Source organism: Helicobacter valdiviensis (assembly GCF_003245365.1).
Taxonomy (GTDB): Bacteria; Campylobacterota; Campylobacteria; order Campylobacterales; family Helicobacteraceae; genus Helicobacter_D; species Helicobacter_D valdiviensis.
The window spans coordinates 1-46,100 of sequence record NZ_NBIU01000012.1 but is presented as its reverse complement, the minus strand read 5'-3'; the positions used below and the strand labels follow the sequence as shown (position 1 = coordinate 46,100).

Sequence of the window (46,100 nt, the reverse complement as noted above, 5' to 3'; positions counted from 1 at the left end):
ATGGAGGGAGGAACTTTTTGCCATTTGCTCCAATCACTCTTATATCTTCTTGCATATTCACATAATTCTTTATTATTCGAATCTAGCACTTCTCCTAGAAGTTTAAGTAAATATATAATGCGTTCTTCATAGGCATCTCCTATAAAACGAACTTCATTTAAATGTTTAATAAAAGCTCTTTGTGATTCTAAAAGATCTTTTAGTCTTTGTTCCTTATTAGGAAACTTAGAGATTTTTAACTCTTTTCTTAATTGTGTATAGACTTCACCCATATAGCGATCTAAATTTTGTAATTTCCCACTTTCATCATTGCAAATTATCTTTTCTACTTCTGTAGTTGCTTTAGCACAATCAAAACTAGGTTTAGCTTCTTCTGGAGATTGGGCGTTAATGCCAACACTTAAAGTAACACAAATCCCTAAAACCATTAAAAACTTTTGCATAAGAACTCCTTTGATATAGAAATTAATTTTTTAGCTTAAATTTGTTGTTTTAATTGGCATTTATTTTCCTAATAATTTATTAAGTTTTTTATCTTCTGTAAAAGCTTGATAGAGCTTCTCATAAAGTATTTTATATACTTTTACTGCCTCATCAAATTCACCTAAATTTGCTTCATTAATCCGAGAATGTAGAATAAAATAGTTCCATTGTGCAATATTATAAGCCATAAAATCTATAACAATGCCTTTAGTAGTGCTTTCAAAAAAATTATTAAATAAATTGTAGTTAGATAAAAAATTTATTCTATTATATTTCTCTAAATAAGCGGCACCATAATAAAATTTTTCTACTCTTTGGTTAAAATTCCATTTTTTTTTATTAGCTTCACTATTTATCATTTTAAAAGCTAAAATAGCGATCGCTTCTAAATAAATTTGTTTTATGCAATAATTAGATTGAAAGTCTTCTTGTTTTCCTGTCCCAAATGGTACAATAAAATAGCATTGAAATATATTTCTATTGCTCATAACATCGTGATTAAAATATTTCAGTTCTTCTCTTTCATTTTGCCCCTCTTTTGTATCTTTTGGGATACTCTTTAGTATTGAAAAATAGAGCTTAGAATACAATCTATCAAGTTTTTGTAACTCCCCACTTTTATCATTGCAAATCATCTTTTCAACTTTTTTAGTTGCTTTAGCACAATTAAAGCTAGGTTTAGCTTCTTCTGGAGATTGAGCATTAATACTAATACTCAATATTAAGAAAAATCCTAAAACCATTAAAAACTTTTGCATAAGAACCTCCTTTAAAGCTTTAAAGAGAGAAAATTATAGCCCTAATGCATCTAAAATATAAAAGCAAATTCCAGCAAGTATTGCAGAAACAGGAACGGTAATAAGCCAAGCTGCCAAGATTTTGTTAATAGCAGATCTTTTTACAAGTTCTTCTTGATAAACCTTTTTTAATTGCTTTTGTCCGCTTTTTTTAAGCTCGGGTAATCCTTCTTGTTTTTGGAGTTTTTTTCGTTCTATGCTTTTTAAAATAGCAGCTTTCTTTTTTACAGAGGCTCTTCTAAAGCGTCCTAAAAATTCTTTTAAGCTTTGTGTATCTTTACCTTTATAAGAATCTAGGATTTTAATCTCCATTTCTTTGTAACGCTTTTTGAGATATTCACGCAAAAATCCTACACCAAATACAGCACCTACGGCAATATGGGTGGAACTAACAGGCATTCCAAGTTCTGAAGCAATAAGCACTGTAAGTGCTGCACTCATAGCAATGCAAAAAGCACGGATTTGATCAAGCTCTGTAATCTCACTTCCTACGGTTCTTATGAGTTTTGGCCCATAGAGTGCAAGCCCTATGGAGATACCAAGTCCTCCAAGTAGCATAATCCAAAATGGCACACTAGCCTTAGAGCCAACTTCTACCCCCTCTTTTAGAGCATCATTAATGGCAGCTAGTGGGCCAATAGCATTTGCCACATCATTTGCACCATGGGCAAAGCTAAGTAATGCGGCTGCAAAAATGAGAGGAATGGTAAAAAGTTTATTAATTTCTTCTTTTTTGTTTTCCATATTGCTAAGTGCTTTTTGGATAAGAGGACGCACGAAAATAAAAACAACAATTGCAATAACGATACTAAGCGCAAGTGCATAAATAGGTTCTAAAGAAAGAATTTTTTTAAGCCCTTTGTTAATAAGGTAAAGACTAAAAGCAAAGCTCATAAAAGCTATTAAAAAAGGGACAATTTTTCTTGCTGCTTCTTTTTTATTTTGTTTGTAGGTAATTGTGTTTTTGATAAAAAATAATAAAAGTGCTGCGATAATTCCACCAGCAAGAGGGGAGATAATCCAACTTGCTGCGATATTGCCTAGCTCCCCCCAATTTACTACGCTAAATCCACCAGCAGCAATTCCAGCACCCAATATTCCCCCTACAATAGAATGGGTTGTGGAAACAGGAGCACCAATTAATGTGGCAAAATGTAACCAAATTGCCCCAGAAATAAGTGCAGCAAGCATAAGAGTGATAAAATCTTCAATATTTTGAATATTTTGCATAGAAATAATTCCAGAACGCACTGTATCTACGACTTCTCCACCTGCGATGAGGGCTCCTGCTATCTCACAAGTTGCAGCTATGATGATAGCACCAAACATGGTTAGAGCTTTAGAGCCTACAGCAGGTCCTACATTGTTTGCAACATCATTAGCACCGATATTTAATGCCATATACCCGCCAATAATTGCGGTAAATCCTAGCAAAAGAGGGTTTGAAATTTCACTAGAATTCCACATAACCATTGTTACAATAACTAGAATAAAAAGCATAATTATACCAATTTTATGCACTTCTTTATAAAGAATATTAGAGGCTTTATCATAATTTAGATAGTCTTTTAAATGCATTCATTCTCCTTTTTGTTAAATTTATTCTATACTAAATAAAATAAATTTATCCTAATCTATTGATTTTTTGCATTTAAAATTATTATGGATAAGCTAGAGTAGTTTAATGAAGTCTTAAAGGGGATTGTTCCTTTAAGATTATTTAATGATATAGGCTTTGATGATTTTTTGTTCTTTTAGAGGTCTATCTTCGGAATTTGTTGGGGTGTATTCTATCTTTCTTAAAGTTTTAAAGCTTTCTTCTTGATTATCTTTACTGATTTCTCCAAAAATAGTATGCAATCCATTTAAATGAGGAGTTCTTGTGGTTGTGATGAAAAATTGGCTACCATTTGTATTAGCACCTGCATTAGCCATAGCTAAAATTCCTGCTCTATCAAACGCATAACCTTTTACAATCTCATCTTCAAAGTCTTTCCCCCAAATAGATTCACCGCCTCTTCCAGTTCCGGTTGGATCTCCTCCTTGAATCATAAATTTTCTAATTGTGCGGTGGAAGATAGTTCCATTGTAATAGCCATTGTTGATATGGGTTACAAAGTTTTCAACAGCTTTAGGAGCAACATCAGGAAATAAGGTAAGGGTAATCTTTCCTGCTGTAGTTTCAAGCACTGCTTGGATTTGTTTGTTATCTTTGGTTTCTGCTAAGCCCAATACGCTAAGAAACGCAAAAATGCAAGTAATTTTAAGCAAATAGTGAATTAACGCTTTCATTTTTATTGATTCTCCTTATAACTTCTGCAAAAAGTGGTGCTACACTTAAAACTTTAATCTTATCGCATTTTTTAGCAAGCGGAATGGTGTCTGTTACGATTACTTCATCAATGCTACTCTCTTGGATACGCTCATATGCTGGGCCACTAAATACCGCATGTGTGCCAAGAGCTATTACGCTTGTTGCACCTTTATTTTTAAAAGCATCTGCTGCTTTTACAATCGTTCCTGCAGTATCAATCATATCATCAATTAAAATAACATCTCTTCCTTCAACGCTTCCAATTACATTCATCACTTCAGATTCATTGGCTTTCTCTCGTCTTTTATCTACAATAACAATATCCAAGCCTAAAAGCTTTGCAAAATATCTAGCTCTTGCTACTCCACCTATATCAGGGCTTGCAACAATAGGGTTTTTAAGGTTTTTTGCTAGAATATGTTCTTTAAATACAATAGATCCATAAAGATTATCCACAGGAATATTGAAAAATCCTTGTATTTGTCCTGCATGTAAATCCATTGTGATGAGGCGACTAACCCCTGCAGTTTGTAGAATATCTGCTACAAGTTTGGCACTAATTGGCACACGCGGGGCAGCTTTTCTATCTTGTCTTGCATAGCCAAAATAAGGCATAATCACATTGGTAGAATTTGCTGAACTTCTTTTTAGCGCATCGCACATTATTAAAAGCTCCATTAAATTATCATTTGCAGGAGCACAAGTAGGTTGGATTACAAATACATCTTTACCTCTTACACTTTCACACAGCCTTACGCTAATCTCCCCATCGCTAAAGCGTGATATTTCGGCTTCTGTGAGCTCCACATCTAAATTTTGCGCCACTCTTTTTGAAAATTCTGGATGAGCGCTCCCAGTAAAAATTTTCACATCTTGCATTAAATGCCTTTGTTTTATAAAGTTAAAAGGCAATTATAGTCTTTTAAAACTTGAAAAAAATAAAATACATATCAAATTTGTGCTAAACTTCTAAAAAATTTTATTCTCTTAAGGGTTAATAATGGGAATTTTAGAATTTCTAAAAAGTGCAGATTGTGAAGAAATTGAGAAATTTTGCCAAAGGAGATTCCAAGAAAATTTATATTTTTTTCAAAATGATTATCCAAACTTATTTGAAGCTCTAAAAAGTGAGGCAAAAGAATACCAGCTTTATATTGGAAAAGAGGGTGTTAATATTCTTAATTTTAAGAATAACTCTTTTTTGTATAGCTTAGATGAGGCGGGTAAGTCTAGTATGCTTTTGGTGCATGAAAATTGCAGTTTTAATCCACTATTAAACCAACAATGGAAGAGAATTTTTGGATCGCGTGCTTGTTTTATGGGGGAAGAGTTTCCTTTTACTTCAAGATGGGTCAATGAAATTTTAGCTTATACTATGAATAATGGTTGGGTAGAATCATTTCATCTTTCTAATGACTTTTTGCCAAGTCTTAATTTATTTGGGCTTGGTGGAGGGATTTTTTTGCAAGTTTTGAATGAGAATTATGAGAGTTTTCATAGTTTTTTGATTTTTGAAGAATCGCTAGATTTGTTTAGGATTTCTTGCTTTTTTGTGGATTATCCTACGCTATTTTCTAAAACGCAAGATAGGGCAGGGTATATTTTCTTAGAAAGCTTAGTGAAAAAAGATTATGTGTATCATTATTTTCTATCGCGTAAAATTAGCACTTCTGTAATGCGTTTGGAGCTAAGCTTGTATCAAAGTCCTCTTAATATAAGTGCAAGAGAATTAGTGCATGAGTTGCATTCACAAAATTACAGAGGTTGGGGGAGTTTTGAAGATGAGATGAGAGGGATAGTTAATAAGCTTAGTGTAGAGATTACTAAAATGCTTATAGAACCCAAAAGGATTAATGCTCCTATTTGTGTGGTAGCAAATGGACCAAGTTTGGATTTTTTACTCCCTTTTATTAAAGAAAATCAAGAAAAAATGATTATTTTTAGTTGTGGAACAGCACTTAAACCTTTAAAAAAGGCAGGGATTATTCCAGATTTTCAAGTAGAGATTGAACGCCATGATTATTTAGAGGGTGTGTTAAAAGAAGCGCCTTTGGGCGATGTGCCACTTTTGTGTGCGAGTGTATTAGATAAAAAGGCAAAGGAGCTTGCAAAGGAGTTTTATTGTTTTGAACGAGCAGGTTCAAGTGCTGCAAACTTTAAAGCTCCTAAGTTTCAAATTCAATTTAGTGCGCCACTTGTAGGAAATGCAGGAGCTGCACTTGCAAGTTATTTAGGCAGTGATGTGATTTTATGTGGGCTTGATTGTGGATATAAAGAGGGCTCTACAAAACATGCTAAAAATTCCTATTATGGAGAAGAAGAAAAAAATAATCTCCCAAGTGATGCTTTTAGGGTAAGGGGGAATTTTAGTGATGATATTTATTCAGATGCACTCTATTCTCTTTCACGCACGAGTTTAGAGGAAGCTTTTAGTGCTTTAAAACCTTTTAATATTTTGAATTTAAATGATGGAGCTTTTATCAAAGGGGCAAGACCAACTCATTATGATGAATTTGATTTAAAAGAGATTGATAAAAAACAGCAAATTGAAAATCTAAAATCTCTCTTTAAAGATCCTAAAACTAGTGATTTTTATTCTAAGAATCCTCAAAGTCATGTATTTGAAGTTTTGGCTTTTAAAAATAGAATAGGGGATTTGTTTAAAGAAGAGGTTAAAAATAAAAAAGAACTCTTTATAAGAGTGGATAAGATTTCAGATGAAATTGCTAAAACTTCTAAAACTAATCCATTAGTGACGATTTTATTTAGTGGCTCATTAAGCCATTTTCTTTATCATATTGTGTTATCTTGTTTGCATTTACCACATAATAATATTGAACATATTTGGATTAAAGCACAAGAATTGTATAATAGTGGTTTTGAAGCAATGGTGGAATATTTTAATCAAGTGGTTAATGATATAAAAGTGGAACACTAATTGCTTAGTTATGTTTATCTTATGTCAAAAAAAGGATTGAAATGGCAACAAAAACTTCAGTTTCATTGGTTTTAGCAAGTGCATTGCTTAGTGCAAGTTTATTTGCAGTAGAGGCTACAACACAAACACAAGCTTCTGTGGCAAGTCCAGTAGGTAATGCAGGTTTTACAAATGCTTCTGTAGGAAGAAATTCTAATACTCCAGCAGGATTACAAGGAGTGGAAGTAGGTGGAGATGAGATTGTAATCCCAAATGCTCCTATGATTACACCTTCTAGCATTATTGAAATTAGTGCAGTAGGTATGGGTGTAGCACCAGAATCAACTGTTTCTCCTGCTCAAGCTTTAGCTTTAGCAAAAAGAGCGGCGATTGTAGATGCTTATAGGCAAATTGGTGAAAAAATGTATGGTATTAGAGTAAATGCTCAAGATACAGTAAGAGATATGATGCTTAAAAATTCAACCGTTAAAACTAAAGTAATGGCAGTAATTAGAAATGCTGAAATTATTGAAACAGTTTATAAAGATGGTTTGTGTCAAGTAAGTATGGAATTAAAACTTGATGGAAAAAGATGGTATCGTATCTTAACTGGCGAAAACTTCTAATTTACGCTTTAAAATTTTTAGGTGTTGCTTTCTTAGTGTTTGGGTGTGCAAAAGCACCCCAAAAACTAGAGCAAACTTCTTCTACAACAATCTTTTTTTCTATCAATCAGTTTAAATTTTATGATCTTGGTTTTATAAAAAAATATCCCACAAAGACAACTTTAGAGATTTTTAATATGGGGCATTTGCTTTTTACATTTAGTGCAAGTAATACCGGAGTTTGCCTTAATGATACTTGTTATTCTAAAGAGATTTTTATTAGGAGATTTTTTAAAAATGAGGCTTTGGGTGGGCTAAATTTTAAAGACATATTGGAAGGAAAGGAGATTTTAGGGGGGGAAGGTAAAGAGAAACAAGAGCGGGGTTTTATCCAAAAGATACAAAAAGGCAACAATAAGATTTTTTATGAAGTAAGCAAAAATCGCATTTATTTTAAAGAAAGTCAAAGTAAATTCACTTTGGAGATAAATTATAATTAGGCTCTTATGGGGGTTATGATTATATAAGTATCGTATAAACTAAACGGATTTTAGTTTGGGAATAAATATTAGTTTTTGTATAAATTAAATTATTTTAGCATTTATAGCAAAATATATTAAAGATTTATTTTTATTTAGGAAATTATAAATAATTTTGGTTGGCTTTCTTGTAAAGATAAAAAGTAAAATAAAAGATTAAGCTCTTTTTTTGTTTTTGTAGAGAAAATAAACTTGCCACAGATTCTAAAAATCTGTGAAAGCGGATTAATCTAAAAAAGAACTTTTAAATCCATTGATAAAAACGATGGCAACGATAATGGGAATAATGTATTTTACATAATAAAACCAGATTTCTACTAAAAGCTTACTTTGTGTTCCATTTAGCAATTCTTCTTTAGCATCTTTATCTAAAATCCAGCCCACAAAAATAGAAGCACCAAGGGCTGTAAGCACAAAAAAGATATTTCCACTAATTATATCAAAAGCATCAAAAATATTTTTTCCAAAAATAAGCACTTCCCTCCAAGGACCATAAGCTAGGATTGAAGGGATATTTCCTGCAATAAAAGTAAAGGTAAGAACCCAGAATACTGCCCATTCTCTTTTTAATCTTAATTTTTCACTCAAAACACTAATTAGCACCTCATAAAGAGTAATAGAAGTAGTAAAAGCCGCAATAATTAAAAGTGTAAAAAAGCTAACGGCCAAAATACTTCCAAATTTCATAGAAGAAAATACGATGGGTAAGACTTCAAAAATTAACTTAGGGCCAGAATCAGGTTCTAAACCAAAGCTAAAAAGAGAAGGAAAAATCATAAAGCCTGCTAATAGTGCAATAATAGTATTTAATATTCCAGTTCCAACAGCAGTTTTAATAAGATTTTCACTTTTGCTAAGATAAGAAGAAAGTGTTATCATTACTCCAAATCCAAGCGAGAGAGCAAAAAAGACTTGCCCTAAAACATCAATAAAAAGTTTGGAGTTGATTTTGCTAAAATTAGGAGTTAGATAGAATAAAACCCCTTCTTTTGCACCTGGTAAGGTTAAATTTCTAATTACGATTGCAATCAAGCATAAAATTAAAAGAGGCATTAAAAATTTCATAGCTTTTTCAATACCATCACTCACACCTTTTCTTAAAACAATATAGTTTAATAGCACAAAAACTAAAGTATAAATACTTACCATTAAGGGGTTATATTCAATATTTTGCATATAAAAATCTCTCGTTTCTTGAGCACTTAAAGTGTGGTTTAGGGGTAATACACCTTGGATAATGCTAGAAATATAGGTTAAAACCCAGCCTCCTAGAACCATATAATAAGCAATAATCCCAAAACAACCAATAAGCCCCATAATCCCAACGATTTTCCAAGCTTTAGAAAAGCTCTTTTTTTGATAATGGGGACTAAAGGCATCTAAAGAATTTTTATGTGCGCGTCTGCCAATAACATTTTCTACTAAAATCATCGGAATCCCTATTAAAAGCATTGCTAAAATAAAAATCAAGACATATGCTCCCCCTCCATTTTCTCCAACCAAATAAGGGAAACGCCAAGTCGCACCAAAACCTATTGTCGCTCCAGCTGTAGTTAATAGATAGGTTAGGGTGCTAGACCATTCATGTCTTTTGCTCATAGAAACTCCTAGATTGTTTTTTAAATAAAAGAAAGTTTGTATATTACAATAATTTACTTACAAATTTAAGAAAATAGATACAGTAGCTAAGAAAAAATTTTAAAATAAGAATATTTTACACCTTAAAAAATACTATTTTGGAGATAAGAATTTAACAAAAGTCTAAAATTTCCTATTTTGTTTAAGATAAAATTACATAAAAAATTATAAGGAAGATTTATGAAAATTACAAATTGGAATGAGATAGATTTTGCCCCTAAAGAAGTTAAAATAAATGTATTGGTAGAAAACGAAAATACTAAAGAAATACAAATCTTATTAGCAAAAGATAGCAAGATGAGTGAGCACAAAGCTCCTTTTGCTATTTGCGTGCAGGTTTTAAAGGGAAAAATTCTTTTTAAGGTTAAAGAAGAATATGAGCTAAATGCTCTTTGTATGATAAGCTTAGAAGCTAATGTAGAGCATTCTTTGTATGCTTTAGAAGATTCGATTGTGCGATTAAGTTTGGCTAAAAATGATAGTGCAAAAAGGGTGAGTGCTGTGCTTAAAAAGCCTTAAAATAAAAGAAAGAATGCTTATATAAAAGGAGCGTAGAATATAGTATTGATAAGGGTTTAAAAGGTAGGATCGCAAAATTATTGTAAAAAATAAAAACGCGTTTATAGCTTTATTAAGAAGAAAAATTTCTTAAAAGTTACAAAATAGCTTTAAAAGGGAGGGAAATTCTAAAGGACATAAGCAATTTAGAGGAGATGAGACAACTCTGCTAAGGATTATATTATATTGCTTATAAAAATCCAAAAAGTAGATATTATTTTGGAAGCTAGGCATAAGCTATCCCAATAAAAAAGATAGAGATTTTGCCAAAAACACAAAAGAAATGCAGGAGGAGATATTAAATTCTGTGGATTGGCAAATTATTTAGGAAATTTTAGAAAGCTTTTAAGATTTGAATGGATAAATGGTTGTATTGTATTGAGTAATCAAGAAATCAAAGAGTTTTATGAAATTGTAAAAATTGGCACACCTAATATGGATAGAATCCTAAAAATATTTTAGGTAAAATTCTTTAAAATTATTGTATAATCACAAAACTTATGAGGGAGTAGTAGGCGAGAATACTCGTGGCAAACCAACATACTGATAATTAGCACTTGCTAATATCTGGTTTTGTCTTAAATTATGAGACTCATATATAACTTTAAAAAGCTATATATGAAATATATTCCCTTTTGAAATCTAGCTCATATATAGCAAAGGAGCTAGAATGCATACACAACCTACTTTAGAAGAACTCTATGTAAAATACCATACAAGTCCTATTAGTGGTTTAAGCACAGAGCAAGTTTTGCTTAATCAGCAAGCTTTTGGCAAGAACCAAATAGATTCCTCTCCGCCAAAGCCTATTTATATGCAGATTTTAGAGGCATTTAAAGAACCTATGGTTTTACTTTTGGTGTTTGCAGGGGTGTTAGCACTTAGTATTAATAGTTATGAATATTTTGCAAATAAAGAAGCCAACTTTTTGGAATGTTTAGGGATTTTTATTGCTATTTTTCTTTCTATTGGAATTACTCTTATTATGGAGAATAAAAGTCAAAAGGCTTTTGAAGCATTGCATAAAATGACAGAGGGAAATAAAATCAAAACTTTGCGTAATGGTTCTATTAGCAGGGTGGCTCAAGAAGATTTGGTGCTAGGAGATATTATTTTTTTAGAGAGCGGAGATAAAATACCAAGTGATTGTCGTATCATTAGTGCAAAAGAGTTAATGAGCGATGAATCTTCTTTGACGGGTGAGAGTATGCATGTGTTAAAGAGTGAAGAGCTTGGCAAGCAACAAATAAGTAACACTTATGAAAATATGCTTTATAGTGGCTGTTTTATCACTCAAGGAAGTGCTAAGGCAATTTGTGTAGCAATAGGATTAGAGAGTGAGTTTGGAAAGGTGGCAAAAGAACTTAATAAAAGCTATAAAGATTCTACACCTTTGCAAGAAAAACTAAAAAAATTGGGAACTAAAATCACAATTTTTGGAGCAGTGGCTGCAAGTTTGGCTTTTATTTTGCAGGTAGTATTTTTTGTATTAAGAGGAGAAATTGCATTAGAGTTAGTGAGTGAGGCTTTTATTTCTAGTGTGGTATTGATTGTAGCAGCAGTTCCTGAGGGTTTGCCTACTATTGTTGCGGTATCTTTGGCACTTAATGTTATTAAAATGTCAAAACAAAATGCACTAGTAAAAAAGCTAATTGCTTGTGAAACGATAGGTTGTGTAAATGTGATATGTTCGGATAAAACTGGCACACTTACCAAAAATCAAATGAGTGTGGAACATTTTTTTATCCATAATAAAAGAGTAGAGTTAAAAAACAAAGAAGAAATGGAAAAAGAGTTGGGTTTAATTTTAGAAAATTGTGCGTTAAATTCCACAGCAGACTTAGAACAAAAAGGGGATAAAATTTTATTTTTAGGGAATCCCACAGAATGTGCCCTTTTAGTGCATGCTAAAAACTTTGGTTGTGATTATAGGAATTTAAGAGAGAATGCAGAGATTTTGCAAGTTTTTCCCTTCTCTTCTCAAGCTAAAAATATGATAACTCTTGCAAAAATGTATAAAAGTATTATAGCTTATACTAAAGGTTCTCCAGAAAAAATTTTAGATCTTTGTGTGGATATGGATTGTAGTTTGCTTGCACAAATTAAAAAAGAAATTACCTATTTTCAAAAACAAGCTTATAGAGTGATAGCATTTGCTCATAGAGAACTAAAGGAGATTGCTACTAATAGGGAAGAAATAGAAAAAGAATTTGTTTTTGATGGTTTTGTGGCGATTGCTGATCCTTTGAGGGAAGATGTTTATGAAGCGGTTCTTAGAGCAAAAGAAGCAGGAATTAGCCTAAAGATATTAACAGGAGATAATCTTGAAACTGCTAAGGCAATAGGTGCTAAATTACATTTGTTGGAAAAGGGTGGGGTGGCTATTGAAGCAAGTGAGCTTGAAGCTATGAGTGAGGAAGAATTTTCTAAGAGTTTGCAAAATATAAAAATCGTAGCACGCTCCACACCCAGCACAAAAATGCGTATTGTTAAAGAGTTAAAAAAGCAAGGTAATGTGGTAGCTTTAACAGGAGATGGTATTAATGATGCACCTGCACTCAAAAATGCAGATGTAGGTATAGCAATGGGGATTAGTGGGACAGAGGTCTCTAAAGAAGCTAGTGATGTAGTGTTATTAGATGATAGTTTTAGCACAATTATTAGGGCAATTACTTGGGGTAGGGGAATTTATCAAAATTTTCAGCGTTTTATACAATTTCAGCTAACCGTCAATCTTTCATCGGTTATTATTGTGCTATTTGCGGTTGTGATGGGATTTAGTGCCCCTTTTAGTGCTTTGCAACTTTTATGGGTGAATCTTATTATGGATGGACCGCCCGCACTTACTTTGGGGCTAGAACCAATTTCTAAAAACTTGTTAAAGTATAAGCCCACAAAACGCAATGCAAATATTATTACTAAGAGCATGTTAGGGCTTATTGTAGTGAGTGGGATTTTTATTTCTTTTGTATGTTTAGCACAGTATTTTTGGAATTTTTTAGGAGCGAGTGAAGAAGAAAAAGGAAGTGTGCTCTTTACCCTGTTTGTTGTGATGGTGCTTTTTAATGCCTTTAATGCAAGAGAGCTTCATAATGAGAGCATCTTTAAAAATCTGGGAGCAAATTATTGGATGGTGCTTACTTTTGTGCTTACTTTTATTTTACAAGTTTTGATTGTGCAATTTGGGGGAGAAGCGTTTAAAACAAGTCCGCTAGAACTTTTAATGTGGGGGAAAATTATGGTAGTAGGAGCTAGTGTGATTGTATTAGGCGAGATTATGCGTTTTTGTTATAGAGTTGTCTTTAAGGTAAATTAGTTAAAAAGGGGATAATTCCCCCTTTTAAATGCTATGGGATAAAATTAAAATCTCTTATTATAAAAATTTAAATTTTATTGATTTGGAATTTAAAATATTTTTGTTGCAAAACTTATATTTTGAGATTTAATGCTATATTTATTAAAAAGTTTTTAAAAGAGTAAAATGATGCAAGAGATTATGCAAAAAATAGAAAACCAAAAAACAGAGCGTTTAAAATATATTTATTCTAAAATTAGTCAAATTCCTTGTTCTATTAAGGAACTTTCTAGTGAATTAAAAGTTTGCACCAAAACCATAAAAAGAGATCTTGAAAGCTTAAAAGCAATAAAAATAGGTAATAAATGGAAGATAGAAGTAGATACTATAGAAGTATTTTATCAAAATCTTGCATATTGGGATGATTTTAATCTACCAAAATCTAGTGAAAAATCTATTTTTATCCAAATGGGCGTAGAAAAACTAGATGATGAGGATTTGAAAAATTTTAAAATTTTAGAAGAAATGATTAAGAACAAAAAAGAAGTGATTTTTGATTTTAGGGGGATTAGTTTTAGTATTAAGCCTTTAAAATTGGCATTTTTTAGTGGGTTTTGGTATCTTTTGGGACTTGATAGTGTTAAACAAGATAAGTTTAAAAAATTTTATTTTAAAGATATTAAAAACATTGTAGAAGGAAAAAAGAGTTTTGAAGTGGAGTTTGCACTAGAAGAATATCTTAAGAATGCAGATTCTGTGTGGTTTGGCTGTAATAGTTTTAGTGTAAGACTTTTTATAGAAGCACCCATTGTAAAATATTTTCAAAGAAAGCCTTTAAAAACGCAAAAAATTTTAGGAAAAGATAAAGATGGCTCACTAGAGATAGAAGTGCAAATAAGCAATGAAATGGAAATTTTACCTTTAATTTATAGTTATATGCCTTATATCAAAGTGCTAGAGCCAAGAAGCTTGCAAGAGAGTATTAAAAAAACTTTAAAAGCATATTTAAAGTCCATAAAATAGACAGAAAATGTCTAAAATAAAATGTTAAACTTCTTTGAAAAACAAAAGGGTAAAAGTTGGAATATAAGCCAAAAAATCAAGAGGAGCTAAAAAGGTTAATAGATGATGAGAATGTGTATCTAGGAGATATTGATACAAGCTTGATTATAGATATGCATGCCCTTTTTAATAAAAGTGTGCGAAAAGATTTTAGCGGGATTGGCACTTGGAATGTGAGTAGGGTAAAAGATATGGGCTATATGTTTAGTAAGGCTTTGTATTTTAATGAAAATATAAGTGCTTGGAGTGTAGGAAATGTTGAAAATATGGAAGGTATGTTTCATGGGGCGATTAATTTTAATCAGAATTTAGATGCTTGGGATATTTCAAATGTGCGCGATTTTCGCTTTATGGTGGAGAATACAAGTCTTAAAACTTTGCCTATTTGGTTAAGGAGTGAAAGTTATAAAATAGGAAATAAATATAAGCCTAAAAGTAAAGGACAACTAAGAGTTTTGATAGAAGATGAGAGTGTATATTTAGGTGAAATTGATACAAGTTTGATTGTGGATATGAGGGCATTATTTATAGGTATGAATTATAGAGAGGATTTTGGTGGGATTGCAAAATGGAATGTAGAAAATGTGCTAGATATGAGCTATATGTTTTATTCCTTAGAGAAGTTTAATGAGGATATAAGCACTTGGAATGTGGAGAATGTAAGGGATATGTGTGGAATGTTTTATTATGCAGAAAGCTTTAATCAGGATATTAGCTCTTGGAATGTAAGTAAAGTTAGCGATATGTCTTTGATGTTTTGTGAGGCGAAAAGTTTTAATCAAAATTTAGATTCTTGGGATATAAGTAGCTTAAAAGATGTAGAAAGTATGTTTGATGAAAGTATGCAAAATCCACTGCCAAAGTGGTTTAAGAGTAGCAAATAAAGATTATATGAGAATTTAAAGCTTGTATTTTATTAATAAGAAGAGTTTTTACTCTAAATAATCCTACTTATTATAAGCAAATACAAAATATTTGCATGAGATTTTTTATAAAGCAATATAAGTGTATCGTTAAAAATGAAGTGTAGTATCTAAAAATTAGCCCCAACCCATCATATTGAGTGGTAATGAAATATCTTTTTTATTTTTCTATAAAGATTAAGTTTGAAATATAATCAATTTTTAAAGGAGTTGATTGGGATAATTTTAATTTAAAAAAGCTTGAAAAAACTAACTTCAAACTTTAATTGCTGTATTAAATTTTAAGTTTTCTATGTAGTTATCTTCCAAATCTTATCATAGGTAATTACAAGCTATTTTTATATAATGGCGATTAAGCTGTGATTGTATAGTGTTTTATAAAGATATTTATAACTAAAAAATATAAGAAACTTAAGCAAAAATGTAACTATCCTAGAAGGCAAAAATAATTTGAGATATTTGGGATATTTTTGTTTTAAATTGGGAAAGATAACAAGCTGTTTTTATAAGTTTTAAAGTTTATTATTGAGGGGTATAAAAGCCTCTTACATCTTGAGAAACTTGTGGCAGTCTAAAAAGATTTGTAACGAAATTTAAACTGTAATCACTTAAATAATATTAATAAACTTAGTTGCTCTTCTGGATTGCTTTAGATAAAGCCCTAGCGATAGTATGTTGTAGAGGCTTTGCAATGATTTTTTGCTTTTTTACTGTGAATGAAGTGTGGTTTCTAAAAGGTTTGTTTTAAATATAATAGTTATTTTTAGATTGCTTCTTGCTTTAAGATTTCTTTAGCTAAAAACTACTAATCGCTTTTAAAATCTTTTAATTTTTGGTTAATGTCTATTGTTTTTTTATAATTATTACTTATAAAATTACTAATTTCATTGTCTTTTATAAAATTGTTAAAAGGTATGCCACTATTTACAAAACTCCAATTAGAATCAAAAAGATTAATCCCTTTTACCTTTAAGAAATTTGCAATTTTCTCTCTTTTTGTGTGTTCTGCGATATTTTCGCCAAAAATCCTAACTCCAAAGCTCCCATTATCCTTATTTGTAACATCTTGCCAACAAAATGCAAAATAATATTTTTGTGTAATTTTGGGCTTAAAAATAAAGCCCAAATGGTTACAATTACTATCTGCTATCTCCCAATCTTCAAATTCCTTTTTTATTAGCAACTCTTTGCAAATTTTCCTTAAAAACCCCTCCATTATTTTATCTTTTTGCAAGAGAATCTCTAAGATTAAATCATAATTTTTGCTATTGTTTGCATTCTCTAAAAATTCCAAAATATCCATTTGATTTTCCTTTTGGTTGGTGATTTCTTTTATCACATCTATATAAAATTCTATTGCATAATAAAGATTTTTAATGTTTTTTACCTTGTCTTTTATATTTTCGCACCATTTTAAAATATCTTTTTCATAGGATATTTGGCGATAATTTATCTTTGTATTCCCTTTATTTATGGTATTTTCAAAAATTTTCCATTTTTTAAAACTACTAGGCTTTGTGCCATAAGGGGTTAAATAAATAAGGTATTTTACATTATTTTTGTCATCTAAAAAGTTTGCATAACGCTCTAATTGTTCTTCTTGCTCTCCTGCGTTAATTTTATTTTCTATAATGATATGGCACTCATTACTTTTTAAATACAAGTCAAATCGCCCAAAATCCCCCGCAAAATATTCTTTGTCAATCTCTATATTTTTACAATCTATTCCCTCTATTTGGCATTGCTTTAAAAACTCTTTTAAAAATAAATTATTTTGCTCATGATTGCCTTTAGGGTTTAGGAGCGAGTAGAGCATGTTAGAGTGCATTTGCTCTAAATATGGATTTTGCACGACTAACAAAGGATTGTAATCATTTAACCCCATTCTTTTGCGATTTTCTAAACGCTTATTTTTAAAATTTAAAAAACTGCTAAAAAAATTTTCATAATCTCGCATAGTTTTTCTTATAATTTTTGATAAAAATAGAGCAGTTTTGTGCTTTCCTTACTATCTTCTTTAGCACTAAAAACAAAATCAGTATCTTCTTCTAGTGTATCTTCTAGTGTTGCTAATTTGTTTGTTTGGAATTCTACAAGACTTGAGCCTTTTAGGATATTAAAGCTTGCTACAACCATGCAAAGCTTGTGATTTTCAAGTTTTTTGGGTGCTAAATCGCTTATATTTTCTTTATAAATATAAAATCCACCTTTGTTTAAAATGTTTGTAGCCATCTCCATAATTTCAACAATATCCAATCCAAATACAACATCTTCGTTTTTATCGCTTTTTTCAGGGTTGCTTGCTAAAAATTCTTCTTTTAATAATAGTTCTAGTTTTTCTAAATTATTCTCTTGCATTTTTGCTCCTTAAATTTTGATATTTTGAAATTATAGCTTAATTTTATGGACAAAAATTGTCTTAAAATTGCCAGATAAATACAAGATATTTGTTTGCAATGACAATAAGAGGCTAAAAGATTTAGAATAAACTTCTTGTGATAGATGAGGAGATGTGGATTGCTTTGCTTGTTGAGGGAAAAGTAAGTTACCATCATTAAAGTTTTTGCATATAGCTTGTATCATAAGTATTATTTAGGCGTTTTTGTATGCACTCATGCCAATTTGGTGCAAGGAGTGTGTCTAGATTTGCAAGTTTTGTCAGTAGATTTGGATTTTGTTTTAAAGTATTTTTAGGATTAAAAAATAAAGAATTAAGCTCCAAAATACTTAGATTTTCTTTATTTCTTTCTAAAATTGTGATTTTAGACTGCGTGTGGAGCTCCCCAGTCTCCAAAACTCTATAATACCACCCACTTAATCCACTTTTAAAAATCTCTTGTGTAAAGCCTTTGAAATGATGTATTAAAGAAATTTTTATACAAGGCTTTCTAGGTTCGCTAACTTGTAAAATCACATTATCAATCTTGTGAATATCGCCCACACATACATTACTTTCATGTAATCCTTGAAGGCTTAGATTTTCTCCCATCATACCAAAATTTAGTTTTTTGTTGAGTAATTTTTCCCATATAGGATAATTTTCACAAGAATTGGCAAAAATAGCTTTATTTATTCCTCCATGGTGCTTATTATCAGCGATTTCATTTTCTTTTATCCCTAAAGTTTCTACTTTAGCATAATTTAAATAAATATCTTTAATAAAAGCACTCTTAAAATCTCTGTAATCCTTAATGTATCCTATTTGCAAACTTTGCAATCTCATAAAAAACCTTTTAAAGAAGCTTTGAAAAATATTGTAGCATATCTTAAAAGCATTTAAAATAAATCATTAGGCGAAGCCAAACTGTATTGTTATTTTAAAAAGTTTGGGAATTTATTTACAAAAAGTTGGCAAATTTTTGTTATAATCTACAAAATTTTTCATAGAAGGATAGAGTAAATGTTGCTTTTTACGCCAGGTCCAACACCAGTTCCAGAATTTGTTCGTGTTGCTATGAGTGAGCCAACAATCCACCATAGAACTAAAGAATTTGAAGAAGTTTTTGCAAAAACTAGAGAACTTTTAAAAGAAATGATAGGACTTCCTGAAGTTTTAATGCTTGCAAGTTCAGGGAGTGGAGCTATGGAAGCTAGTGTAAGAAGCTTGTGTAGAAAAAAGGTGCTTACTATTAATAGTGGTAAATTTGGTGAGAGATTTTCCAAGATTGCTAAGGCTTTTAATATTCCCTATGTAGAAATTAAGAATGAATGGGATACGCCAGCAAGCTTAGAATCTGTAATGGAAGCTTTAAAAAATGATTCAGAAATTGATACTTTTTGTATTCAAGCATGTGAAAGCGCAGGAGGATTAAGGCATTCTTATGAAGTGATTGCAAAAGCCATTAAGGAATATAATAAAGATATTATGGTGATTGTAGATGGGATTACGGCAATGGGAGTGGAAAAGCTAGATGTAAGTTGCGTGGATGCACTAATAGGTGGATCACAAAAGGCTTTTATGTTGCCACCAGGAATGAGTATTATAGGGCTTAGTGAAGCTGCTATCAAGATAATAGAAGAACGCAATATCGGTTTTTATTTTAATTTAGCAACAGAGCTTAAAAATCAGAGAAAAAACACTACTGCTTGGACAGCACCTACTACTATTATTATTGGGCTTTGTGCCTTTTTGCAAAAAGCAAAAGAAATAGGTTTTGATAAAATCTATCAAGAAACTAAGGCAAGATCTCTAGCCACCGATGCAGCAATGGAGGGGATTGGACTTATGATTTATCCTAAGATACCTGCTTTGTCTATGAGTGCGGTATTTGATAAAGAGGCAGAAGAGATTAGAAAAATCCTAAAGAGTGAATTTGGTGTCAATATTGCAGGTGGACAAGATGATTTAAAAGGTAAGATTTTTAGGATTAATCATATGGGATTAATTCCATTGAGTGAAATTTCTTGGGTAGTAAATGCAGTAGAATTAAGCTTAGAGAGATTAGGTAGAAGAAAGTTTAATGGACTTGCTAATCAAATCTTTTTAGAAAAATATTATCTAAGTATGAATGGGAAGTAGTATGAAGATTTTAGTAACAGGAACAGCAGGATTTATTGGATCATTTTTGGCATTACGCTTATTGGAGCGTGGTGATGAGGTGGTTGGGTTAGATTGTATCAATGATTATTATGATGTAAATATTAAGTATGGTAGATTAAAAAATGCAGGAATTCATCAAGAAGAGATTGCTTATAATCAACTAACCCAAAGCACAAAATATAAAAATTATCGTTTCATTAATCTAAAATTAGAAGATAAAGAAAATCTTTTTAAGCTTTTTGAAAATGAGAAATTTGATAAAGTTTGTAATCTAGCAGCACAAGCTGGAGTGCGTTATTCTTTAGTAAATCCTTATGCTTATGTGGATAGCAATATTGTAGGGTTTGTAAATATTTTAGAGGCTTCACGCCATTATAATATCAAGCATTTGGCTTATGCTTCTAGTTCTTCTGTGTATGGTTTGAATGAAGCAATGCCTTTTAGCACAAGTGATAATGTAGATCATCCTATTAGTCTTTATGCTGCGAGCAAAAAGAGCAATGAATTAATGGCACATACTTATTCTTATTTGTTTAAAATGCCCACAACTGGACTTAGATTTTTTACAGTGTATGGTCCATGGGGGCGTCCTGATATGGCTTTATTCCTCTTTACAAAAGCGATTTTAGAAGGAAAGCCTATTGATGTGTTTAACAATGGAGAGATGTTAAGAGATTTTACCTATGTAGATGATATTGTAGAAGGGGTTGTAAGGGTGATTGATAATATCCCAACTCCTAATCCAAATTGGAGTGGTAAAAATCCTGATCCCCATAGCTCTAAAGCACCTTATAAAATCTATAATATAGGCAATAATAACCCTGTAAAATTAATGGATTTTATCGAAGCAATTGAAAAAGAGATTGGCAAGGAAGCAAAAAAGAATCTTATGCCTTTGCAAATGGGAGATGTTCCAGCGACTTATGCAAATGTAGAAGATTTAGTAGAAGAGTTGGGTTACAAGCCAAATACCCCTATTGAAGTAGGAATTAAGAATTTTGTGGCTTGGTATAGAGAGTTTTTTAAAATTTAAATTAAAGGAGTAAAAATGCTATGTCCTGTGTGTAATGTAGATTTGGTGATGAGCGAGAGAAGTGGTGTAGAGATTGATTACTGTCCTAAATGTAGAGGAGTTTGGTTAGATAGAGGGGAGCTTGATAAGATTATTGAACGCTCTGCCCAAGTGAATACCCAAGCACAAAGTAATTATCAAGAGCCACGAGGAAATGTGTATAGAGAACATAAAGAGAGTGGCTATTATCATAAACCCAAAAAGCGTGAAAGCTTTTTTAGTGAATTGTTTGACTTTTAGCAATGATTATAGTTCCTGCTAGATTAAAATCTACAAGATTTCCTAATAAGGTTTTAGAAGATATTGGTGGAATTCCTATGATTATTAGGGTTGCCAATATTGCTAAAAAAGTAGATGATGTTGTGATAGCAACAGATGAAGAAGAAGTAAAAGAAGTATGCAAAAAATATAATATTCAAGCTATTTTGACTTCAAAAACGCATAATAGTGGCACAGATAGAGTTGCAGAATGTGCTAGAATTTTAAAACTTCCACAAAATGAATTAGTGATTAATATGCAAGGCGATGAACCTTTTTTGGAAGTTGAAGTAATTTTAGCATTAAAAAAGATTATGCAAGAAAAGAGTATAGGGGGGAAGTTGCCTTTTATGGGAACTTGCATTAAAGAAATTTCCTCACAAGAAGCACAGAACCCAAATTTAGTAAAAGCCATCTTTAATAAAGAAATGGAGGCAATTTATTTTTCGCGTTCGCTTATTCCTTATGATAGAGAAAATTTTATGCAAGAAAATCATATAAGTTATTATGGACATCTTGGAATATATGCTTTTAGTAATGCTAGTTTGCAGGAGTTTTGCACACTGCCTAAATCCAACTTAGAAGAGATTGAAAAGCTAGAGCAATTAAGAGCGATAGAAAATAAAAAAACTATTGTAGTTGCAAAGGTGCAAAGTGCTTCCTTTGGAATTGATACACAAGAAGATTTAATAAAAGCTAAGAAAATTTTTTTATAAAATAGGTTAAATATGCAAAATATACAAATATCTAATGAGGCAAATTTGCCAACAAAATATGGAAATTTTAAAATAAGATCTTTTAGGGAAATTAAGCAAGAGGGATATTTTTTAGAACATTTGGTGATTAAGACAGAGAATTTACCTCATAATCCACTTGTTAGAGTGCATTCAGAGTGCTTAACTGGTGATGCTTTAGGTAGCTTAAAATGCGATTGTGGTGGTGAGCTAGAAATGGCACTACAAAGAATACAAGAAGAAGAAGGTATGGTAATTTATCTGCGTCAAGAAGGTAGAGGAATAGGGCTTTTTAATAAAGTTAATGCCTATGCACTGCAAGATGAAGGTTTGGATACAGTAGAAGCTAATTTGAAATTAGGTTTTAAAGAAGATGAGCGTGATTATAGTGTTGTGCGTGAAATTTTTAGTTTTTATGGACTTAAAAAAGTGCGACTTTTAACAAATAATCCAAGTAAAATTTCTATTTTTTCCCAAATGATTGAAGTGCAAAGAGAATCTATCATCGTAGGGTGTAACCAGCATAATAGCCATTATTTAGAAGTTAAAAAAGAAAAAATGGGACATCTTTTATGAGAGAAAAAATTACATTTTATGAAGCTTTAGAGATTTTAGAGAATACAAATTTTCAAACATTAAAAACCGAGAGAGTATTTTTACAAGAAGCACATAATAGAGTTTTAGCAAAAGATATTTATGCACCTTGTGATATGCCACTTGTTCCACTTTCAAGTATGGATGGTTATGCAATTAATTCTAAATTTCAAGAGAATGTTGAATTTGAGATTTTAAAGGATAATAGGGCAGGAAATGAAGAAATTCCCACACTCTCTTTGGAGACACCTAAAGCTATTAAAACTTTTACAGGGGCGGCTATTCCTAAAAATGCAGATATTTTAGTGCCTATTGAAAATGTTTTGATAGAAAATGGAAAGCTTAAGATTGTGAAAATGAGTCAAAAGGGTGATTATATAAGAGAAGTAGGAGCTAATTATAAAAAAGGCGAGAAATTATTAAAAGCAGGAACTAAACTTTCAGGCAATTATATAGGTTTGCTTGCAAGTTTAAATCAAGTTTTTATAGAAGTATATGAAAAGCCAAAAGTGGGTGTTTTGGTAAGTGGAGATGAAATTTTAGAGCTTGGGGAGCATAGCGATAGTATTAATAAAATTTATAATGCCAATGGTTATTTGTTAAGTGCAAAAATTCAAGAATATGGAGCAATTCCTAAGCTTTATCCTATTTTAAAAGATGATAAAAATCTCATTGAAAAAAGTCTAGAAGATGCGTTAAAAACTTGTGATTTAGTAATTTCCACAGGCGGTGCTAGTGTGGGAGATTATGATTTTATTGCACAGATTGCAAAAGAAAGACAAGATGAAGTAGTTTTTAAAGGGGTGGGTATTAAACCAGGGCAGCATGTGTTGTATGCAAGATTTTTTGGAAAGCATTTTTTTGGATTGCCTGGGTTTCCAAACTCTACTTTGGTAACTTTTGAGCTATTTGTAAGTGTGATTTTGGCAAAAATGTGTGGAAATATAGCACAAAAAACCAAAATTAAAGTTCCCCTTGGCACACAAATATATAAAAAAGATAAAAGAATAGAATTTCGCGTATGCAATGTTATAGAAAATGATGGAAAGTTTCGTATAAATTTTGAAGGTAAAAAAGATTTTTTGAGTGCAATTTTGAATAATTTTTGTCCTTTAGAAAATGTGCAAATAGGACTTGCAATTTTAGACAAAGAGTATTTTAAAGAAGAAGATGAAGTCTTAGTTATACTTTTGTAAAATTTATTATTTGTTTATTATTTAGTTATAGAATTAAGCACAAAATTAAATAAGGTTTAATTAATGAAGATAAAAATATCATGGCTTGGTTTTGTGCTTTTTAGTGCATTACTTATTACTTTTATGAATTTTAAATTATTTAGCTATATTTATTCTAATTTGGCAGTAGAGAATGCATTGGAATATTTTATTTTGTTTCCTATCATTTATTTTGCTTTATTAGTGGCGATTTTTTCTCTATTATTTTTTAGATTTAGTGCTAAAATTTTACTTTCTTTATTTGTGATTATTACATTTTTTAGTGTTTATTTTATGCAAAGTTATGGTGTGATTATTGATAGTCAAATGATAACAAATGCTATGCAAACGGATTTTAAAGAAAGTAGCGAGTTATTAGGTTCTTGGAAGCTTTTTTTGTTATTTGTTACTTGTGTCTTATTGCCTTTAATTTTTGTATTTAAAATGCAGATAGCAAAAACACGATTTATGATTAGAGGGGCTACTTTTGGGATTTCTTTGCTAGTTGCGGTTTTACTTTTAGGGGTATTTTCTACAAAACTTGTGCCTTTTTTTAGAAATTATAATGATGCAAGAATGTATAATGCACCTTTTTATCAGATTTATTCTGCTATGAAATATTTTAAAAATACAATGAAGCATAAAGAAGAGCTAGAAAAAATTGCAGTGGATGCAAAAATGCAAGAACAAAAACATAAAAAAATTTTAGTGCTTGTTGTGGGAGAAACTGCAAGAGCAGAAAATTATTCTTTAGGAGGATATAATGCAAAAACAAATCCTTATACACCTGAAGAAAATGTGGTTTTCTTTGAAAATGTTTCTTCATGTGGCACAGCAACTGCTATTAGTCTTCCTTGTATGTTTAGTCTTTCCAAAAGGAGTGAGTTTTCCAATAATGAATATAGGGAAAATGTGTTAGATGTATTGTCAAGGGTTGGAGTAAGTGTGTCTTGGTTTGGGAATAATTCTGGAGGTTGTAAAGGGGTTTGTGATAGATTGGAGCAAAAGCAAATTTTGCGTGAAGAATATGATGGAATTTTATTGCAAAAATTACAAAATAAATTGCAAAATTTGGAGGATACAAATTTAATAGTCTTGCATTTGCAAGGATCTCATGGGCCAACTTATTATAAACGCTATCCAAAAGAGTTTGAAAAATTTACTCCAACTTGTCAAACAAATGATTTGGCTAGATGTTCTAAAGAAGAATTGCACAATACCTACAATAATACAATTGTTTATACAGATTATTTAATAGAAGAAATGATTGATTTATTAAAAAAGAAAAGTGATTATAAAGCAGCTTTATTATATGTTTCAGATCATGGAGAGAGTTTAGGGGAAAGTGGAGTGTATTTGCATGGGATGCCTTATCTTATTGCACCTAAAGTGCAAAAACATGTGCCTATGATTTTTTGGAGCAATGATAGAGAATTAAACCAATATGCTCTAAGTAATCAAAAAGAAGCTTTATCGCATGATAATCTTTATAGCACATTACTTGGATTTTTTAAAGTAACAAGTAAAACTTATGAAACTAAATTTGATATTTTAAATGCGGGGGGGGGGGGCAATTAATTTATGAAGCCAAAATATCGTCTTTTTAGCAATGCAAGCTATGCATTAAGTGGTTTAAAATCTATGTGGCAAAGAGAAATGGCTTTTAGAATAGAAGTGGTTTGTATTGTGCCACTTTTAGTATTTTCTTTATTTTTGGAAATAGATGTTTTTTTGAGGATATTGATAGATTTTTCTTTAATGTTGATTTTGATAATGGAGTGTGTGAATAGTGCTATAGAAGCTAGTATAGATTTAATTACTCAAGAGATTCATCCACTAGCCAAGATTGCAAAAGATTGTGCTTCAGGTGCTGTATTGTTAAGCGTTGTGTGGGCTGTAATAATTTGGAGTTATGTATTGATGGATTTATTTTTGTAGTGGTAAGTTTTTTGGTGGATAGCCTTATTAAGAAGAGAATACGAAAAATCCCTAAAGACTTAATGGGAATTGTAAGAAATACAGATATTAAAAGACAATATGAGTAAAAGTAATTGTCTTTTATAATCTTCTTAATATTTTGCAATATTTTTTTACATTTTTTCGGTAAGGAAAAAGCTTAAAATCACTCTTTTTTGCTACAAATTTAGCAATTTTGTGAAATAAAATTTCAAGCTTTTTTCTTGCTTTTTTGATTTGTTTAAGGGTGGTTGTGTTAAAAGATTTTAAGATGATTTTTGCTTCTTTTTCTTCTAAAAATTCTAAAATATTGGTATATTCTTTTCCTAACCAGATTTCAAAGCCAAAATTTAAGCCAATTTTAAAACTAAGCAAATCAAAAAGTGCTTTTCTCAAAGAATTTAGCAAATGATTCGACATTATAAACTGCTTTCTTAAAAGGGCTTTTTCTAAGCAACTATAAAGAAAATAAAACTCATTGCAAACATCATCAAAGCTTTGACTGCTAAGCTTTGCTATGCTAAAAGCAGAATTTGAAATTTCATGCGTAAAAAGCCCATTTTTATCTAAAAGCACCTTGCTTAAAGGCTCAAATTCATAGTAATTTTTCAAATCTTCTAAAGGAATAATGGCTAAATCAAGTCTCACTCCACTTTCAAAAAGCACTAAAAAACTTATCCAATTTTGTGGCAAATCAGGTGGATAAAATTCCATACATTCAGGCATTTGAAGCATTAAAATTTTTTTAAAGTATGAGGAATTTTCAAGCTTTAAAATACATTTTGGTAAATTTTTGCATTCGTGGAAATTTTGCTTTTCATTAAGTCCTAAAAAATCTTTCATTTTATCAAGTGGCACAAAAAATGAAATATCATAGTCTTGATATTTATCTTTCTTTGCTTTTTTATTAACCCTTGAACCCTCAAGTGTAACAAGGCGTATATTTTCATCACAAAGTGCTAAATTTTTAAGAATTTTTAGAATTTCATCTTGATTTTGCATTAAATTTCCCTTTTTTACAAAGTAAGAATTTGTTATTATTTTAACAAAAATTTAATAAGGAAGCAGTCATGACATATACAATTATTGAAGTTGAAAGGCAAACGGGAATTTCTTCTCATACAATAAGATTTTGGGCCAAAAAAGAACTTTTTCCTTTTGTAAGCAGAGATAAAAATGGAGTAAAATATTTTAGTAAAAAAGATATTGGTTGGGTAGAATGGGTGGCTTGTTTGCGTTCTGTGGGGATGAGTTTAGAGGATATTAAAGAATATATTTATCTCTTTTTAGAAGGAATTAAAACAGCTCCTAGGCGTAAAGAATTATTAGAGCAACAGTATAAAAAGGTGCAAAAGGATATTGAAAACTTAAAAAAAGCACAAGAAAAATTAAAATATAAGCTAGATATATATGACAAAATGATAGAAAGTGGAGTGGATCTTTTAAATCCACAAAGTAAAGACTATAAGGGATAGAAATTTGAAAATATACAAGTATCAATTCATACTAAGATGGAAAGATAAGTTTAATAAAGTATAATAAGAAGTAAATTTTTAATTTTTTAAGATTGTAATTGAAATTTAAAATAAACAAAAAGGAAAAAAATGCAGTGGGATGCGACACAATATTTGAAATTTGAAAAAGAACGCAATCTAGCAGTATTTGATTTGATAGATAAAATTAAAAATCAAAATGAAATTTGCACTATTTTAGATTTGGGTTGTGGTCCTGCAAATAGCACGCAGATTTTGCAAGATTCTTTTAAAAATGCTCAAATTTTAGGCATTGATAATTCTTTAAATATGCTTAAAAAAGCAAAAAGTAAAAATCTTAAAAATTGTAATTTTTTTCAATGCGATGTAAATTGTGAGCTTTTAGAGCTTCAAGAAAAATTTGATCTTGTATTTGCTAATGCAAGTATTCATTGGATAGAAAATCAAAATAAACTTTTTAAAGAAATTGCAGAACTTTTAAACGAGAATGGTGTTTTTGCAGCCCAGCTTCCTTTGGGTGAAAGTTCAATTTTTCATCAAGAATTAGCAAAACTTGCACAAAAATATGGCTTAAATTCTAGAGTATTTTATGCTTTAAATGCTTATAAATATTATGATATTTTGCAAAATTATTTTAAAGAAATACAGATTTGGCAAAGCACTTATTATCATATTTTAGAGAGCTTAGATGAGGTGATTGAGTGGTATAAAGGCTCTGGACTTCGTCCTTATTTAGAGAAGCTTGATGAAAGTTTGCAGACTAATTTTATAAAAGAACTTAAAGAACAACTTGCCCCCTTTTTTCCACCGCAAAAAGACAATAGCGTGCTTTTGCCTATGCCAAGATTATTTTTTGTAGCCAGAAGTTAGCTTATAGGTTTCTCCCCAATTGCACATTGCTTCTAAAATGGGGATAAAACTTTGTCCTTTTTTTGAAAGGCTGTATTCTACTTTTGGTGGAATTTGTGGATATTCTTTGCGTATGATTAAATCATCACTTTCTAATTCACGCAAGACATTTGTCAAGGTTTTAAACGAAATAGGCTCAAGCATCCTTTTTAGTTCATTATAACGCACAATATTTGCTTTATAAAGACAATAAAGCACGCTTAATTTATACTTGCCTGAAATTAAATTTAAAGTATGATTGAAACTACATTCATTAAAATTACATTGATTTTGCATAGTATTTCCTTATAGAATATTCAAGTAATATATTTATTTTATTGGTATTTTTTGTTATAATTTTATATAATAAATTTTTAAGGAGAAAATATGGATTTTATTACCATGCTTATTTTATCGGCTATTGTAGGTGGAGCAATCGGAGCTATTTTTTATCTTACTAAAAATAAAAAAAATAGAGATTAAACTCTAGCTTTAGGCTTTTGCTTAAAGCATTTCTACTTAGCTTTTAACTCTCCTTTTGGTTAGTATCTTACTTTATTTTTCGTATTGACATTATAACTTGTATCCATTAAAATTCTAGCACAAAAATCAATAATAAAGGAATTTTTATGCAAACAATCGCTTTAAATGATGGTAATAAAATGCCAATTTTAGGCTATGGCGTGTTCCAGATCGATCCAAAAGAGACACAAAAGTGTGTAGAGGACGCTTTAAGCGTGGGTTATAGGCTAATTGATACTGCGGCAATCTATGGCAACGAAAGTGCCGTAGGCGCAGCGATAAAGGCAAGTGGAGTAGCAAGAAATGAGCTTTTTATCACCACAAAGCTTTGGATCAATAATATTAGCCGCAACAATGCAAAAGCAGCATTTATGGAGTCTTTGAAAAAACTAGGGCTTGAATACATTGATTTATACCTCATCCATCAGCCTTTTAATGATAGTTATGGCGCGTGGGAGGTGATGTGTGAGCTTAAAAAAGAGGGCTTAGTAAAGTCTATTGGTGTTAGCAACTTCTATCCTGACAAACTTACAGATTTTTACTTTAATAACGAAGTAAAACCAGCACTAAACCAAGTAGAATGCCACCCATTTTTACCACGCTTTGACTTTGAAGAGACTATGAAAAATCTAGGTGTCACTATGCAGTCTTGGGCGTCTTTTGCGGAAGGAAAAAATGACATTTTTAACAATGAAATTTTAAAAAATATCGCTAAAAAGCACAATAAAAGCATAGCGCAAGTGATTTTAAGATGGCTCATTCAAAGAGAAATCACAGTCATTCCAAAAACACTCAGCAAAGAGCGCATGCAAGAAAATATTTCTGTGTTTGATTTTGCGCTAGATCCTAAAGATATGGAGCAAATCGCTACAATTTCGCAAAATCCTTTCATCATTTGCAATCACCGCGATGTTAAAACCGCAGAATTTTTGCTGAATTTGGCAAAGTAAATGGGGCTTTGTCTGAAGTCTGCTTGCATAAGGTTGTGCAAGGCTATTAGAAGTTAAGGTTTATACATGCAATGCAAAAAATTTGATAAAGCATATGTAGATGAGTGCGTGTCTTTGTATGTCGATGTGTTTTCAAAAGAGCCGTGGTGTGAGCAAAATAGCATTGAAAAGGTTAAAGAATACTTTTTAATGCTCTTAGAAATGAATACATTTTTAGGATTTGTGCTTATAAAAGATAGTCAAATTATAGGCGTTTGCGTGGGCTATATCAAGCCCTATGCGTTTGAAAATAATGTCGCTAAAGAATATGCAATTGAGCAATTTTTTATCGCGCATGAGTGGCAGAATCAAGGCTATGGCAAGCAGTTTTTAGAATCTATTATAGAGCAGTTGAAGGCACAATGCATGGATATTAATGCGATGATTTTAAACACTGAACGCTCATATCCTGCATTTAGATTCTATAAAAGCGCAGGATTTGAGGCACTTAGCGATTATGCAATATTGGCGAGATATGTGTAAATCTACAAGGAAGAGTTATGAAAATTGATAAATTTATCCCAATTGAGTTTGAAAAATATAAGCGTAAAGAGCATTTTTTGTTTTTTAAGGCTAATCCTTGTGGTTTTTCTCTAAGCGTAGAACTTGAAGTTAAAAACCTTTTAGCACATAAGCAAAAAGGATATTCATTTTTTAATATGATACTCTACTGCATTACTAAGAGTGTAAATGCAATGACAGAATTTAGAATGGATTATAAAGATGGGCTTTTAGGCTATTATGAAATATCTCACCCAAGCTATACGATTTTTCATAAACACAGCGAAACTTTTAGCTCTCTTTGGAGTGAGTATAATGCGAATTTTTATAAATTTAATGAGAATATGCAAAGAGATAAAGCGGAGTTTGGAGAAAATCTAAGCTATCATGCAAAAGCGACAAATGCACCAAATGTATTTTTTGTATCATCTCTTCCTTGGATTAGTTTTAAGGATTTTAATTTGCAAATTGATAGAAGCAAATTTTATGCACCAATCTTTACTCTATCAAAAATACAAGATTCTAAGATTTTGTTAAATATTAATGTTAATCACGCGATTTGTGATGGCTATCATGTGGCAAGGTTTATAGAATCTTTGCAGGACAATATTCATACTTTAGAGGTTGTTTGATGATTATAAAAGCGACAAAGAAAGATGTTGAAATAGTGGCAAATTTAGCGCTTTTACTTTGGCCAAATCATCATTTAAAAGAATTGGAGCAAGAGTTTTTAGAACTTTTAGAGTCTAAGAAATCTGCCATTTTTCTCAAATATATAAATGAAAATGCGGTGGGCTTTGCTTATGTGAATTTAAGAAATGACTATGTAGAGGGCTCTTCTAGCTCTCCTGTAGGGTATTTAGAAGGAATTTTCGTAAAAGAAGAATTTCGCAAACGCGGCTTTGCTAAAGAATTGCTAGAATCTTGTGAAAAATGGGCTAAAGAGCAAGGTGTAAAGGAATTTGCAAGTGATTGTGAAATAACAAATCAAAAAAGCCTTAGTTTTCATAAAGCTTTAGGCTTTAAAGAGGCAAATAGGATTATTTGTTTTGTTAAAAAAATATAAGGAGAAAAGATGAAAAATATACTTTTATTAAATGGAGCTAAAAGTTTTGGGCATTCTGGTGGGAAATTAAATGATACCTTGCATGAAGTGGCAAAAGAAAGTCTTTTAAATTTGGGATTAAATATCGATGAAACACATATTGACAAGGGCTATGACATAGAAAAAGAAGTCGCAAAAATCTTAAATTCTGATGCGATCATCTATCAAATGCCTGGTTGGTGGATGGGTGAGCCTTGGATAGTGAAAAAATACATCGATGATGTTTTCACCGCAGGACATGGAAGACTTTACGCAAATGATGGCAGAAGCAGAGATGATATAAACAAAAAATACGGCAGCGGTGGGCTTGTGAAAGATAAAAAATATATGTTTTCTCTCACTTGGAATGCACCGCTTGAAGCCTTTGAGGACAAGGCGCAGTTTTTTGAAGGTGTGGGCGTGGATGGAGTGTATTTGCATTTACACAAAGCAAATCAGTTTTTGGGTATGAGTGCTTTGCCTACTTTTATTTGTAATGATGTGATTAAAAATCCACAGGTGGAAAAATATATCAAAGATTATAAAGAACATTTATTGAAAGTGTTTCAAATCTAAAAGGCGATTAATTGCCTTTTGGGAAAATATTTTTAAAATTAATTTGGAGGGTGCTATAATCTATATTTTTACAAGGAGGAAAAATGCAAGTCGATATACAAGGCAACACACAAAAGCATATTAATTTCATAAAAATAGTAGCACTTAGTAGTATAGGGCTTTGTTTGTTGGCTTTTTTTGTGGGTATTGCATGGAGTTTTATTTTTGGTGTGTTTTTAGGCTTAGCATCTGTAGTAAGTTTTTTAGCCGCTATTTATGGGGTTACAAAGCATTCAAGTGCGAAGGGTTTATTGGTTAATTTTTTTATAATTGTTTTGATTTTTATTATTTTTATAGCTTCTAGTATGGAGTTTAGGGTTAATTTAGATATGGTGCGTTATATGGCTTATAAATTAAGCTATTTTAGTCCTTATGCTATTATATTTTTATTCATGTTTGCCTGTGTGATTTTTATCCCCTTTAAGAATCTGCATGATGAACTTGCAAGAGTAACTTCTCAAAAAACTTTTATCTATGCTTTTTGGTGTTATCCTATAGAATTTTTTCTTTTGATAGCTTTTTCATTCTTTGTAAGAATTCATTATGAGATGATCTATAGATTAGAATTTGTAGCATTATTTTTACTTTTCATCAATGCGATTTTTTATACCATTGCTTGGGGTGGGATAAAAAAGCTTTCTTGTGAGCCTAAAGAATGTCAAAAGTATCAAACTTATAAAGGCAATTTAGCTTTTGTAAAAATACTTTTTGCTTTGGTTGGGATCTTGTTTGTATGCAATGTCTTGCCTGTATTTAGATATTATATGGGGATTTTTAGTATTATGGTGGCATTTATTGGGCTTATAGCCTGTGTTTTATTGGCAAAAAATACTAAAAAATGGCTTTTAGTATTGTATTGGGTGCTTTTGTATTTGCCTTCATTTACCTCCTTAGTTTATTATGTATCATATGCTGAATGGTTTTTTGTGATACTTAATGTCGTTGCAATCTTGTTTTATCTACACCTTAGCAAAATTACTCAAGTAGAGCCTTTTAAGATGATTGGATATATTTATGCAGGTTTATTTTTTATCACAATATTATTAGCCATCGTGCTAGGGGATATTAATTTTGCATTCTCAACCCCTACAATGTTTCAATTGGTCGCATTGAAAGACTTACTTGTGGGTGTATTGTTTATACTTGGAGCTTTGATGATGAAAAAAGACAAGATGAGTTTTTGAAGGCGTTAGCGTGGATGGAGTGTATTTGCATTTACACAAGGCAAATCAGTTTTTGGGTATGAGTGTTTTGCCTACTTTTATTTGTAATGATGTGATCAAAAATCCACAAGCACAAAATTATATCAAAGATTATAAAGAATATTTATAAAAGTATTTGGAAATTAAGGAAGTTTAGGGGGTTTTAAAATCTTTAAGAGGTAAAAATAAGATTTTTTAAAATTATATTGATATCAATGATGTTTAAAGATTTAAAAAGTATTTTCTTGTAAAATCATCTTTCATAAAATTTTTAAAAAGATAAATAGATGGATAAAGAAAATATAAATAATTTTAAAGACTTTAAACGGCGAATTATTTTGATGATGGAATTTTTGAAGCAATATTTAGGAGTGATAAGTGCTGGTATTATTTTTATAAGTTTTGCTTTAGGAGTTTGGATTTTAATCCAGTATTTTCTTTTTACTATTAATTTTAGACCTGATTTTAGTAAAGATTTGATTATTACTAATATTTTTCTAACAGCTTGGATTGGGATTGTATTTGTTCCATTTTTTATTATTTTTTATATCGCACCTTTATTCTTTTTTAAAGAAATTTTGAAAAATATTTCTAAACTTGAAAATTGGCGTAGTGTTTGTTTTATATTTTTGCCTGCGATATTATCTAGTATTGGGGTTTTTTTGATTATTTATTTTTTAGATGATATTGCTAACAACTTTCCAAATTTAAAATCTTTCATATATATTATGGCTTCTATTTTACCTTTTGTTGTTGCTTCGTTGTTTTTATTTGGTATAAAAAAATTTTTCATAAAAGAATTTGGCTCTAGTGTTGTATTATTCTTTGTAAATTTATATATTTTATTTTGTGGGTTTTGCTTTATTGTTTTATTTTTTAAAATACAAGATATTTTTAATTTAATATTTGCGTATATTCTATACTATGCAGTTGCTTTTGTGTTGTTTTTTATCATTCATAAAAAATATACTTTATTATTCGCTACTATATTTGCATTTATTTTGGCAGTTATTATGCTAAACCCTTACATTGTTAGAGTAAGTAAAATAGGCAATTACAATCAAAGTTTTATGCTTTATAATAAAACTGAAGTTAAAGAATTATTGGGTTTATATCATATTCCTATTTTTAAAGAAAATAATGCAACTTTGATTGTAAAAGACTTGCATATACTTTCAAATATTGGAGAAAGTTATTTGATTAAAAATGATAAAAATGATACCTTTTCATTGGATAAAAAAAGTATTTTTAGTATTTTAAATGCTAAAAATTTAAACAAGATAGAATGAATTTTTTGAGACTTTATAAATATTTTTGCTAGGGAGGGAAAATGCAAGATAACACACAAAAGTCTATTGAGTTCATAAAAATAGCAGGAATCGGTAGTGAAGTGCTTTGTTTGTTGGCTTTTTTTGTGGGTATTGCATGGAGTTTTATTTTTGGTGTGCTTTTAGGCTTAGCATCTGTAGTAAGTTTTTTAGCCGCTATTTATGGGGTTGCAAAGCATTCAAGTGCGAAGGGTTTATTTGTTAATTTTTTTGCAATTATTTTTATTGTAATTATGATGAGTATTGGGGGATTTAGTGAGATAGAATTTTATTTAGAGCCTGCTATACCTGATTTAAAACCCAAAAGGTCACCTTTGGAGCCTGCTATATGTGGAATAACATTCTTATGTGCTTTTGTTTGTGCTATTTTTATACCACTCAAGAATTTGCATTATGAACTTTCAAGAGTAACTTTTCAAAAAATCTTTGTTTATGCTTTTTGGTGTGTGATAGTAGGAATTTTATTTTTAGTTTTTGTAATTTTGATAGAAAATGAAACAACCGCACTTGTTTTATTATGCGTTGTTCTTGTTTTGATGCTTTTTAGTCTCATTTACTATCTTATTGCTTTTGTGCGGTTAAATAGGCTTTCTTGTGGTCTTGTTAAAGATATTCAAAAATATCAAAATTATGGAGGTAATTTAACTCTTATAAAAATATTTTTTGTATTAATGGGGTTTTATTATTTATGTGTGGAATTATTTATGATATTGGACTTATTTGAAAAATTTCCAACATTTGAATTTGTGGGATATTTTGGTTATGTGGCTCTAATTATGGGGCTTATGGCTTGTATATTGCTAAGTAAAAATACTAAAAATTGGCTTTTAACATTTTATTTTGTAATTTGGATGATTGTGTCGCTTTTGGGCATGATGATATTTATGATATTTGATGTTATCAATTTTTATGTTGATTCTAGTGTAAATAGAATCATTGATGGTATCTTTAATGTTGTTTCTAGTATTTTTTTATTTTTGTTTGCCGTAAGGCTTAATAAAATAGCTAATGTGGAGTTTTTTAAAATTTCTTCTTTTATTGAAGCAGGTTGTATTTTGTCTTTAATTGTTGTAATGTTTGTAGATGCTCAATATGTAATTTATTCTTTTATGGATTATATGTCTTTGATGTTTTGCGTATTTTTTATACTTGGAGCTTTGATGATGAAAAAAGACAAAATGAGTTTTTGAAGACTTTGTAATGTAAAAAAGCAATTAAAAAAAACTAAAGAAGTTTTAATGTAGAATAGTTTTGCATTTTGCAAATATTCATTTAAAAGGAAGAATATGTATTCATTGAGAAAATTACCATTTGATGAAATTAAAGATTTTATTAGCAAGGAAACCTGTGAGTTTCATTATGGAAAGCATCACCAAACTTATGTAAATAACCTTAACAATCTCATTAAGGGCACAGAATTTGAAAATGCGTCTTTGTATGAGATTGTAACAAAGGCTCAAGGTGGAATTTTTAATAATGCTGCACAAGTTTATAATCATGATTTTTACTGGGATTGTGTAAGTCCTAATGCTACACAAATGAGCGAAGAGCTAAAAGGTGCGATTGATGAAACTTTTGGTAGCTTTGAGAAATTTAAAGAGAGTTTTTTAAATTCTGCTACTACTCTTTTTGGTTCTGGGTGGTGTTGGGTAGTGTATAATCCCAATACTAAAAAGCTAGAAATCGTGCAAACAAGTAATGCACAAACTCCTGTAACTAACGGACTTATTCCAATTTTGGTAGTAGATGTGTGGGAACATGCTTATTATATTGGCTTTAGAAATGCACGCCCAAGCTATTTAGAAAAATTCTTTAGTCATATTAATTGGGAATTTGTTTCAAAAAGTTTAGAATGGGCTAAAAAAGAGGGCTTAGGTTCTGTTAATTTTTATATGAATTCTTTGCATTCTTGAGATTTAGAAGCATTATGCTTCTAAATTCTGTATAAGAGGCTTTAAAAAATTGCTCACTGCTTTTAATGCTTTTTCTTCATTGAATTTAGATAGCAAACAGTCACTTTTTAAGCTATCTTCACAGCCACTACGCCCACAAGGGACACAAGAGAGTTCTTCTTGATAAATTTGATGTTTTCCCATTTTTTGCAAACCTCCTTTGTGTTCATAAGTGCAGTTTTTCAAGGAGTTATCCCAAGGCCCCCAAAAATCAGCAAAAGAAGGACCAAAAAAGGCAAAAGTAGGAGTATTATTAGCAGCACTTAAGTGCATAATGCTTGTATCCACTCCAATAAAAGCAAGAGCTTTAGAATTAAGTAAAGACACTTCTTTTAGGCTTAAATTTCCTTCAAAAATAATAATCTCATTTTTGATAAATTTTTTAATTTCTTGAATATTGGCAATTTCTTGTGGATTGTTAGAAGCAGTTAAAATGCAGGGAATTTTAAAGGCTTCTATAATGAAATCAAGTAATTTAGCATAGAATTTAGGATTTAGGCATTTATAGCTCCAATCGCTAAAAAAATGCAGATGGATAAAATTTTTAGGCAAGTTTTCTAGTTTTTTAGAGCTTTGTAGCTTTGGGGGTAGAACTTCAATGGAGGTAATTTTAATGTCTAAAATCCTTAGAGCATCAAGGTTGGATTGGATATTGTGCTGGGATTTATAAGAGAGTTTATGGGTGTAGATATTTTTAGCCCAAAAAGATGAGGGAGGGAAACCTACTTTAACTTTAGCACCACTCCAAAAACTTAAAAAAGCTGTTCTTTCTCCGCCCATTAATCCAAAGACAATATCATATTTTTCTTTTTGAATTGCATAAAGAAGGGAAATTTCACTCTTTAAACGCAATAATGGATTTTTATGGCGTTTTAGAGTGTGGATTTTATTTAAATGCGTTGTGTCTAAAATTCCTTCTGTGCCGTAATTTACTAATATATCTATTTGGCAATTTTTAAAATGATTTTTAAGGTTCAAAAACATAGGGCTTGTTAAAAGCACATCGCCAATTTTATTGAGTTTGATGAGTAGAATTTTCATAGTTTTTCGCTTTTATTAAGAGCATCAAGCTTTAAATATTTCCAAAAGGCAGTTTGTGCATTATAAGCACTAATGATAAAGCCAATTTTGCCTTGCATAAATCCTTTTTGCAAGAAAAAATTCCTAAAAAAATACCAAGAGGAATGGAGCAGGGCTTTTTTAAGGCTAGATTGTTTTTTGCCACAATTTTGCATTGCAAAAAGTGTAGAATATTTTTGCATTTTATCTAAAAAAGCTTCCAAATTTTCATAAGGATAGTGTGAAATATGTCCTTTTAAATCAATAACTTTAAGGGGTTTGTTGCTTAAAGGCACAATGGCTTCATGGACTTTGTTTTGATTGAATTCATAAAAATCTTTGTGATAAAGTCCAATACAGCGATCATTTCCCCAACCACAGCTATAAATGTAAGTATCTTGAAAATAATTTTTTACATCATAAGAATAACAAAAAGTAGGCGATAAATCTTTGTTTAAAATTTCATCAATAAGTGTTTTTGAAGCAATTTCATCACTATCAATGGTTAAAATCCAAGAATTTTTGGCAAGTTTGCTTCCTAAGGCTTTCATGGCACCAAAACCTATAAATTCATGAAAATGAATGCTAACATTACTAAAACTTTTGGCAATTGTTAGGGTTTCATCTTTTGAGCCATTATCTAAAATCACAACTTCATCAAGTTCTTTCAAAGCCTCCAAGACTTTTTTTAAGAGGCGTGCGGAATTTTTAGTAAGAATTACAGCTGAAATTTTATTCATATTTTTTCCTATAAATTTCTTCATATTGGTTTTTAAATTTTCTATGAAACCATAGCCAATCTTTAGGGTTTTCTCTAATTGCCTTTTCTAAAACATCGCTTTGAAGCTGTGTGAGATTATGGATTTCTTCTCTTGAATCTTCACCATTTTTTGGCAAAATGGGAGGATAGATAGTAAAAAGATGTTTAGAATAATTGCTAGAATAAGATACAAAGCAAGGTAAAATAATACCATCAAACTTTCTTGCAAGCATAGAGGCAATGGGAGTATGACGCACATTTTTATTGAAAAATTTTACAAGTTCGCCATCTTTGTTGGCAGTATTTTGATCGCTTACTATGCCAATGATTTCATGATTACGCAAAGCTTTAATAAGTGAGGGGGCTACACCTTTTTTATCTAGAATTTTAATGTTGAAGCGTTCTCTTACTTTATAGAGATATTCATTAATAAGTGGGTAGGGTGTCATTCTGGCCACTGCAGTGATAGGTAGATTGAAGTGGCAAGTAAAAATGGGTGTGGCATATTCCCAATTTCCAAAATGTGCTGTAACAAAAATAATAGGTTTTTTGGAATCTAGTGCTTCTTGTATAAAGTGGGAATTTTGCAATGTGCTGGATTTTAAAATTTGCTCTTTAGAGCTTACGCCAAGCATAAAAAATCCAATAGCGTTATAAACAATATTTAGGTAATTTGTAAAGATGATTTCTTGTTTTTGTTTTTTGGGTAAATTGCCACAATAGGCGAATTCTAAATTTGCTAAAATATCGTTTTTACGCTTTTTGTCAAGTTTGTAGAGTATAAAAGCGATACCTTTAGCCAATCCTAAACGCATAAAATGGGGCATATATAAAAAGAAATATCCAAGGCTATTAAAGAAAGTAAAAAGAAGCATTTTTTTAAATTTCATAAGACTTCCTTTAAAAGAGATTGCGCTAAAGAAAAAATATCTATAGGTTGAATGTTTTGTATACTAAAGTCTTTCTTGTCGTAGTTTGCATTTTTATTGGCTTCTAGGCTTAGATTGATTTTGGTTTGGAGTGAAAATCTAGCTTTAGGAGTTGCTCCAAAGAGCGTAATGGAAGGGATAGAGAGTGCCCAAGCTAGATGTGTAATGCCTGTATCTCCTCCAATTACTAAATCCATATTTGCAAGTAGAGATTTTACTTCTTTTAGGTTTAAAGAATGGATGGAATAGTAGTTTTGGCTTTGTGGAAGAGGGGTCTTGTGTGAAAGTAAGATGGGCTTAATTTTAAGAGTGTTAAAAAGTTTAGCAAGTTCTAAAAAGGAATTGAGCGGATAGGTTTTATTGAGTTTGGAGGTTTCTAAAACAAAAAGAACTTTTTTAGGAGTTTGTGAAAAAAAGTCTTGTTTTTGATGGCCTAAAAAGTTTTTAGAAGCCAAGAGTTGCTCTAGAGTAGGATATTGCAAGCCAAATGCTAAAAATGCAAGTTTTGCATTGCGTAATAAAATATGTTCTTCATAGGGAGAGTGGATTTTTTTTGTATAAAAAAGAGAAGCTAGAGGTTCTTTGATACTTTTTCTATCAAAACCGATAAAATTTTTAGAGGGTAAAATTTTCCCAATGATTGCAGATTTTAAGAGGCCTTGCAAGTCTAGCACATAATCATATTTTTCTTTTTTTAGAGTTTTGTAGATTGCAAAGAGTTGTTTAAAGTTTTTGGTTTGTATGCTTTGCTTTAGGGGTAGGGGAATAACTTTGTGTATTAGTGGAGAATCTTCTAGGATTTCTGCAAAAATGCTATCTACATACCAATGTAAAGTAATGTTGGGTTCTATTTCATAAAGGCATTTTAAAAATAAAGGCAGAATGCTAGCACTATGGATAATATCTCCCATAGCACTTAATCTTACAATAGCAATTTTTAGCATATATCAAGCTTGAAAAGATTTGGAATAGAGAGTTTTTTGAGTTTTTCTTCTAAAGTGTGTGTGGGATTTTTTAGGGTAATGATAGTTTCAAATCCACAATCTTTGCAAGAAATCTCAAGAGTTTTTGGATTTTTATGGTAGCTTAAAATATCGCTTAGGCTCAAGAGAAAATTAAGGATATTTAGAGTTTCAAAAGGTGGTAAAAGCTCTTTAAATTCTAAGTTCTGCGGGATTTTTTTGTTGTTAAATTTAATAAGTGTGGCAATTAGTAGCCTATCTTTATGAGTGAGTGCATAATTTAGTGTATTAAAGACAAAATAACTTCCATGGTGGTTTTTTTCATAAAAATTTAATGCAATTCCTATATCACAAAGCTCTGCTGCGATAAGAATATGTTTGTAAAAGGGCTCTAGGTATTCATAATTTAGGGTTTTTATGAGTCTTGAAAGGAGTATTTTTGTGGTTTTTGATTTGTGGGGATTGTTGATAAACCTGTCTTTAATGCTTCTTAAGCTTGGATTAAAATTTGGTGGGAAAATGCCATTATTGTGTCTTAAAAGATCGTGCAAAAATACTCCCTCTCTTACTCCAACACCACTTGTAACTACGCATTCTGCACCAAAATTTTCTAAAGCAAGATGGAAGATTAAAGCGCCCCCTTGAATGGAGTCTAGTCTATCTTCTTTAATATTGTATTTTAAAAGATCTTTTTGATTGGAAGTATAAAGAGTTTTAAAAAAATCCTGATAGGTATCAAAATTATATTCAAATGCATGGAGAGTATCTAGGGGGTAATTGATTTGCTTTTGAATGGATTTGCTTAAAGCTCTTGCAGTTCCACCAATGCCGAAAATTCTTTTGTGCTTAAAATGCTTAGGAAGTTTGCTTAAGTGTTCTAGCACAAATTCTCTTGCGCCTTTATAATCGCTTTTATCAAAAAAGAGCTCTTTTAGTCTAATAGTGCCAAGATTGAGCGAAATTTTATCTATGATTTTATTGTTTTGTATGAGGGCGCATTCTGTGCTACCTCCACCAATATCAATTGTAATCCCTTCTTGATAGGGTAATAGATTAAGTGCTGCTAAGGCTCCATAATAGGCTTCTTTATCTCCATCAATGATTTTGATATTAAGGCCAATTTTTCTAGCAAGTGCTAAAAAATAGGCTTTATTGGGTGCATCTCTTAGTGCAGAGGTTGCAACGCAAAGGATTTTTCTGGCTTTATGTATCTTTGCAATAAATAAAAAATCACTTAATGCATTGATGGCTCTTTGCATAGGGATTTCTTGCAAATAACCTTGATTTTGGTAGCTAGATTCAGAAATTCTTACTTTGCTTTTGGTTTCATAAAGGAGGTGAAAGCCAAAATGGCTTGTTTTTTCAAAAATAGCCATTCTGGCTGAATTGGAACCAATATCAATAACTGCAGTGATTTTTGCCATTTATGCTTAGCTGTCCTTATTGATTTGGGAGTGCTTGTATTTTAGCTCTTCTAGCGTTTCTACATTGTCAGGATCAGGGACAATAACATCTACAGGACACACAGAAACGCAAGCTGGCTCATCATAAAAGCCATAACATTCTGTGCAGAGTTCAGGATCAATGATGTAAAAAGGATCACCTTCCTCAATTGCAGAGTTTGGGCACTCTTCTAAACAGGCATCGCATGCAATGCAATCTTCAAGAATCATTAAAGACATAGTAAGCTCCTAAAATTTAATTTCAAGAAAATAAAAAGAGTTTTTAGCTAAAAGAATATAAAAAATAACTTAAAAAGTGTAAAATTATAATGTTTCTTGAGTGCAAAAATAAACGAGTGTAAAAAGTGCAAGGAAATATTTTGTAGAATAATTTTGAAATTTAGCTTTAGGAGTTTTTAGTTTGAGGAATATTGTTTTGCTTGGTGGAAGTAATTCTGTGATGGTAGATGGATTGCAAAAAGGCGTAAAAGAAGGGGTGGAGAATTATAATAGAAATTCTTCGCAAGAGAGATTGGAGGTTTATAATTTTGCAGTGGGAAGTTGCACTGCTATTCAAAATCTTTATGAGTTAAAGAGAGAGAAAAATCAAGAAGTATTTAAAAATACAGAATTAATTATAACCGAGTCAAATATTAATGAGATTGCTAATAATGCTTCAGAACATGAAAAATTACCTTTAGAGCTTATTTATAGAAATTTAAATTGGTTTTATAAAGAGCTTTATTTTTTGAAAAAAAAGGTGGTTTCTATTCTTTTGCCAATGCAAATAGGAAATTATAAAATTATTAACAATATCCACAAAATGCTTTGCAAACAATATGGAATTAATTGCGTTGATATGCAAGAATATTATAAAGAGCATAATATTGAAGAATTTGGAAACAGAATTGACTCCACTCATCAGCAAGCTAGGATTATGTGTGAATTTGGAAAAAATCTTATAAAAGCTATTAGAGATTTTAAAGAGACTAAAAGTCTAGAATTCATTAATGATAATCCTAAATTTAGTTTTTGTAATGCTAATCAATTAGAAATCATCAAAGGTGCATTAGAAAAAATAGAAGTTCAAAATTCTATGTATCAAGAGAAGGTATATAGAGTCCATAAAGATGTAAAGCTAAAAATTCCTAATCTATTTGAAAATTTTCATTTAATTGCTTTGCATACTTGGAACACCAAAAGCAATTGGAAGAAAGAATGGGGTGATACTTGTAAAAATGTATTTAGAAACTATTCAAGCCTTGAAATTTGCAATAAAGAAGAAAGTATTGTTAAAGAAAATAATCTGTTTGTAAATGTAGTGGAAATACAAAGGGATTTTGTGGTGGATAAAGAAAGCTATGTGGCTTTAAATGTTGATAAACCGTGTAATGAGAGATTTAATGCGGCTATGAGCTGGTATTCTGATTCTAAAAAATTAGAATTTTGTGATCTTATTTCGTTTTTTCTTGCTTCACCTAATGGAAATTATCACAATGGGGAAATAGATTTTGAAAAATTAGCCAATGAGAATATAGAAATTGAAAAAGATTATAACTTTAATCATCTAATCCCGCCTATCAAGTTATATCAAGAGATTATAGAAGAGTATTGTGAAAAAATGGGTTTAACTGCTAAAAGTATTGCAAATAATGTTGATTTAGCGACTGCTAGAGTTTGCAATCATCTCTCTTATAAACTTGGTGAGGCAATCCGATATAATTTAGGATGGAAAATGATAAGACTAGTTTTTATAGCTCCTTATATTGTTAAAAAACACAAAAGAGAGCAAATAGGAGAATTAAAGAAGAAACCTTTAGAAGCTTATGTGGATTATAAAAATGCTTTAATGATACAAAATAGCTTAACTTACAAACTAGGAGCAGCACTCATAAAAGCAAATAATGTGCGGGGGGGGGGGCGAATATTTGCATACATTGGCTTCCTAAAAGAAGTGCGTAGGTTATATAGGGAGCATAAGGAGAAATGATTTTCTATATTGAAATATTGTAAAAATATGAAGTTGTTATAATTTTTATAGATACTTTTTATTTGGGAAAATTAAGTAGAAAAATAGATGAGTTAAATACCAAAGTTTTTTACTTTGGTATTTAATTTTTAAGGTTATTTTTCTAAACTCTTCATATCAATCACATAGCGAAATTTTGCTTTGCCACTTGTGAGATTTTCATAAGCTTCATTGATTTTATCTATGCTTATAATTTCAGTTTCTGGATAAATTTCATGCTTTAGTGAAAAATCCATCATTTCTTGAGTTTCTTTAATCCCACCAATAAGCGAACCATACACCTTTTTATTTGCGGCAAATACAAGGCGTGTAAGATCTGTTGGCACAGCTTCACCAACTGGTGGAAGCCCAACTATTGCCATTTCACCACCATTTTTTAGCAAATTTACATATTCCATTGGATCGTATTTTGTAGGAATAGTTGAAATGATTAAATCAAATCTTTCATTTACATTTTGTGTGCTGTCATAAAGCTTTGTTACACCAAGTTTTTTAGCTTCAGATTCTTTGTTTTTATTCCTTGCAAAAACATAAACTTCAGCGCCCATTTGCAAAGCATATTTTACAGCCATTACACCAAGCCCACCAAATCCAGCTACCGCAACTTTATCACCCTTTTTTACACCGCTAAATTTTAATGGAGAATAAGTTGTAATCCCAGCACAAAGTAAAGGTGCAACCTTATCAAGTGGTGCATTTTGTGGCACATTAATAGCAAATTTTTCACTCACTACAATATTATTAGAATATCCGCCAAAGGTTGGTTCATTATCATGAAAACAATCATGGCAATCATAAGTAAAGATTGTCTTGCCATTTTCACAAAATTGCTCATTTGAAGCCCTGCAAGCTTCGCACTCTCCACAAGAATTTACCATACAACCAACACCCGCATAATCACCTACTTTAAATTTACTCACCTTTGCACCCACTGCAACTACTTTTCCAGCTATTTCATGTCCAGGTACCATAGGATAAATCCCTTCTTTCCATTCACTTCTTGCAGAATGAATATCGCTGTGGCAGATTCCTGCATATAAAATTTCAATTAAAATATCATTTTCTCCTAGTGGATGGCGAGAAAAAGAAAAAGGTTTGAAGCTATCGCTTTTATGTGCTACTGCATAGCCTTTGGCACTTATTCTTTTGCCACTCTTTGCTTCATCTAAATTGGAATCTAAAAGCATATTTACTCCTTGTAGTTTAGTTTTAGAAATTATACAACATTAGAGTTGCTATTAGTCAAGAGCAAAAAAGTAATTTAAGTAAAAAAATGTTTCCAAATTTTTCTTTAAAAATAAAAATTAAAGTATTTTTGTGTATTTTTTACTCTATTTATATGGCAAATTACCTATTTATTTTCATTTATCGTTCATTTACTAATAATAGACTTGACTTTTTAAGATAAAAGGAATAGACTTAAACATAAATAAGTTAAAAAGGATTAATTATGAAAAAGTTTTCAATAGTATTAGCGGGTTTATTGCTTGCTACAAGTTGTATTTATGCGCTTGATGAACAACTAGAGAAAGATAAAAAAGAAACTGGAATTAAGCTAGAAGCAGTAGAATGGAAAACTCCAGAGGCTTTAAATGCGGATGGAACGATTGATGAAACTAAAATGCCAAAAAATTCTAAATATTCAGAAATGGTTATTTTAGGCAATAAAATTCTAAATCAAACAACTTGGTATGTAGGACCACAGGCAAAAGATAAGAAGAAGCAGTTTGCAGGCAACAATCTTTCCTGTTCTAGCTGTCATGCAAAAGCAGGTAGTGTTCCAAACCAAGCAGGTTTTGTAGGAATTTGGGCGAGATTTCCACAATATAATGGTAGGGCTGATAAAATTATTACTTTGCAAGATAGGATTAATGGCTGTTTTGAACGCTCTATGAATGGTAAAAGAATGCCAGATAATGCACTAGAGATGAAAGCAATGGTAACTTATATGCAATGGCTCTCACAAGGTGTGCCAACAGGTGCTAGCACTAAGGGAGAAAGTTTGCAAAAAATTGATTATCTAAATAGGGCAGCAGATCCTAAAAAAGGTGAGGCGATTTATAATGATAAATGTGTAGCTTGCCATCAAGCAGATGGACAAGGAGTGAAGAATGGAGTTCCAGGAATGGATTATTATGCGTTCCCACCACTTTGGGGAGAAGATAGCTATAATACAGGTGCAGGAATGTATCGTCTTATTAAAGCAGCTTCGTATATTAAAGCAAATATGCCTCAAGGAGATGCGACTTTAAGTTTAGAGGAAGCCTATGATGTGGCAGCTTATATGAATTCTAAGCCACGCCCAATTAAAGCTAATCGTGAGGCAGATTTCCCAGATAGAAAAGTAAAACCTCTTGATATGGATGTAGGACCTTATGATGATAATTTTTCTACTACACAGCACAGATTTGGGCCTTATGAACCTATGCTAAAAAAATAATAACAATTGGTATATTAAAGCAATTAGGAAGCCTTTTGGCTTCTTAGTTTTTAATTCTCCTTAATTTTTAATATCTTCCTTAAATTATTTTGCTGGAACACTTGTTTGATTGCTTGTAGTAATAAAAGAGGATAAATTGCACTTCTATACTTGCTTATTGTAGTTTTTACTATTGTAAAGTATTGGGGTTAGAACAATCTATAAAAATGCTAATTTATATGCATATAATAGAGATTTTATTTATTTCTTTGCAGAGCTATAAATAATAAAAAGCCTTATTTATCACTGCTAAAATTTTAAATAGGTGAAATTTAGAATTTTATCAAAGAACAAAAACCAAAGCAAGTAATTTTGCTTTACATTGCTTAATAGTCTGCTTTATATTTATTAGGTATTTGTTAGATAT

At 30.9% G+C, this 46,100-nt stretch carries 46 protein-coding genes and 2 pseudogenes; 30 read left to right on the top strand and 18 right to left on the bottom strand.

Annotation, left to right across the window (positions count from 1 at the left end):
• The 5 genes from B6S12_RS05510 to B6S12_RS05490 form a co-directional block, all read right to left on the bottom strand.
• A partial coding sequence (locus B6S12_RS05510) for a lysozyme inhibitor LprI family protein (protein WP_425454659.1) occupies window positions 1–443 on the bottom strand: 443 nt, incomplete at its 3' end.
• A gap of 60 nt (window positions 444–503) precedes the next feature.
• Window positions 504–1,241, bottom strand: a complete 738-nt coding sequence (locus B6S12_RS05505; protein WP_111229805.1) for a lysozyme inhibitor LprI family protein — start codon at window positions 1,239–1,241, stop codon at window positions 504–506.
• Window positions 1,242–1,274: 33 nt separating this feature from the next.
• Window positions 1,275–2,858, bottom strand: coding sequence for an inorganic phosphate transporter (locus tag B6S12_RS05500; protein ID WP_111229804.1), 1,584 nt, complete (start codon window positions 2,856–2,858; stop codon window positions 1,275–1,277).
• Window positions 2,859–2,996: 138 nt separating this feature from the next.
• Window positions 2,997–3,572, bottom strand: a complete 576-nt coding sequence (locus B6S12_RS05495) for a peptidylprolyl isomerase (protein WP_111229803.1) — start codon at window positions 3,570–3,572, stop codon at window positions 2,997–2,999.
• Complete coding sequence (locus tag B6S12_RS05490; RefSeq protein WP_111229802.1) at window positions 3,544–4,473, bottom strand: ribose-phosphate pyrophosphokinase; 930 nt, start codon at window positions 4,471–4,473, stop codon at window positions 3,544–3,546. The genes B6S12_RS05495 and B6S12_RS05490 overlap by 29 nt, the downstream gene beginning before the upstream one ends.
• 121 nt (window positions 4,474–4,594) lie before the next feature.
• On the opposite strand from B6S12_RS05490, the gene B6S12_RS05485 reads away from it, so the two are divergent.
• The 3 genes and pseudogenes from B6S12_RS05485 to B6S12_RS05475 all read left to right on the top strand — a co-directional run bounded on the left by B6S12_RS05485 (window position 4,595) and on the right by B6S12_RS05475 (window position 7,616).
• Complete coding sequence (locus tag B6S12_RS05485) at window positions 4,595–6,532, top strand: motility associated factor glycosyltransferase family protein (protein ID WP_111229801.1); 1,938 nt, start codon at window positions 4,595–4,597, stop codon at window positions 6,530–6,532.
• A gap of 245 nt (window positions 6,533–6,777) precedes the next feature.
• Window positions 6,778–7,137: pseudogene (locus tag B6S12_RS11765) on the top strand (LPP20 family lipoprotein); the annotation flags it as partial.
• Window positions 7,138–7,172: 35 nt separating this feature from the next.
• Window positions 7,173–7,616, top strand: a complete 444-nt coding sequence (locus B6S12_RS05475; protein WP_245892544.1) for a hypothetical protein — start codon at window positions 7,173–7,175, stop codon at window positions 7,614–7,616.
• A 264-nt stretch (window positions 7,617–7,880) separates the two neighbouring features.
• Here the strand turns inward: B6S12_RS05475 and B6S12_RS05470 are convergent, their stop codons facing one another.
• Window positions 7,881–9,254 carry a sodium-dependent transporter gene (locus B6S12_RS05470; RefSeq protein WP_111229798.1) on the bottom strand — a complete coding sequence of 458 codons (1,374 nt, stop codon included), beginning with the start codon at window positions 9,252–9,254 and terminating at the stop codon, window positions 7,881–7,883.
• A gap of 219 nt (window positions 9,255–9,473) precedes the next feature.
• Here B6S12_RS05470 and B6S12_RS05465 point away from each other — a divergent pair, with 219 nt between their 5' ends.
• From B6S12_RS05465 to B6S12_RS05450, 5 genes are all read left to right on the top strand, one after another.
• Window positions 9,474–9,812: a cupin domain-containing protein gene (locus B6S12_RS05465; protein ID WP_111229797.1), complete on the top strand. Its 339-nt coding sequence runs from the start codon at window positions 9,474–9,476 to the stop codon at window positions 9,810–9,812.
• 351 nt (window positions 9,813–10,163) lie between these two features.
• Entirely contained in the window at window positions 10,164–10,313 is a 150-nt protein-coding gene (locus B6S12_RS10940; RefSeq protein ID WP_146239345.1) for a L,D-transpeptidase, read from the top strand.
• A gap of 208 nt (window positions 10,314–10,521) precedes the next feature.
• Window positions 10,522–13,167: a calcium-translocating P-type ATPase, PMCA-type gene (locus tag B6S12_RS05460; protein WP_111229796.1), complete on the top strand. Its 2,646-nt coding sequence runs from the start codon at window positions 10,522–10,524 to the stop codon at window positions 13,165–13,167.
• A 180-nt stretch (window positions 13,168–13,347) separates the two neighbouring features.
• Window positions 13,348–14,169 carry a WYL domain-containing protein gene (locus B6S12_RS05455; protein ID WP_181450965.1) on the top strand — a complete coding sequence of 274 codons (822 nt, stop codon included), beginning with the start codon at window positions 13,348–13,350 and terminating at the stop codon, window positions 14,167–14,169.
• Window positions 14,170–14,225: 56 nt separating this feature from the next.
• Entirely contained in the window at window positions 14,226–15,092 is an 867-nt protein-coding gene (locus B6S12_RS05450) for a BspA family leucine-rich repeat surface protein (protein ID WP_111229794.1), read from the top strand.
• A gap of 844 nt (window positions 15,093–15,936) precedes the next feature.
• Here the strand turns inward: B6S12_RS05450 and B6S12_RS05445 are convergent.
• From B6S12_RS05445 to B6S12_RS05435, 3 genes are all read right to left on the bottom strand, one after another.
• Window positions 15,937–17,088 carry a PDDEXK-like family protein gene (locus tag B6S12_RS05445; RefSeq protein WP_111229793.1) on the bottom strand — a complete coding sequence of 384 codons (1,152 nt, stop codon included), beginning with the start codon at window positions 17,086–17,088 and terminating at the stop codon, window positions 15,937–15,939.
• A gap of 8 nt (window positions 17,089–17,096) precedes the next feature.
• Window positions 17,097–17,489: a hypothetical protein gene (locus B6S12_RS05440; protein WP_111229792.1), complete on the bottom strand. Its 393-nt coding sequence runs from the start codon at window positions 17,487–17,489 to the stop codon at window positions 17,097–17,099.
• 196 nt (window positions 17,490–17,685) lie between these two features.
• The gene (locus B6S12_RS05435) at window positions 17,686–18,354 is read right to left on the bottom strand and encodes an MOSC domain-containing protein (RefSeq protein ID WP_111229791.1); all 669 of its coding nucleotides are present in this window, start codon (window positions 18,352–18,354) and stop codon (window positions 17,686–17,688) included.
• A gap of 177 nt (window positions 18,355–18,531) precedes the next feature.
• On the opposite strand from B6S12_RS05435, the gene B6S12_RS05430 reads away from it, so the two are divergent.
• The 8 genes from B6S12_RS05430 (at window position 18,532) to B6S12_RS05395 (ending at window position 25,481) form a co-directional block, all read left to right on the top strand.
• Window positions 18,532–19,650, top strand: a complete 1,119-nt coding sequence (locus tag B6S12_RS05430) for a pyridoxal-phosphate-dependent aminotransferase family protein (RefSeq protein WP_111229790.1) — start codon at window positions 18,532–18,534, stop codon at window positions 19,648–19,650.
• A 1-nt stretch (window position 19,651) separates the two neighbouring features.
• A complete protein-coding gene (locus B6S12_RS05425) occupies window positions 19,652–20,704 on the top strand; it encodes an NAD-dependent epimerase (protein ID WP_111229789.1) in 1,053 nt (350 codons plus the stop codon).
• Window positions 20,705–20,719: 15 nt separating this feature from the next.
• The gene (locus tag B6S12_RS05420) at window positions 20,720–20,983 is read left to right on the top strand and encodes a TFIIB-type zinc ribbon-containing protein (RefSeq protein ID WP_111229788.1); all 264 of its coding nucleotides are present in this window, start codon (window positions 20,720–20,722) and stop codon (window positions 20,981–20,983) included.
• A 2-nt stretch (window positions 20,984–20,985) separates the two neighbouring features.
• Window positions 20,986–21,717, top strand: a complete 732-nt coding sequence (kdsB, locus tag B6S12_RS05415) for a 3-deoxy-manno-octulosonate cytidylyltransferase (protein ID WP_111229787.1) — start codon at window positions 20,986–20,988, stop codon at window positions 21,715–21,717.
• A gap of 12 nt (window positions 21,718–21,729) precedes the next feature.
• The gene (gene ribA, locus B6S12_RS05410) at window positions 21,730–22,311 is read left to right on the top strand and encodes a GTP cyclohydrolase II (protein ID WP_111229786.1); all 582 of its coding nucleotides are present in this window, start codon (window positions 21,730–21,732) and stop codon (window positions 22,309–22,311) included.
• Window positions 22,308–23,525 carry a molybdopterin molybdotransferase MoeA gene (locus B6S12_RS05405; RefSeq protein WP_111229785.1) on the top strand — a complete coding sequence of 406 codons (1,218 nt, stop codon included), beginning with the start codon at window positions 22,308–22,310 and terminating at the stop codon, window positions 23,523–23,525. Before ribA ends, B6S12_RS05405 begins: the two co-directional genes overlap by 4 nt.
• Before the next feature lie 63 nt (window positions 23,526–23,588).
• On the top strand, window positions 23,589–25,121 hold the full coding sequence (locus B6S12_RS05400; protein WP_111229784.1) for a phosphoethanolamine transferase: 1,533 nt from the start codon (window positions 23,589–23,591) through the stop codon (window positions 25,119–25,121).
• Between the two features lie 3 nt (window positions 25,122–25,124).
• Complete coding sequence (locus B6S12_RS05395; RefSeq protein ID WP_111229783.1) at window positions 25,125–25,481, top strand: diacylglycerol kinase; 357 nt, start codon at window positions 25,125–25,127, stop codon at window positions 25,479–25,481.
• Window positions 25,482–25,601: 120 nt separating this feature from the next.
• On the opposite strand, the gene B6S12_RS05390 is transcribed toward B6S12_RS05395, so the two are convergent.
• The gene (locus B6S12_RS05390; RefSeq protein ID WP_111229782.1) at window positions 25,602–26,501 is read right to left on the bottom strand and encodes an aminoglycoside 6-adenylyltransferase; all 900 of its coding nucleotides are present in this window, start codon (window positions 26,499–26,501) and stop codon (window positions 25,602–25,604) included.
• A 68-nt stretch (window positions 26,502–26,569) separates the two neighbouring features.
• Here B6S12_RS05390 and B6S12_RS05385 point away from each other — a divergent pair, with 68 nt between their 5' ends.
• Window positions 26,570–26,974, top strand: coding sequence for a MerR family transcriptional regulator (locus tag B6S12_RS05385; RefSeq protein WP_111229781.1), 405 nt, complete (start codon window positions 26,570–26,572; stop codon window positions 26,972–26,974).
• Window positions 26,975–27,103: 129 nt separating this feature from the next.
• Entirely contained in the window at window positions 27,104–27,862 is a 759-nt protein-coding gene (locus B6S12_RS05380; protein ID WP_111229780.1) for a methyltransferase domain-containing protein, read from the top strand.
• Here B6S12_RS05380 and rrpA read toward each other — a convergent pair.
• Entirely contained in the window at window positions 27,839–28,177 is a 339-nt protein-coding gene (gene rrpA / locus B6S12_RS05375; protein ID WP_111229779.1) for a MarR family transcription factor RrpA, read from the bottom strand. The genes B6S12_RS05380 and rrpA overlap by 24 nt on opposite strands.
• Window positions 28,178–28,509: 332 nt before the next feature.
• On the opposite strand from rrpA, the gene B6S12_RS05370 reads away from it, so the two are divergent.
• The 10 genes and pseudogenes from B6S12_RS05370 (at window position 28,510) to B6S12_RS05325 (ending at window position 36,034) form a co-directional block, all read left to right on the top strand.
• The gene (locus B6S12_RS05370; RefSeq protein ID WP_111229778.1) at window positions 28,510–29,352 is read left to right on the top strand and encodes an aldo/keto reductase; all 843 of its coding nucleotides are present in this window, start codon (window positions 28,510–28,512) and stop codon (window positions 29,350–29,352) included.
• Window positions 29,353–29,418: 66 nt separating this feature from the next.
• The gene (locus tag B6S12_RS05365) at window positions 29,419–29,874 is read left to right on the top strand and encodes a GNAT family N-acetyltransferase (RefSeq protein WP_111229777.1); all 456 of its coding nucleotides are present in this window, start codon (window positions 29,419–29,421) and stop codon (window positions 29,872–29,874) included.
• Between the two features lie 17 nt (window positions 29,875–29,891).
• Window positions 29,892–30,524, top strand: coding sequence for a CatA-like O-acetyltransferase (locus B6S12_RS05360; RefSeq protein WP_111229776.1), 633 nt, complete (start codon window positions 29,892–29,894; stop codon window positions 30,522–30,524).
• Complete coding sequence (gene aac(6'), locus B6S12_RS05355) at window positions 30,524–30,958, top strand: aminoglycoside 6'-N-acetyltransferase (protein WP_111229775.1); 435 nt, start codon at window positions 30,524–30,526, stop codon at window positions 30,956–30,958. The genes B6S12_RS05360 and aac(6') overlap by 1 nt, the downstream gene beginning before the upstream one ends.
• 9 nt (window positions 30,959–30,967) lie before the next feature.
• Window positions 30,968–31,552 carry an NAD(P)H-dependent oxidoreductase gene (locus B6S12_RS05350; protein WP_111229774.1) on the top strand — a complete coding sequence of 195 codons (585 nt, stop codon included), beginning with the start codon at window positions 30,968–30,970 and terminating at the stop codon, window positions 31,550–31,552.
• Window positions 31,553–31,635: 83 nt separating this feature from the next.
• Window positions 31,636–32,775 carry a hypothetical protein gene (locus B6S12_RS05345; protein WP_111229773.1) on the top strand — a complete coding sequence of 380 codons (1,140 nt, stop codon included), beginning with the start codon at window positions 31,636–31,638 and terminating at the stop codon, window positions 32,773–32,775.
• Window positions 32,771–32,940: pseudogene (locus B6S12_RS05340) on the top strand (NADPH quinone reductase MdaB); the annotation flags it as partial. The gene B6S12_RS05345 and the pseudogene B6S12_RS05340, both read left to right, overlap by 5 nt.
• A gap of 140 nt (window positions 32,941–33,080) precedes the next feature.
• Window positions 33,081–34,082 carry a hypothetical protein gene (locus tag B6S12_RS05335; RefSeq protein ID WP_111229772.1) on the top strand — a complete coding sequence of 334 codons (1,002 nt, stop codon included), beginning with the start codon at window positions 33,081–33,083 and terminating at the stop codon, window positions 34,080–34,082.
• A gap of 41 nt (window positions 34,083–34,123) precedes the next feature.
• A complete protein-coding gene (locus B6S12_RS05330) occupies window positions 34,124–35,311 on the top strand; it encodes a hypothetical protein (protein ID WP_111229771.1) in 1,188 nt (395 codons plus the stop codon).
• Between the two features lie 96 nt (window positions 35,312–35,407).
• On the top strand, window positions 35,408–36,034 hold the full coding sequence (locus B6S12_RS05325; protein ID WP_111229770.1) for a superoxide dismutase: 627 nt from the start codon (window positions 35,408–35,410) through the stop codon (window positions 36,032–36,034).
• A gap of 12 nt (window positions 36,035–36,046) precedes the next feature.
• Here B6S12_RS05325 and B6S12_RS05320 read toward each other — a convergent pair whose 3' ends face one another.
• The 6 genes from B6S12_RS05320 to B6S12_RS05295 are packed head-to-tail and all read right to left on the bottom strand — an operon-like array spanning window position 36,047 to window position 41,465.
• Window positions 36,047–37,114, bottom strand: a complete 1,068-nt coding sequence (locus tag B6S12_RS05320; protein ID WP_111229769.1) for a glycosyltransferase family 9 protein — start codon at window positions 37,112–37,114, stop codon at window positions 36,047–36,049.
• A complete protein-coding gene (locus B6S12_RS05315; protein ID WP_111229768.1) occupies window positions 37,111–37,872 on the bottom strand; it encodes a glycosyltransferase family 2 protein in 762 nt (253 codons plus the stop codon). The genes B6S12_RS05320 and B6S12_RS05315 overlap by 4 nt, the downstream gene beginning before the upstream one ends.
• Entirely contained in the window at window positions 37,865–38,782 is a 918-nt protein-coding gene (locus B6S12_RS05310; protein WP_245892541.1) for a lipid A biosynthesis lauroyl acyltransferase, read from the bottom strand. The genes B6S12_RS05315 and B6S12_RS05310 overlap by 8 nt, the downstream gene beginning before the upstream one ends.
• Complete coding sequence (gene waaC / locus B6S12_RS05305) at window positions 38,779–39,765, bottom strand: lipopolysaccharide heptosyltransferase I (protein ID WP_111229767.1); 987 nt, start codon at window positions 39,763–39,765, stop codon at window positions 38,779–38,781. Before waaC ends, B6S12_RS05310 begins: the two co-directional genes overlap by 4 nt.
• On the bottom strand, window positions 39,759–41,207 hold the full coding sequence (locus B6S12_RS05300) for a Ppx/GppA phosphatase family protein (protein ID WP_111229766.1): 1,449 nt from the start codon (window positions 41,205–41,207) through the stop codon (window positions 39,759–39,761). Before B6S12_RS05300 ends, waaC begins: the two co-directional genes overlap by 7 nt.
• A 6-nt stretch (window positions 41,208–41,213) precedes the next feature.
• Window positions 41,214–41,465 carry a YfhL family 4Fe-4S dicluster ferredoxin gene (locus B6S12_RS05295; RefSeq protein ID WP_111229765.1) on the bottom strand — a complete coding sequence of 84 codons (252 nt, stop codon included), beginning with the start codon at window positions 41,463–41,465 and terminating at the stop codon, window positions 41,214–41,216.
• A 181-nt stretch (window positions 41,466–41,646) separates the two neighbouring features.
• Between B6S12_RS05295 and B6S12_RS11065 the strand changes: the two genes are divergently transcribed.
• A complete protein-coding gene (locus tag B6S12_RS11065; protein ID WP_181450966.1) occupies window positions 41,647–43,215 on the top strand; it encodes a hypothetical protein in 1,569 nt (522 codons plus the stop codon).
• A gap of 134 nt (window positions 43,216–43,349) precedes the next feature.
• Here the strand turns inward: B6S12_RS11065 and B6S12_RS05280 are convergent, their stop codons facing one another.
• Entirely contained in the window at window positions 43,350–44,441 is a 1,092-nt protein-coding gene (locus B6S12_RS05280; protein ID WP_111229764.1) for an NAD(P)-dependent alcohol dehydrogenase, read from the bottom strand.
• Between the two features lie 263 nt (window positions 44,442–44,704).
• Between B6S12_RS05280 and B6S12_RS05275 the strand changes: the two genes are divergently transcribed.
• On the top strand, window positions 44,705–45,694 hold the full coding sequence (locus tag B6S12_RS05275; RefSeq protein WP_111229763.1) for a c-type cytochrome: 990 nt from the start codon (window positions 44,705–44,707) through the stop codon (window positions 45,692–45,694).
• The last annotated feature ends 406 nt before the right edge of the window (window positions 45,695–46,100 follow it).

Bases quoted from the DNA above. Each gene is read 5' to 3' on its own strand.
- B6S12_RS05505 (WP_111229805.1), bottom strand. From the start codon at position 1,241: ATGCAAAAGTTTTTAATGGTTTTAGGATTTTTCTTAATATTGAGTATT.
- B6S12_RS05500 (WP_111229804.1), bottom strand. From the start codon at position 2,858: ATGCATTTAAAAGACTATCTAAATTATGATAAAGCCTCTAATATTCTT.
- B6S12_RS05495 (WP_111229803.1), bottom strand. From the start codon at position 3,572: ATGAAAGCGTTAATTCACTATTTGCTTAAAATTACTTGCATTTTTGCG.
- B6S12_RS05490 (WP_111229802.1), bottom strand. From the start codon at position 4,473: ATGCAAGATGTGAAAATTTTTACTGGGAGCGCTCATCCAGAATTTTCA.
- B6S12_RS05485 (WP_111229801.1), top strand. From the start codon at position 4,595: ATGGGAATTTTAGAATTTCTAAAAAGTGCAGATTGTGAAGAAATTGAG.
- B6S12_RS05470 (WP_111229798.1), bottom strand. From the start codon at position 9,254: ATGAGCAAAAGACATGAATGGTCTAGCACCCTAACCTATCTATTAACT.
- B6S12_RS05465 (WP_111229797.1), top strand. From the start codon at position 9,474: ATGAAAATTACAAATTGGAATGAGATAGATTTTGCCCCTAAAGAAGTT.
- B6S12_RS05460 (WP_111229796.1), top strand. From the start codon at position 10,522: ATGCATACACAACCTACTTTAGAAGAACTCTATGTAAAATACCATACA.
- B6S12_RS05455 (WP_181450965.1), top strand. From the start codon at position 13,348: ATGCAAAAAATAGAAAACCAAAAAACAGAGCGTTTAAAATATATTTAT.
- B6S12_RS05445 (WP_111229793.1), bottom strand. From the start codon at position 17,088: ATGCGAGATTATGAAAATTTTTTTAGCAGTTTTTTAAATTTTAAAAAT.
- B6S12_RS05440 (WP_111229792.1), bottom strand. From the start codon at position 17,489: ATGCAAGAGAATAATTTAGAAAAACTAGAACTATTATTAAAAGAAGAA.
- B6S12_RS05435 (WP_111229791.1), bottom strand. From the start codon at position 18,354: ATGAGATTGCAAAGTTTGCAAATAGGATACATTAAGGATTACAGAGAT.
- B6S12_RS05430 (WP_111229790.1), top strand. From the start codon at position 18,532: ATGTTGCTTTTTACGCCAGGTCCAACACCAGTTCCAGAATTTGTTCGT.
- B6S12_RS05425 (WP_111229789.1), top strand. From the start codon at position 19,652: ATGAAGATTTTAGTAACAGGAACAGCAGGATTTATTGGATCATTTTTG.
- B6S12_RS05420 (WP_111229788.1), top strand. From the start codon at position 20,720: ATGCTATGTCCTGTGTGTAATGTAGATTTGGTGATGAGCGAGAGAAGT.
- kdsB (WP_111229787.1), top strand. From the start codon at position 20,986: ATGATTATAGTTCCTGCTAGATTAAAATCTACAAGATTTCCTAATAAG.
- ribA (WP_111229786.1), top strand. From the start codon at position 21,730: ATGCAAAATATACAAATATCTAATGAGGCAAATTTGCCAACAAAATAT.
- B6S12_RS05405 (WP_111229785.1), top strand. From the start codon at position 22,308: ATGAGAGAAAAAATTACATTTTATGAAGCTTTAGAGATTTTAGAGAAT.
- B6S12_RS05400 (WP_111229784.1), top strand. From the start codon at position 23,589: ATGAAGATAAAAATATCATGGCTTGGTTTTGTGCTTTTTAGTGCATTA.
- B6S12_RS05395 (WP_111229783.1), top strand. From the start codon at position 25,125: ATGAAGCCAAAATATCGTCTTTTTAGCAATGCAAGCTATGCATTAAGT.
- B6S12_RS05390 (WP_111229782.1), bottom strand. From the start codon at position 26,501: ATGCAAAATCAAGATGAAATTCTAAAAATTCTTAAAAATTTAGCACTT.
- B6S12_RS05385 (WP_111229781.1), top strand. From the start codon at position 26,570: ATGACATATACAATTATTGAAGTTGAAAGGCAAACGGGAATTTCTTCT.
- B6S12_RS05380 (WP_111229780.1), top strand. From the start codon at position 27,104: ATGCAGTGGGATGCGACACAATATTTGAAATTTGAAAAAGAACGCAAT.
- rrpA (WP_111229779.1), bottom strand. From the start codon at position 28,177: ATGCAAAATCAATGTAATTTTAATGAATGTAGTTTCAATCATACTTTA.
- B6S12_RS05370 (WP_111229778.1), top strand. From the start codon at position 28,510: ATGCAAACAATCGCTTTAAATGATGGTAATAAAATGCCAATTTTAGGC.
- B6S12_RS05365 (WP_111229777.1), top strand. From the start codon at position 29,419: ATGCAATGCAAAAAATTTGATAAAGCATATGTAGATGAGTGCGTGTCT.
- B6S12_RS05360 (WP_111229776.1), top strand. From the start codon at position 29,892: ATGAAAATTGATAAATTTATCCCAATTGAGTTTGAAAAATATAAGCGT.
- B6S12_RS05350 (WP_111229774.1), top strand. From the start codon at position 30,968: ATGAAAAATATACTTTTATTAAATGGAGCTAAAAGTTTTGGGCATTCT.
- B6S12_RS05345 (WP_111229773.1), top strand. From the start codon at position 31,636: ATGCAAGTCGATATACAAGGCAACACACAAAAGCATATTAATTTCATA.
- B6S12_RS05335 (WP_111229772.1), top strand. From the start codon at position 33,081: ATGGATAAAGAAAATATAAATAATTTTAAAGACTTTAAACGGCGAATT.
- B6S12_RS05330 (WP_111229771.1), top strand. From the start codon at position 34,124: ATGCAAGATAACACACAAAAGTCTATTGAGTTCATAAAAATAGCAGGA.
- B6S12_RS05325 (WP_111229770.1), top strand. From the start codon at position 35,408: ATGTATTCATTGAGAAAATTACCATTTGATGAAATTAAAGATTTTATT.
- B6S12_RS05320 (WP_111229769.1), bottom strand. From the start codon at position 37,114: ATGAAAATTCTACTCATCAAACTCAATAAAATTGGCGATGTGCTTTTA.
- B6S12_RS05315 (WP_111229768.1), bottom strand. From the start codon at position 37,872: ATGAATAAAATTTCAGCTGTAATTCTTACTAAAAATTCCGCACGCCTC.
- B6S12_RS05310 (WP_245892541.1), bottom strand. From the start codon at position 38,782: ATGAAATTTAAAAAAATGCTTCTTTTTACTTTCTTTAATAGCCTTGGA.
- waaC (WP_111229767.1), bottom strand. From the start codon at position 39,765: ATGCTAAAAATTGCTATTGTAAGATTAAGTGCTATGGGAGATATTATC.
- B6S12_RS05300 (WP_111229766.1), bottom strand. From the start codon at position 41,207: ATGGCAAAAATCACTGCAGTTATTGATATTGGTTCCAATTCAGCCAGA.
- B6S12_RS05295 (WP_111229765.1), bottom strand. From the start codon at position 41,465: ATGTCTTTAATGATTCTTGAAGATTGCATTGCATGCGATGCCTGTTTA.
- B6S12_RS05280 (WP_111229764.1), bottom strand. From the start codon at position 44,441: ATGCTTTTAGATTCCAATTTAGATGAAGCAAAGAGTGGCAAAAGAATA.
- B6S12_RS05275 (WP_111229763.1), top strand. From the start codon at position 44,705: ATGAAAAAGTTTTCAATAGTATTAGCGGGTTTATTGCTTGCTACAAGT.